At 67.7% G+C, this 56031-nt stretch carries 50 protein-coding genes (2 of these 50 cut by a window edge); 29 read left to right on the forward strand and 21 right to left on the reverse strand.

Annotated elements, in window-relative coordinates:
• The 6 genes from ACN0WF_RS14510 to ACN0WF_RS14535 all read left to right on the forward strand — a co-directional run.
• Positions 1-462, forward strand: the 3' portion of a protein-coding gene (locus ACN0WF_RS14510) for an ABC transporter permease (protein WP_417773483.1). Its footprint begins 423 nt before the window's first position; 462 of the gene's 885 nt are visible here — the last part of the coding sequence; its start codon lies off the left edge, out of view; the stop codon is at positions 460-462.
• 79 nt (positions 463-541) lie between these two features.
• Entirely contained in the window at positions 542-2329 is a 1788-nt protein-coding gene (locus ACN0WF_RS14515; protein WP_417773538.1) for a gamma-glutamyltransferase family protein, read from the forward strand.
• 12 nt (positions 2330-2341) lie between these two features.
• On the forward strand, positions 2342-3106 hold the full coding sequence (locus tag ACN0WF_RS14520; protein ID WP_417773484.1) for a DUF1028 domain-containing protein: 765 nt from the start codon (positions 2342-2344) through the stop codon (positions 3104-3106).
• 110 nt (positions 3107-3216) lie between these two features.
• Positions 3217-3906, forward strand: a complete 690-nt coding sequence (locus ACN0WF_RS14525) for an MOSC domain-containing protein (RefSeq protein WP_417773485.1) — start codon at positions 3217-3219, stop codon at positions 3904-3906.
• A 132-nt stretch (positions 3907-4038) separates the two neighbouring features.
• Positions 4039-5166, forward strand: a complete 1128-nt coding sequence (locus tag ACN0WF_RS14530) for a helix-turn-helix domain-containing protein (RefSeq protein ID WP_417773486.1) — start codon at positions 4039-4041, stop codon at positions 5164-5166.
• Between the two features lie 250 nt (positions 5167-5416).
• Complete coding sequence (locus ACN0WF_RS14535) at positions 5417-7390, forward strand: vWA domain-containing protein (protein ID WP_417773487.1); 1974 nt, start codon at positions 5417-5419, stop codon at positions 7388-7390.
• 98 nt (positions 7391-7488) lie between these two features.
• Here ACN0WF_RS14535 and ACN0WF_RS14540 read toward each other — a convergent pair whose 3' ends face one another.
• The 5 genes from ACN0WF_RS14540 to ACN0WF_RS14560 all read right to left on the reverse strand — a co-directional run bounded on the left by ACN0WF_RS14540 (position 7489) and on the right by ACN0WF_RS14560 (position 12694).
• Complete coding sequence (locus ACN0WF_RS14540) at positions 7489-8346, reverse strand: carbohydrate ABC transporter permease (RefSeq protein WP_417773488.1); 858 nt, start codon at positions 8344-8346, stop codon at positions 7489-7491.
• The gene (locus ACN0WF_RS14545; RefSeq protein ID WP_417773489.1) at positions 8343-9254 is read right to left on the reverse strand and encodes a carbohydrate ABC transporter permease; all 912 of its coding nucleotides are present in this window, start codon (positions 9252-9254) and stop codon (positions 8343-8345) included. Before ACN0WF_RS14545 ends, ACN0WF_RS14540 begins: the two co-directional genes overlap by 4 nt.
• A gap of 124 nt (positions 9255-9378) precedes the next feature.
• Entirely contained in the window at positions 9379-10662 is a 1284-nt protein-coding gene (locus ACN0WF_RS14550) for an ABC transporter substrate-binding protein (protein WP_417773490.1), read from the reverse strand.
• A gap of 149 nt (positions 10663-10811) precedes the next feature.
• Positions 10812-11903, reverse strand: coding sequence for an ABC transporter ATP-binding protein (locus ACN0WF_RS14555; RefSeq protein WP_417773491.1), 1092 nt, complete (start codon positions 11901-11903; stop codon positions 10812-10814).
• A complete protein-coding gene (locus tag ACN0WF_RS14560; protein ID WP_417773492.1) occupies positions 11900-12694 on the reverse strand; it encodes a DeoR/GlpR family DNA-binding transcription regulator in 795 nt (264 codons plus the stop codon). Before ACN0WF_RS14560 ends, ACN0WF_RS14555 begins: the two co-directional genes overlap by 4 nt.
• Before the next feature lie 420 nt (positions 12695-13114).
• On the opposite strand from ACN0WF_RS14560, the gene ACN0WF_RS14565 reads away from it, so the two are divergent.
• Genes ACN0WF_RS14565 through ACN0WF_RS14580 form a run of 4 tightly spaced genes read left to right on the forward strand, consistent with a single transcriptional unit; the run spans position 13115 to position 16816 of the window.
• On the forward strand, positions 13115-14086 hold the full coding sequence (locus tag ACN0WF_RS14565; RefSeq protein WP_417773493.1) for a metal ABC transporter solute-binding protein, Zn/Mn family: 972 nt from the start codon (positions 13115-13117) through the stop codon (positions 14084-14086).
• A gap of 5 nt (positions 14087-14091) precedes the next feature.
• Positions 14092-14940 carry a metal ABC transporter ATP-binding protein gene (locus tag ACN0WF_RS14570; RefSeq protein WP_417773494.1) on the forward strand — a complete coding sequence of 283 codons (849 nt, stop codon included), beginning with the start codon at positions 14092-14094 and terminating at the stop codon, positions 14938-14940.
• Positions 14937-15893 (forward strand): metal ABC transporter permease, encoded by a 957-nt coding sequence (locus ACN0WF_RS14575; protein WP_417773495.1) that lies wholly within the window; start codon positions 14937-14939, stop codon positions 15891-15893. The genes ACN0WF_RS14570 and ACN0WF_RS14575 overlap by 4 nt, the downstream gene beginning before the upstream one ends.
• Positions 15890-16816 (forward strand): metal ABC transporter permease, encoded by a 927-nt coding sequence (locus ACN0WF_RS14580; RefSeq protein ID WP_417773496.1) that lies wholly within the window; start codon positions 15890-15892, stop codon positions 16814-16816. Before ACN0WF_RS14575 ends, ACN0WF_RS14580 begins: the two co-directional genes overlap by 4 nt.
• Positions 16817-16833: 17 nt before the next feature.
• Here ACN0WF_RS14580 and ACN0WF_RS14585 read toward each other — a convergent pair whose 3' ends face one another.
• The 3 genes from ACN0WF_RS14585 to ACN0WF_RS14595 form a co-directional block, all read right to left on the reverse strand.
• A complete protein-coding gene (locus ACN0WF_RS14585; protein ID WP_417773497.1) occupies positions 16834-17136 on the reverse strand; it encodes a GNAT family N-acetyltransferase in 303 nt (100 codons plus the stop codon).
• Positions 17137-17458: 322 nt separating this feature from the next.
• Positions 17459-19369 carry a PhoX family protein gene (locus ACN0WF_RS14590; protein WP_417773498.1) on the reverse strand — a complete coding sequence of 637 codons (1911 nt, stop codon included), beginning with the start codon at positions 19367-19369 and terminating at the stop codon, positions 17459-17461.
• Positions 19370-19547: 178 nt separating this feature from the next.
• Positions 19548-19787: a hypothetical protein gene (locus ACN0WF_RS14595; protein ID WP_417773499.1), complete on the reverse strand. Its 240-nt coding sequence runs from the start codon at positions 19785-19787 to the stop codon at positions 19548-19550.
• A gap of 122 nt (positions 19788-19909) precedes the next feature.
• Here ACN0WF_RS14595 and ACN0WF_RS14600 point away from each other — a divergent pair, with 122 nt between their 5' ends.
• Entirely contained in the window at positions 19910-20278 is a 369-nt protein-coding gene (locus ACN0WF_RS14600) for a hypothetical protein (protein WP_417773500.1), read from the forward strand.
• 105 nt (positions 20279-20383) lie between these two features.
• Positions 20384-22555 (forward strand): esterase-like activity of phytase family protein, encoded by a 2172-nt coding sequence (locus ACN0WF_RS14605; RefSeq protein ID WP_417773501.1) that lies wholly within the window; start codon positions 20384-20386, stop codon positions 22553-22555.
• A gap of 141 nt (positions 22556-22696) precedes the next feature.
• On the opposite strand, the gene ACN0WF_RS14610 is transcribed toward ACN0WF_RS14605, so the two are convergent.
• Positions 22697-23416: a class I SAM-dependent methyltransferase gene (locus tag ACN0WF_RS14610; RefSeq protein WP_417773502.1), complete on the reverse strand. Its 720-nt coding sequence runs from the start codon at positions 23414-23416 to the stop codon at positions 22697-22699.
• A complete protein-coding gene (gene mnmA / locus ACN0WF_RS14615) occupies positions 23416-24606 on the reverse strand; it encodes a tRNA 2-thiouridine(34) synthase MnmA (protein ID WP_417773503.1) in 1191 nt (396 codons plus the stop codon). The genes ACN0WF_RS14610 and mnmA overlap by 1 nt, the downstream gene beginning before the upstream one ends.
• Positions 24607-25205: 599 nt before the next feature.
• On the opposite strand from mnmA, the gene ACN0WF_RS14620 reads away from it, so the two are divergent.
• The 9 genes from ACN0WF_RS14620 to flhA all read left to right on the forward strand — a co-directional run bounded on the left by ACN0WF_RS14620 (position 25206) and on the right by flhA (position 36703).
• Positions 25206-27695: a flagellar hook-length control protein FliK gene (locus tag ACN0WF_RS14620; RefSeq protein WP_417773504.1), complete on the forward strand. Its 2490-nt coding sequence runs from the start codon at positions 25206-25208 to the stop codon at positions 27693-27695.
• 49 nt (positions 27696-27744) lie between these two features.
• On the forward strand, positions 27745-28413 hold the full coding sequence (locus ACN0WF_RS14625) for a flagellar hook assembly protein FlgD (protein ID WP_417773505.1): 669 nt from the start codon (positions 27745-27747) through the stop codon (positions 28411-28413).
• 214 nt (positions 28414-28627) lie between these two features.
• A complete protein-coding gene (locus ACN0WF_RS14630; protein ID WP_067217848.1) occupies positions 28628-28903 on the forward strand; it encodes a DUF1153 domain-containing protein in 276 nt (91 codons plus the stop codon).
• A gap of 400 nt (positions 28904-29303) precedes the next feature.
• Entirely contained in the window at positions 29304-30938 is a 1635-nt protein-coding gene (gene fliF / locus ACN0WF_RS14635; protein ID WP_417773506.1) for a flagellar basal-body MS-ring/collar protein FliF, read from the forward strand.
• Positions 30935-31999, forward strand: a complete 1065-nt coding sequence (fliG, locus tag ACN0WF_RS14640; protein WP_417773507.1) for a flagellar motor switch protein FliG — start codon at positions 30935-30937, stop codon at positions 31997-31999. Before fliF ends, fliG begins: the two co-directional genes overlap by 4 nt.
• A 15-nt stretch (positions 32000-32014) precedes the next feature.
• Positions 32015-32749: a FliH/SctL family protein gene (locus ACN0WF_RS14645; RefSeq protein ID WP_417773508.1), complete on the forward strand. Its 735-nt coding sequence runs from the start codon at positions 32015-32017 to the stop codon at positions 32747-32749.
• Positions 32746-33081 (forward strand): flagellar motor switch protein FliN, encoded by a 336-nt coding sequence (gene fliN / locus ACN0WF_RS14650; protein WP_417773509.1) that lies wholly within the window; start codon positions 32746-32748, stop codon positions 33079-33081. Before ACN0WF_RS14645 ends, fliN begins: the two co-directional genes overlap by 4 nt.
• A gap of 17 nt (positions 33082-33098) precedes the next feature.
• Positions 33099-34472: a sigma-54-dependent transcriptional regulator gene (locus tag ACN0WF_RS14655; protein WP_417773510.1), complete on the forward strand. Its 1374-nt coding sequence runs from the start codon at positions 33099-33101 to the stop codon at positions 34470-34472.
• A gap of 62 nt (positions 34473-34534) precedes the next feature.
• The gene (flhA, locus tag ACN0WF_RS14660; RefSeq protein ID WP_417773511.1) at positions 34535-36703 is read left to right on the forward strand and encodes a flagellar biosynthesis protein FlhA; all 2169 of its coding nucleotides are present in this window, start codon (positions 34535-34537) and stop codon (positions 36701-36703) included.
• A 217-nt stretch (positions 36704-36920) separates the two neighbouring features.
• On the opposite strand, the gene ACN0WF_RS14665 is transcribed toward flhA, so the two are convergent.
• Together ACN0WF_RS14665 and aguA are read right to left on the reverse strand one after the other, a co-directional pair.
• Entirely contained in the window at positions 36921-37214 is a 294-nt protein-coding gene (locus ACN0WF_RS14665; RefSeq protein ID WP_417773512.1) for a hypothetical protein, read from the reverse strand.
• Positions 37215-37303: 89 nt separating this feature from the next.
• A complete protein-coding gene (gene aguA, locus ACN0WF_RS14670) occupies positions 37304-38434 on the reverse strand; it encodes an agmatine deiminase (RefSeq protein WP_417773513.1) in 1131 nt (376 codons plus the stop codon).
• Between the two features lie 179 nt (positions 38435-38613).
• Here aguA and ACN0WF_RS14675 point away from each other — a divergent pair, with 179 nt between their 5' ends.
• Positions 38614-39228, forward strand: a complete 615-nt coding sequence (locus ACN0WF_RS14675; RefSeq protein WP_417773514.1) for a GNAT family N-acetyltransferase — start codon at positions 38614-38616, stop codon at positions 39226-39228.
• A 14-nt stretch (positions 39229-39242) separates the two neighbouring features.
• Here ACN0WF_RS14675 and ACN0WF_RS14680 read toward each other — a convergent pair whose 3' ends face one another.
• Positions 39243-39719, reverse strand: a complete 477-nt coding sequence (locus ACN0WF_RS14680) for a YbaK/EbsC family protein (RefSeq protein WP_417773515.1) — start codon at positions 39717-39719, stop codon at positions 39243-39245.
• A gap of 147 nt (positions 39720-39866) precedes the next feature.
• Here ACN0WF_RS14680 and ACN0WF_RS14685 point away from each other — a divergent pair, with 147 nt between their 5' ends.
• Positions 39867-40478 carry a hypothetical protein gene (locus ACN0WF_RS14685; RefSeq protein ID WP_417773516.1) on the forward strand — a complete coding sequence of 204 codons (612 nt, stop codon included), beginning with the start codon at positions 39867-39869 and terminating at the stop codon, positions 40476-40478.
• 102 nt (positions 40479-40580) lie between these two features.
• Here ACN0WF_RS14685 and ACN0WF_RS14690 read toward each other — a convergent pair whose 3' ends face one another.
• Positions 40581-41501: a metallophosphoesterase family protein gene (locus ACN0WF_RS14690; protein ID WP_417773517.1), complete on the reverse strand. Its 921-nt coding sequence runs from the start codon at positions 41499-41501 to the stop codon at positions 40581-40583.
• A gap of 544 nt (positions 41502-42045) precedes the next feature.
• On the opposite strand from ACN0WF_RS14690, the gene ACN0WF_RS14695 reads away from it, so the two are divergent.
• Positions 42046-42525, forward strand: a complete 480-nt coding sequence (locus ACN0WF_RS14695) for an NUDIX domain-containing protein (RefSeq protein WP_417773518.1) — start codon at positions 42046-42048, stop codon at positions 42523-42525.
• A gap of 12 nt (positions 42526-42537) precedes the next feature.
• Here the strand turns inward: ACN0WF_RS14695 and ACN0WF_RS14700 are convergent, their stop codons facing one another.
• Positions 42538-43518, reverse strand: a complete 981-nt coding sequence (locus ACN0WF_RS14700; protein ID WP_417773519.1) for a glutathione S-transferase family protein — start codon at positions 43516-43518, stop codon at positions 42538-42540.
• Between the two features lie 422 nt (positions 43519-43940).
• Here ACN0WF_RS14700 and ACN0WF_RS14705 point away from each other — a divergent pair, with 422 nt between their 5' ends.
• On the forward strand, positions 43941-44444 hold the full coding sequence (locus ACN0WF_RS14705; protein WP_417773520.1) for a GNAT family N-acetyltransferase: 504 nt from the start codon (positions 43941-43943) through the stop codon (positions 44442-44444).
• A gap of 33 nt (positions 44445-44477) precedes the next feature.
• Here the strand turns inward: ACN0WF_RS14705 and ACN0WF_RS14710 are convergent, their stop codons facing one another.
• The 4 genes from ACN0WF_RS14710 to ACN0WF_RS14725 are packed head-to-tail and all read right to left on the reverse strand — an operon-like array spanning position 44478 to position 51405.
• On the reverse strand, positions 44478-46556 hold the full coding sequence (locus tag ACN0WF_RS14710; RefSeq protein WP_417773521.1) for a hypothetical protein: 2079 nt from the start codon (positions 46554-46556) through the stop codon (positions 44478-44480).
• 9 nt (positions 46557-46565) lie between these two features.
• Positions 46566-49415: a DUF4159 domain-containing protein gene (locus tag ACN0WF_RS14715; RefSeq protein WP_417773522.1), complete on the reverse strand. Its 2850-nt coding sequence runs from the start codon at positions 49413-49415 to the stop codon at positions 46566-46568.
• Complete coding sequence (locus ACN0WF_RS14720) at positions 49412-50368, reverse strand: DUF58 domain-containing protein (RefSeq protein ID WP_417773523.1); 957 nt, start codon at positions 50366-50368, stop codon at positions 49412-49414. The genes ACN0WF_RS14715 and ACN0WF_RS14720 overlap by 4 nt, the downstream gene beginning before the upstream one ends.
• Positions 50369-50376: 8 nt before the next feature.
• Positions 50377-51405 carry an AAA family ATPase gene (locus tag ACN0WF_RS14725; protein WP_417773524.1) on the reverse strand — a complete coding sequence of 343 codons (1029 nt, stop codon included), beginning with the start codon at positions 51403-51405 and terminating at the stop codon, positions 50377-50379.
• Positions 51406-51663: 258 nt separating this feature from the next.
• On the opposite strand from ACN0WF_RS14725, the gene ACN0WF_RS14730 reads away from it, so the two are divergent.
• The 4 genes from ACN0WF_RS14730 to ACN0WF_RS14745 are packed head-to-tail and all read left to right on the forward strand — an operon-like array spanning position 51664 to position 54501.
• Positions 51664-52296 carry a DUF1285 domain-containing protein gene (locus ACN0WF_RS14730; protein WP_417773525.1) on the forward strand — a complete coding sequence of 211 codons (633 nt, stop codon included), beginning with the start codon at positions 51664-51666 and terminating at the stop codon, positions 52294-52296.
• On the forward strand, positions 52293-52970 hold the full coding sequence (locus ACN0WF_RS14735; RefSeq protein ID WP_417773526.1) for an NUDIX hydrolase: 678 nt from the start codon (positions 52293-52295) through the stop codon (positions 52968-52970). Before ACN0WF_RS14730 ends, ACN0WF_RS14735 begins: the two co-directional genes overlap by 4 nt.
• On the forward strand, positions 52970-53230 hold the full coding sequence (locus ACN0WF_RS14740; RefSeq protein ID WP_417773527.1) for a DUF6111 family protein: 261 nt from the start codon (positions 52970-52972) through the stop codon (positions 53228-53230). Before ACN0WF_RS14735 ends, ACN0WF_RS14740 begins: the two co-directional genes overlap by 1 nt.
• 11 nt (positions 53231-53241) lie before the next feature.
• On the forward strand, positions 53242-54501 hold the full coding sequence (locus tag ACN0WF_RS14745) for a CCA tRNA nucleotidyltransferase (protein ID WP_417773528.1): 1260 nt from the start codon (positions 53242-53244) through the stop codon (positions 54499-54501).
• Here ACN0WF_RS14745 and ACN0WF_RS14750 read toward each other — a convergent pair.
• Positions 54498-55613 (reverse strand): AAA family ATPase, encoded by a 1116-nt coding sequence (locus ACN0WF_RS14750; protein ID WP_417773529.1) that lies wholly within the window; start codon positions 55611-55613, stop codon positions 54498-54500. The genes ACN0WF_RS14745 and ACN0WF_RS14750 overlap by 4 nt on opposite strands.
• Before the next feature lie 21 nt (positions 55614-55634).
• Positions 55635-56031: the end of an oxygen-dependent coproporphyrinogen oxidase gene (gene hemF, locus ACN0WF_RS14755; RefSeq protein ID WP_417773530.1), read on the reverse strand. Its footprint extends 554 nt past the window's final position; 397 of the gene's 951 nt are visible here — the last part of the coding sequence; its start codon lies beyond the right edge, outside the window; it ends in the stop codon at positions 55635-55637.

Here is a 56031-nt window from a genome sequence, read left to right on the forward strand (position 1 = left end):
TTCCTGATCCTCGCCATCGCGCTGGCCGCCTTCCTCGGCCCGAGCCTGACCAATGCGATGATCGCCATCGGCCTGTCGGCGACGCCCAAGTTCGTGCGGCTGACGCGCGGACAAGTGCTCGCGGTCAAGACCGAGGACTATGTGGAGGGCGCGCGCGCCATCGGGCTCACCGATCCGGCGATCATGTCGCGCTACATCCTGCCCAATGTGCTTGCGCCGGTTATGGTGCAGGCGACGCTTACGGTCGCCACCGCGATCATCGCCGAGGCGAGCCTCTCCTTCCTCGGTCTGGGCCAGCAGGCGCCGGATCCGAGCTGGGGTTCGATGCTCAACACCGCCAAGAACTTCATGACGCAGGCGCCATGGATGGCCTGGTGGCCGGGGGCGGCGATCTTTCTCGTCGTGCTCGGTTTCAACCTGCTTGGCGACGGGCTGCGCGACGCGCTCGATCCGCGCGAGTGAGGCCGGACGGCCTTTCGCGAACGACAAGAAGAAGGCCGGTTCCCGGCCCGACAAGAACGACATGCTCAAGGGACAACAGATGACCAGTTTCACCACCCGCCCGGAGATCCTTGGAACCTTCGGCGTCGTCACCTCGACCCACTGGATCGCCAGCGCCGTCGGCATGGCGATCCTGGAAAAGGGCGGCAATGCCTTCGATGCGGCTGCGGCCACCGGGTTCGTGCTCCAGGTCGTGGAGCCGCATCTGAACGGCCCCGGCGGCGACCTTCCGGTCATCTGCTATGATGCCGCCGGCGACAAGGTCGAGGTGATCTGTGGCCAGGGACCGGCACCGGCGGCGGCCACGATCGCGCGCTACCGCGCCGAGGGGCTGGGACTCATCCCGGGCGACGGCATGCTGGCGACCGTCATTCCCGGCGCCTTCGACGGCTGGATGCTGATGCTGCGCGACCGGGGCCGGCTGCCCCTGCGCGACGTGCTGGAGCCGGCGATCCACTACGCGCGCAACGGCCATCCGATGTTGCCGCGCGTCGCCGCCACCATCGAGGGGCTCGGCGATTTCTTCGAGAAGGAGTGGCCGACCTCCCACGCCACCTGGCTGCCGGGGGGCGCGGCGCCGGCGGCGAACGCGCTTTTCCGCAACCCCGTGCTCGCCGACACCTGGGAGCGACTTGTCACCGAGGCGGAGGCGAAGTCGGGCCGCGAGGCGCAGATCGAGGCGGCGCGCGACTGCTTCTATCGCGGTTTCATCGCCGAGGCGATCGAGGCCTTCGTTGCGCGCACCGAGGTGACCGACGGCAGCGGCGCGCGTCACAAGGGCGTGCTTTGCGGCGAGGATCTGGCCTCCTATGCGGCCACCGTCGAGGCGCCGCTCACCCATGATTACCACGGCTGGACGGTCGCCAAGACCGGCCCCTGGGGACAGGGCCCGGTGCTCCTGCAGGCGTTGGCGCTGCTCGAGGGCACGGGCATCGAGCACGCCGATCCGGTCGGCGCCGATTTCGTCCATCTCGTCGCCGAGGCGATGAAGCTCGCCTATGCCGACCGCGAGGTCTATTACGGCGACCCCGCCTTCGTCGACGTGCCGCTCGAGACGCTGCTGTCGCGCGCCTACAACGACGAGCGGCGCAAGCTGATCGGGGCGGCGGCCTCCTTCGATCTGCGCCCGGGCGTCGTGCCGGGCCACGAGGCGCAGGTGGAGCGGATGATGCGGATCATCGACGGCCTCGGCGTGTCGGAGACCGGCGTCTACGAGCCGACCATGGCGCATCTGTCCGAAAAGCGCGGCGACACGGTCCACATCGACGTCATCGACCGCTGGGGCAACATGGTCTCCGCCACCCCGTCGGGCGGCTGGCTGCAGTCGTCGCCGGTCATCCCGGAGCTCGGCTTCTGCCTGAACTCGCGCGCGCAGATGTTCCTGCTCGACGACGGCCTGCCGACCTCGCTGGCGCCGGGCAAGCGGCCGCGCACGACGCTGACGCCGAGCATCGCGCTCCGCGACGGCCGGCCGGAGCTGGCCTTCGGCACGCCGGGCGGCGACCAGCAGGACCAGTGGCAGCTCTCGCTGTTCCTGCGGCTGGTGCACAATGATCTCAACCTTCAGCAGGCCATCGACCAGCCGCTGTTCCACACGACCCACTTCCCCGCCTCCTTCTTCCCGCGCCAGCGTCAGCCGGGCCACATCATGGTCGAGGAGAGCTTCGGCGAAGCGGTGATCGGCGAGCTGCGCCGGCGCGGACATTCGCTGGAGGTGGCGCCGACCTGGAGCATCGGCCGGCTCACGGCGGCGCGACGCGATGCCGACGGCCTGCTGCGGGCGGCGGCCACGCCGCGGCTGATGCAGGCCTATGCCATCGGCCGATAAGGGGAGGGCGGCATGACCTATTCCATCGTCGCCCGCGAGGCCGGGACCGGACACCTCGGCGTTGCCGTCGCCAGCCGCTTCTTCGCCGTTGGCGCGGTCGTGCCGCATATCGCCGGCGGGGTCGGGGCTATCGCCACCCAGGCGTTCATCTCGCCGCTCTACGGCACCGACGGGCTGGAGATGCTCAAGGCGGGGGCCTCGGCCGATGAGGTCGTGGCGGCGATGACCGGACGTGACGAGGGCGCTCATTCGCGCCAGCTTCACGCAATCGATGCCAGGGGCGGGATCGCCGCCTTTACCGGCGCGAGATGCGTCGACTGGGCCGGGCATGTCGCGGGCGAGGGCGTTTCGGTCGCCGGCAACATGCTGGCCGGGCCGCAGGTGCTCGAGGCGACGCTTGCCGCCTATGTGGCGCGGGGCGACCTGCCCTTCGCCGAGCGCCTGCTCGCCGCTATGGAGGCAGGGGAACTGGCCGGCGGCGACAGGCGTGGCCGCCAGTCGGCCGCGCTCAGGATCCATCGCGGCGAGGCCTATCCCTGGATCGACATCCGCGCCGACGATCATGGCGATCCGCTCGCCGAGCTGCGCCGCCTGCTCGCGGTCGCGGGCGAGCGCTTCCTGCATGTGGCCGAGACCCTGCCGACCGCGCAAGACGTCTCGGGCATGCGCGACCGTTCGGCAATCGATCTGAAGATCGCCGAACTCGAGGATCGCCGCATCGCCGAGGGGCGGCCGTCGGCCTCCTTCGCGTCGGGGCCGCGCGGCGTGGGTGACTGAGGCGGGCCGACTGGTCCGGCATTTGTGATCCGCACTGGCCCTTGCCCGGCGTGGCGGGAGGCGGCTATGCCGTCACCGCCACAAGCAGGCTGCCTGCAGGAGGAACGCCGATGCGCGATGCTGTCACAGTTCTTGCCCTTCACATCGGAAAGGCGCGTGAGCGCTGGCCGGGCCGTCCGCCGTCGGCCATCGGCAAGCAGGCCGTGCAGCGGCCGCTCGCGCTTCTGCGCGAGGGCTTCGCCGATGACGAGCAAGCCGACCGACAGGTTCACGGTGGACCGGAAAAGGCGGTTCATCACTACCCTTGCGATCACTATGCCCATTGGCGCGAGACCTTCCCGGATCATGCCTCGGTCTTCGCCATCGGCGGCTTCGGCGAGAACATCGCGACCGAGGGGATCACGGAGGAAACCGTCTGCCTCGGCGACCGCTTCCGCCTCGGCTCGGCGCTTGTGGAGATCTGCCAGGGGCGCCAGCCGTGCTGGAAGCTCTCGTCCCACACCGGCATCCCGGAGATGGCGGCACGGCTGCAGAAGTCGGGACGCACGGGCTGGTACTACAGGGTGCTGGAAGAAGGCATGGTTGCGCCCGGCGACATGCTGACGCCGGTCGAGCGGCCGCTGCCTGACTGGCCGTTGTCGCGCATCATCCAGGCCCGCTTCGATCCGCGCATCGCGCCCGGGGAGGCCGCCTGCATCGCGGATCTTGCTCCCCTTTCGCAGAGCTGGCGCGCCTCCTTCGTCAAGCGCGCCGACCCCTCCTACCGCGAGGATACGCGCGCGCGGCTTCAGGGCGTCTGAGATCCGCGCCGTTGCGGGGCGATGATCGACCGCCATCCGATTGCGCTTGATTTCGACGAGGGATCATCCAATCCTCCGCGCCGGAAAGTGCGCGCGCGGGCAGTCCGCGCGCCGGCTGGGAGGCGGTGAGAAATGTCAGAAGCGCAGGGCACCGACATGCGGGCCGCGCCGGCGGCAACGGATCGTGAGGGGCCGGCGGGTGATGGCTCCGTGGATGTTGCAACCACGGCCATTCCGCGAAGCGTGTTCACGCTCGACGCGGTCGCGCCGGCGGAGCGTTTCGCCCTCTGGCGCGACAGCATCAACTGCCTGTTCGAGGTCGATGCGCCGCGCGAGGTGCGCGCGCAGGACTTCAGCGCCCGTGTCGAGTCCTGCGTTCTTGGCGACATCGCCGTCGCCAGCACCCGGACGCTGGCCCAGAGCTGGGCGCGCACGCCCGGCGTCCTTGCCCGGGACGGCATGGATCACTTCATGATCCAGATCTACGAGCGCGGCCGGATGCGCTTCAGCCATCGCGGACAAGAGCGGGAGTTCGGACAGAACGCGCTCGTCGTCTTCGATCTGGCGCAGGAAATGTGCTCCGAGACCACCGACATGGCCAATCTGTCGCTGCTGCTGCCACGCGCGCTTCTCGAGCCACAGCTGAAGCATGGGGCCGACCGGCATATGCAGGTCCTGGAGACGGCGGGAAACCCGCTGGCGCGGCTGCTGTTCGATCACATGAAGACGCTGCAGAGCCTGTCCGACCAGTTCTCCGTGCCGCAGGCCGGCGAGGTCAGCGCCGCCTCCGTGGCCCTTGTCGCCGCCTGTCTCAACGGCACGCCGCCGGAGGAGGGCGCGCGCGAGGCCGGGGTCGCCTTCTCCTTCCTCACCCGTGCCCGCCAGCGTATCGAGGAACATCTGTCCGACCCCGACCTGACCCCCGGCCATGTGGCGCGTCTTGCCGGCGTCTCGCGCACACGGCTCTATGAGATGTTCGAGCCCTTCGGCGGCGTTCATGCCTACATCCGCGAGCGGCGTCTCAGGATGGCGATGCGCATGCTGGTCGATCCGCGGTTCTCGGAACGGCCGATCTCGGTGATCGCCGGTGTCTGCGGCTTTACCAATGACAGTGCCTTCTCCCGCGCCTTCCGGACCCGGTTCGGGATCACGGCGCGCGAGATGCGCGCGGGCCCGGTGCAGAACTCACCGCTCGCCGAAGGCATCGGCCGCCCGGTCGACCGGCGCTACGAGAGCTGGGTGCGCACGCTCAGCACCTGATCGCCGGCGCTTGACCGCGCCGCGGTCCCTCGCAAGGTTTCTGTTCGAATTCCTGTCGCTCGCCGTCCGCTTCCCGCCCGGACGTGACCCTTGTCACATCCTGGGCGGAGCTGCGCGCTACAGTTGCGATACCGGCATGAACGTGCCGGCTGTTTCGTCAATCGCTTCCGGAGGGACGCCTGTGCCTGCAAGACGAGCCGCGCGGGGGCCGCGCGCCCGCATTCTTCATTCCGTATTTCCGGGGCGTCACTTGGCGCTTGCCGCGACGCTCCTTGTCGCCGGGCTTGCCGCGGGCGACGCCGCACGGGCGCAGGAGGCGGACGCCGACACCCTGCTTGTCATCGACATGTCCAATTCCATGTGGGGCCAGATCGAGGGCGTGGCCAAGGTCGAGATCGCCCGCGAGGCGCTTGAGGGCCTCGTCGCGTCGCTGCCGGACGGCGCGCCGACCGGCCTGATGGCCTACGGACACCGCCGCAAGGGCGATTGCGGCGACGTCGAGCTCGTCGCGCCGATCACCCCGCTCGACCGGGACGCGCTGACCCGCGCCGTCGCGGAGATGAAGCCGCGCGGCAAGACGCCGATCACCGAGGCTCTGCGCCAGGCGGTGGACACGCTGAACGCCAGCGACCGGCCCGCCCGCCTTGTCCTGCTGTCCGATGGCATCGAGACCTGCGGCGGCGATCCCTGTGCGCTTGCCCGCGAGCTTGCCGCCTCGGGCATCGACTTCACCGCCCATGTCATCGGGTTCGACATCGCCTCGCGCGCCGATCAGGCGAAGATCGCCTGCATCGCCTCTGCGACCGGCGGGCGCTACTTCAACGCCCGCAATGCCGGCGAGCTGTCCGAGGCGCTGAAGACCTCGACTTCGGCCCGCGTCGAGGAGCCCGCGGCCTTTCCCGCGTCGCTGTCGGCCGTCGAGGCGGAAAGCGGTCGTCCGGTCGCCGGCGCGGTCGAGTGGACGGTCTCGCGCGCCGACGACGAGACCGTCGTCGCCTCGCTCACCGGGGCCGCCGTCGAGATCGACCTCGAACCCGGCCGCTATACGGTTTCGGCCGTTTCCGCCGAGCGCGCCGGCGGGGCGGACCTCGTCGTGACGGAAAAGGGCGGCTCGGCGGTGGTTAAACTCGCCTCCGAGGTGCCGCCGGCAAGCGTCATGCCGCAGGCGACCCACGCGCCGGCGTCGTCGACGATTTCTGTCGCCTTCACCGGTCCGATGGAAGACGGCGACTATCTGCGCATCGTCGATCGCAACGGCAAGCGCCTTGAGACGGATCTCTGGGAGAACACGCGCGACGGCAACCCGCTGCCGATGCGGCTGCCTTCGGAGCCCGGCACCTATGCGGTCGTCTATGTCTGGTCGAAGGGTGGCGACCGGGTGCTCGCCAGCGCCGGGATCGAGGTTACGCCCGCCGATGTCGCCGTGGAGGTCACCGCCGAGGTCGGTGCCGGCACGCAGGCCTCGGTGAGCTGGCGCGGGCCGGGCGGGGAGGGCGACTACATTGCCTTTGTGCCCTCGGGCGGCGCTGCCAGGGAGTATGCCGGGCGCTACATCGACACCCGTGACGGGGCGAGCCAGCAGTTGCAGGCGCCGATGGAGCCCGGCGACTACGATGCCGTCTATGTCAGCGGCAACGACGGCCAGGTGATGGCGCGCACGCCCTTCAAGGTGGTGGCGACCTCCGCCAGCGTGACCATGAACGGGACACCGCTTGCCGGCACCCGCGTTGACGTCGCCTGGACGGGACCGGGCGGGGCCAGCGACTGGGTCGGCTTCGCGCGCACCGGTGCGCCGGCAGGCGAATACCTTGGCTGGTCGACGCCGGAGGGGTCCAGCGTCAGCCTGCCGGTTCCCTCCGAACCGGGCGACTACGAACTGCGCTACGTGCTTTCCGCGAAGGAGGGGACCAAGGTTCTTGCCTCCGTGCCGGTCACCGTGCGCGACGCGCAGGTCCGCCTCGAGGCCCCGGGCGAGATTGCCGCCGGCCAGACCTTCACGGCGACGGCGGAGGGCCCCATGGACGGCTCGAACTGGGTTGGCTTCGCCCGCCCGGGCGAGGGACCGGCGGCCTATGTCGGGGGCGCGTGGACGGGGGCGGACAGCATCCGCGACGGCAAGGTCGAGCTGACCGCGCCGAGTGAGCCGGGCAGCTACGAACTGCGCTTCGTCATTGCCACCCGCGAGCCACGCGTGCTTGTCGCGGTGCCGGTTACCGTCAAGTGAGGCCGGCCGCCCTGGCGGCATGAGCACAAGACCGAAACGCCCCGCCCGGGAGACCGGGCGGGGCGTTTCTACGTTCGGCGGCGGAGTTGCGCGTCCGTCTACTTGATGCCGGCGCGCATGAAGCTCTGGACGAACTGGCGCTGGAACAGCAGGAAGGCGATCAGCAGCGGGCCGGAGGTCATCAGCGTCGCGGCGTTGATGACCGACCATTCGACACCGGAATCGATGGCCGAGAAGACGCTGAGGCCGACGGTGACCGGGCGCGTCTCCTCCGAGTTGGTGACGATCAGCGGCCACAGGAAGTTGTTCCAGTGGTGGCTTACGGAGACGAGGCCATAGGCGAGATAGGTCGGCTTGGCGAGCGGGATGTAGACCCGCCACAGGACGCTCAACGCGCCCGCGCCCTCGATGCGGGCGGCCTCGTCGAGTTCGCGCGGCACGGTGAGGAAGGTCTGGCGCAACAGGAAGATGCCGAAGCCCGATGCGATATAGGGCAGGGCGATGGCGGGGATCGTGTCGACCAGATCAAGCAGCCGCATCGCCTTGTAGTTCTCGACGATGAGGATGTCCGGCATGACCAGGAGCTGCAGCAGCACCACCGCGAAGAGGATCGAGCGGCCGGGGAAGCGGTAGCGCGCGAAGGCATAGGCGGCGAGCGTGCACAGGAAGAACTGGCCGGCCAGGATCAGCGTCACCAGCATGAAGGTGTTGAGAAAGTAGCGCGCGAAGGGCGCGGCCGCCCAGGCCTTCTCGAAGTTCTCGAAGGTGAGCGGGGCGAACAGGTCGAGCCGGGCTTCGTAGGCGGAGGGGTGGATCGCCGTCCAGATCGCATAGGCGAGCGGCAGGATCCACAGGATGGCCAGCAGCCAGGCGGCGAAGGTGTTGAGGGCCTTGTCGAAGCTGAAGCTCCGGCGGCGGCGCGGCCGGGCGGCCGGTGTTGCGGCTCGGGCGGTCATTTGTAGTGCACCTTGCGGTCGAAGAAGAACACCTGGCCGATGGCGATGGTGCAGAGGATGGCGAGCAGGGCGACGGTCAGGGCGGCGCCATAGGCGGTTTCCCAGAACTTGAAGGCCGTCTCGTAGATGTAGAACAGCAGCAGCGAGGAGGCGTGATCCGGGCCGCCGTTGGTCAGGATGAAGATGTGGTCGACCAGGCGGAAGGAGTTGATCACGGCGTTGACCGAGACGAACAGGGTGGTCGGCATCATCAGCGGGAAGGTGATGCGGAAGAAAATGGTGAAGCGCCCCGCGCCCTCGATCTTCGCCGCCTCGATCAGCGAGGGCGGGATCGACTGGAGGGCGGCGAGATAGAAGATCATGAAGAAGCCGGCCTCCTTCCAGATCGTCACCACCATCACCGCGTTGAGCGCGGTCGCCGGGTCGCCGAGCCAGTTGGTGTGGGGCCAGCCGAACAGCGAGCCGGTGACCTGGTCGATGAGGCCGAAGCCGGGGGTGTAGAAGAACAGCCAGATGTTGGCCACCGCGATCAGCGGCAGCACGGTCGGGGTGAAATAGGCCATGCGCACGAAGGCGCGGCCCGAGAGCTTGTCGTTCACCCACACCGCCATGACGATGGCCAGCGCGATCGAGACGGGGATGGTGCCGAGCGCGAACCAGGCATTGTTGACCAGCACCTTCCAGAAGTCCGGGTCGGCGATCATCCGCTCGTAGTTGTCGAGGCCGACGAAGCGGGCCGGGCGGCGGCCGCGCGGGGTGGAAAAGAAGCTCGCCCAGATCGTCGTCACGGCGGGAATATGCGTGAAGGCGAAGAGGAAGACGAGCGCCGGCAGAAGCAGCAGCCAGGCATGGATCCATTCCCGGCTTCCGGTCAGCGCGGCAAGGCGCTTCTTGCGTTGGTCGCTCATCGTTCGTCTCTCGTCCCGGGGTCTGTTTGTCGTTGTCCTGCGGTCCGCGCCTTGGGCCGCAAAAGGGTTCGGGAGACGGCGGAATTCCGCCGTCTCCCATGTCTGTCGGGAAGGGCCTTGCGGCTCAGCGATACTCGGCGAGGATCGCGTCGGCCTTTTCCTGGGCTTCCTTCAGCGCCGCGGCCGCGTCCTGCTGGCCGGTGATGGCGGCGGCGAGCGCATCGTTGAAGATGCCGGTGATGCGCTGGTTCTGGTAGGTGGACAGCTCGGCGACGGCGAACTCGAGCTGGTCGCGGGCGACCGTCACCACCGGGAAGTCGGCGGCATAGGCCTTCATCGTGTCCGTCTCCCAGGCGTCCGGGCGCGGCGCGACATAGCCGGTGGCCATGGTCCACTTGGCGGCCTGCTCGGGGGCGGTGATCCACTTCACGAACTCGGCCGCTGCGGCGAGCTGCTCGTCGGAGGCGCCCTTGAAGAGGTAGAAGTTGCCGCCGCCGGTCGGCGCGCCGCGGCGGACGTGCTTCGGCAGCATGGCGACGCCGAACTCGAACGGCGCGTTGGTGCGCATGTTGGTCAGGTTGCCGGTCGTCGTCCAGACGATCGCCGCCTGGCGCTCGAAGAAGGCCTTGGGGGTCGCGCCCCACTCGACGATGCCCGGCTCCATGACGCCGTACTTGGTGGAGAGGTCGACGAGATACTGCAGCGCCTCGACCACCTTGGGGTCGTCGAAGTTGGTCTTGTTGCCGTCGCTGTTGGCCAGGATGACGTCATTCTCGGTGGTCAGGCCCTGGAACAGCCAGTAGGGGAAGCCCGAGCTCGGGATGCGCACGCCCCACTGGGTGACGTTGCCGTTGGCGTCCTTCTTGGTCAGCTTCTTGCCGAAGTCGACCAGCTCTTCCCAGGTCGCCGGCGGCGTCTCCGGGTCAAGGCCGGCTTCCTTGAAGGCTTCCTTGTTCCAGTACATGACCGGGGTCGAGCGCTGGAACGGGATGCCGTAGGTCTTGCCGCCGGTCTGGCTGTTTTCCATGAACGCGGGGAAGAAGCCGTTCAGCCACGCCTTGTCGGCGTCGGTCTTGATGTAGTCGTCGAAGGGGACGATCAGGTCCTCGTCGATCAGGGTGAACATGTCGGCCGACAGCGCCACGGAAAGCTGCGGCGGGGTGCCGCCGCGCGAGGCGGTGATCACCTTGGCGATCGTGTCCTGATACGAGCCGGAATAGACCGCGTCGATCTTCACATCCGGGTTCGCGGCGACATAGTCGTCGGTGAGCGACTGGATCGTCTCGGCGGCGGTGCCGCCGACGGCCACGGGGAAGTAGAATTGCAGCTCGACGGCCTGGGCGGAGGCCCAGGTTCCGAGCGTGAGGGCCGCTGCGGTGGCGGCCTTCAGAAGCGTCGTCTTCAACATGGTGCTACCTTCCTGCTATCGGCCGCCCGCGCCCTGCGCGGCCGGGAGGCCCGGTGTCGGTCACCCCCGTCCGGATCGGCGGGAGGTCTGTCGTTTGCCGCCCGCGCATGTCGCGGCCGGATTGTCACGCCCTGTGCCGGGCGTTTCCCTCAGGTCCGCAGCAGCGGACCGGTGTCCTTGATCAGATCGTCGCGGCGGTGGCCGTCGTTGCCGTCGAAGACGTGTAGGTCGTCGAGGTCGAAGCCGAGGCGGATGTCCTCTCCCGGCACCAGATCACGCTGGCCGTTCACCCGCATGACAAGCGCCGCGCCGTTGATCTCGCAATCGACCAGCGCGTCGGCGCCGAGATATTCGACGCTGGTGATGCGCGCGGCGAGCGGCCCGTCGGAGGCCGGGGCGATGGCTTCCGGCCGCAGGCCGATCTTCATGGTGGACAGCGGCGCGCCGCGATCGGCGAGCGAGGGCACCAGTGCGGCCGCATCGATCACGTTCATCGGCGGCACGCCAATGAAGCGGGCGGCGAAGGGGGTCGCCGGCCGGCTGTAGAGGGTGCGCGGATCGCTTGCCTGCTCGACGTGGCCGCCGTTCAGAAGCACCACCTGGTCGGCCATGGTGATCGCCTCGACCTGGTCGTGGGTGACATAGACCATGGTGAAGCCGAGCTTGCGCTGCAGCGCGCGGATCTCGACCCGCATCTCGTGGCGCAGCTTGGCGTCGAGGTTGGACAGCGGCTCGTCCATCAGGCAGACCGGACGCTCGGCGATGATCGCGCGGCCGAGCGCGACGCGCTGCTGCTGGCCGCCGGAAAGCTGGCCGGGCTTGCGCTCGAGCAGGGCGGAGAGGCCGAGCAGATCGGCGACGCGCGACAGGCGCTCGTCGCGCTCCGCCTTGCCCATGCCGCGCACCTTGAGGCCGAAGACGATGTTCTCGCCGACATCCAGATGCGGGAACAGGGCGTAGGACTGGAACACCATGGCGAGCTCGCGCTCGGAGGCCGGCAGATGCGTCACGTCGCGCCCGCCGATGGTGATGGCGCCCTCGTCGGCCGTCTCCAGGCCGGCGATCATGCGCAGCGTTGTCGACTTGCCGCAGCCCGAGGGGCCGAGCAGCACGGTGAAGGTCCCCGCCGGGATCTCGATCGACAGGTTGTCGACGGCCCGGTGGTCGCCCCAGATCTTGGAAACGTTCTCGAGCCTGATCTCCTGCCCGTGGGCGTGGAAACCGGTGTCAGTTGCGGTCATTGCCGCTCCTCCTCGGTGTGGTCGCAGACCACGACCCGGCAACCGGCTGCGTCCAGCCTGTCGGTGATCGGGTGTGGCAGCGCCGTGTCGCAGAAAACCGCTGCGACGTCTGTGATATGACCGCCGCGCACATGCGCCGGGCGGCCGAACTTGGTGGTGTCGAGCACGAGAAAGGCCTGCCGGCAATTGGCGAGAATAGCCTGTCGCGCGGCGACTTCCTCCTCGTGGAAGTCGAGCAGGGTCCCGTCCGCGTCGACGCCGGCGACGCCAAAGATGCCGATGTCGACCTTGTAGGCGGAGAAGAACCGCTCGGTGTCGGCGCCCAGCGTATCGCGGTCGCCGTGGCGCAGCCGTCCGCCGGCGATGGTGACCTCGAAATCGGCGTTCTGCGAGGCGGTGAAGGCCACATGCAGGTTGTTTGTGAAGATCCTGAGCCGGGCATGACGGGCCAGCGCCTGCATGACGATCTCCGGCGTTGTGCCGATGGAGAAGGCGAGCGCGGCGCCGTCGGGCACATGGGTGGCCACGGCATCGGCGATGGCGCGTTTTTGCGGCAGGTTCAGGATCTGTCGGCGGGCATAGTCGATGTTGCCGGAGGCGGCCGGCGGCTCGACGCCGCCATGGGTCCGGCGCAGGATGCCATGCTCGCACAGGCGCGCCAGGTCGCGGCGAATGGTCTGCGTCGTCACGGCAAAGCGGTCGGCGAGGGCTTCCACCGAGGCGAAGCCATCCGAGCGCACGAGATCCGAGATCTCCTGCTGACGCGCAGTTATGTCGAGCTGGCCTGCCATTGGCTTGCGCGTTCCTCCCGCCGGGTCCGATGGCATGTCTTATGTTTGGTTCATATGAACACAGAATTACGTTCATATGAACATTAGATGACGGCGAGACCGCGCCTCCGGGGATCGGACAGAGGGTGCCTTGCCCTCATTCGGAGGTGGTCGGCAGGGCAGGTTGCCTAGATATTTCAATCTCATGACCTGAACTTCCTACGGCTGCGACAAGCTCTGTTCCTGTGAAAAATTACGGGGGACTAAGAGGCCTGACTGCGGTTCTTCATACCGCTTTCGTGTCAGCAGCGGGGTCTTGGGTGTGTTTTTGCGAATTAGTTGCAACTGAGTTGACTCTTGCAAATGGTTCGCATAATCATTTTCATGATGATCGGCCCGACGCTTTCCGCGAACCTGTGGCTTTCCGCAAGAAAGGATCCCATGACATTCCTCGCCCGCATTTGCCTGATGTCTCTCGCGCTGCTTGGCGGCTGGTCCGCCGCTGGCGTCGCCGCCTCTGCGCAACCCGCCGAGAGGCTTGCCGTCGTCGCCACCACCGGCATGATCGCCGATGCCGCGCGTGCCATCGGTGGCGATGAGGTCGAGGTCCACGCCCTGATGGGGCCGGGCGTCGATCCGCACGGCTACCGCCAGACCCGCAGCGACATCGCCGCCATGGTCAGGGCCGATCTGGTGCTCTGGCACGGGCTCTATCTGGAAGCCCAGATGGAGGACTTTCTGGAGGGGCTGGCGAAGCGCAAGCCCGTGGTCGCGGTGGCCGAGAGCCTGCCGCGCGCCGACCTGATCAGCCACGGCCACGCCGACCGGTTCGACCCGCACGTCTGGATGGATCCCCGGCTGTGGTCGAAGGTGGTTGTCAACGTTCGCGACGCGCTCGTCGCCGCGCGTCCTGAAGCCGGGGCCGCCTTCGCCGCCAACGCGGATGTCTATCTCGCCGAGCTGGCGCGGCTTTCCGGCTATGCGGAGCGGGTGTCGGCATCGGTCCCCGAGAACGCCCGGGTTCTCGTTACCGCCCATGACGCCTTTTCCTACTACGGTCGCGCCTTCGGTTTCGAGGTGATGGGCATTCAGGGCATCTCGACCCAGAGCGAGGCGGGACTGCAGCGCATCGCCGAGCTGGTCGACACGCTCGTCGAGCGGCGCATCGGCGCGGTCTTCGTGGAATCCTCCGTCTCCGACCGCAGCATGCGCGCCCTCATCGAGGGGGCGGCGGCAAGGGGCCACACGGTCTCCATCGGCGGCGAACTGTTCTCCGACGCGATGGGCGAACCCGGCAGCTACGAGGGCACCTATCCGGGCATGATCGACCACAATGCGACGACGATTTCCGGCGCGCTTGGCGGCGATGTTCCCTCGGGCGGCATGGACGGCCGCCTGCGGTCGGGGACGTGAGGCCGATGCGTGCTCCCCACCTTCCCGGCGACGTCGCGACCGGCGGCCCGTCGCTCGCGCTGTCCGCCGTTCCGACGCGCGAGGCGGCGCCTGGGGTCGAGGGCCCGGCGGCGCTCGCCATCCGTGGCCTCACCGTTACCTATGGCGGCAAGCCGGCGCTGCTCGATGTCGATGCCGGATTTCCCGCCGCCCGTCTTTCGGCCATCGTCGGGCCGAACGGGGCGGGCAAGTCGACGCTGATCAAGGCGGCCCTTGGCATCGTGCCGAAGGTCGCGGGCGAGATCGCGGTGTTCGGCGCGCCGATGGCAAGGGCGCATCGGCGCATCGCCTATGTGCCGCAGCGCGCCTCCGTGGACTGGGATTTCCCGGCCCGCGTCATCGACGTGGTGCTGATGGGCCTTTATGGCCAGCTCGGGCTCTTCGGACTGGTACGCGCCCGCCACCGGGAGACGGCGCGCGCCTGCCTGGCCCGTGTCGGCATGGCGGATTTCGCCGGGCGCCAGATCGGGCAGCTTTCCGGCGGCCAGCAGCAGCGGGTGTTCCTGGCCCGCGCGCTGGCGCAGGGCGCCGACCTCTATCTTCTTGACGAACCCTTCGCCGGCGTCGACGCGGCGACCGAACGCGCCATCATCGATGTGCTCAAGTCGCTGAAGGCGGAGGGCCGGGCGGTGGTCTGCGTTCACCACGACCTGGCCACCGTGGCCGATTATTTCGACCGGGTCCTTCTGATCAACGGGCGGCGCATCGCCGAGGGCACGCTTGCCGAGGCCTTCACCGAGGAGGCGCTTCAGGCAACCTATGGCGGCAAGCTTTCCGCCTCTCATGTCGCCCAGCTCGGGGTGCCGCGTCGATGACGGATGCAGGTGGTCTCTCCTTTCCCGAGGCGCTTGGCGCGGCACTGACCTTCAGCGCCGGCTACAATGCCTCCCTGGTCGCGGTCGGTGCCGGGTTGCTGGGGCTTGCCGCCGGCGCCTGCGGCACCTTCCTTGTGCTGCGCAAGCGCGCCCTCGTCAGCGACGGGCTGGCCCATGCGACGCTGCCGGGGGTCTGCATTGCCTTTCTCGTCATGGTCAGCCTCGGCCTCGACGGGCGCGCGCTTGCCGGCCTGCTTGCCGGATCCGCCGTCTCGGCCGCCATCGGGCTTCTCGCCATCGACTGGATCACGCGGCGCACGCGGCTTGCCGAGGATGCGGCCATCGGCGCGGTGCTCTCGGTCTTCTTCGGCCTTGGCGTGGTGTTGCTCACCGTCATCCAGACGTTGTCCGCGGGGCGCCAGGCGGGGCTCGAGAGCTTCCTGCTCGGCTCCACCGCCGGCATGCTCTACGCCGATGCGCTGACCATCGCCGGTGGTGGTGTACTCGTCGTGCTCGGCGTGTTGATGCTGCGCCGGCCCCTGACCCTTGTTGCCTTCGATCCCGGCTTCGCGCTGTCGTCGGGCGTGCCCGTCGCCCTCGTCGACCGGGCGTTGATGGGGCTGGTGCTGGCCGTCACCGTGGTCGGGCTCAAGATTGTCGGCCTCGTGCTTGTCGTCGCGCTGCTCATCGTGCCGGCTGTGGCGGCGCGATTCTGGAGCGACCGGGTCGGGCATGTGGCGCTGCTGGCAGCGGCCTTCGGCGGGGCCTCCGGCTTCGTCGGGGCAGCGCTCTCGGCTTCCGCGCCCGACCTTCCGACAGGGCCGATCATCGTGCTCGTCGCCATCGCGCTCTTCTGTGTGTCGCTCGTCGCCGCACCCCGGCGGGGCGTGATCGCCGCCGCCCTTGCCCGGCAGCGGTTGCGGGCGCAACTGGCAGGCAGGAGACCGACATGAATGCCGAATTCGTCCAGCTCTCGCTGGTGCCGATCCTCATCGGCGTGCTCTCGGCGATCGCCTGCGCGCTGCCGGGCAACTTCCTGGTGCTGCGCCGCCAGGCGCTGGTGGGCGACGCCATCAGCCATGTGGTGCTGCCGGGCATCGTCGCCGGCTTCCTGCTCACCGGCTCGACCTCGAGCCTGCCGATGCTCTTCGGCGCGGGGGCTGCCGCGCTTGTCGCCGTCGGGCTGATCGAGGCGGTGAAGCGGCTCGGGCGGATCGAGCCCGGGGCGGCCATGGGCGTCGTCTTCACCGGCATGTTCGCCGCCGGCGTTCTCGTGCTCGAACGCACCGACACCAGTTCGGTGCACCTCGACGTGGAGCACGCTCTGATGGGCAATCTTGAAAGCCTGATCTGGTTCGACGCCGAAGGCTGGGGCTCGCTTCTCGATCCGCAGGCGCTCGCCGGCCTGCCGCCGGAGCTTGCCCGCATCGCGCTCGTCGCCCTTGCCATCGGCGTTCTGACGCTGGCCTTCTGGCGCCCGCTCAAGCTCTCGACCTTCGACGAGGGCTTCGCCGCGACGCTGGGCCTGCCGGTGCGTGCCATCGGTCTCGGTCTGGTCTCGGCGGCGGCCATCGCGGCGGTCGCCGCCTTCGACGCGGTCGGCTCGATCATCGTCATCGCGATGTTCATCTGCCCGCCCGCCGCCGCCCGGCTGATGACCGAGCGGCTCGAGCACCAGGTGCTCTGGAGCCTCGCCTTCGCCAGCCTTTCAGCCGTGGCGGGCTATGTGCTCGCCGGCTATGGCCCGTCATGGCTCGGCTTTTCGGCCTCGGTGTCGGCGGCCGGCATGATCGCCGTCGTCTCCGGCCTTGTGCTTGGGCTCTGCGCGCTCTTCGCGCCGCATCGCCGGCGCATCGGGGCACCGGCGGCCGACTGAGCGCGCGCTAGCCGGGATCAGACGGAGAAGGCGTCCGCCCACTCCGGATGACGCTTGCGCTGGGCGTTCACGAAGGGGCAGAGCGGCATCACCTTGAAGCCGTTCTCGCGGGCATCGGCGACCAGCCGCTCGACCAGCGCCAATCCCACGCCCATGCCGCGGAAGGCATCCGGCACGCCGGTGTGATCGGCGATGACAAGCGCCGGGCTGGCGATGGAAAAGGTCAGCTCCGCCGTCTCGGCGTGGCCGGCGATACGGGCGACATAGCGTCCCCGGCTGTCGGTCGCCTCGCGGGTGATGGTGATGTCCGCAGTGCCCATGTTGCTGTCCTCCTCGGGGATGGGGACAGCGCACTTCGAGCCGCCGTCTCCGCTTGTGCCGGCCACTATGGCGCAGGTCGTAGCGACGAACAATTGCGTGGCTGGCTATCTATGTGTTCCGATTTTTCGAACAATGAAGGCCGGCCGTGGCCGAGCGGTCATCCGCCGGCCAAGGCGGGCAATCTTGCCTTGGCGCATGACATTTTTTCGAAATCCTGCAGCGGAATTGCCGGAAATGCCGCCTCCGGCGCAAAACAATGGGGCGCGCCGGCGGACCGGCGCGCCCTTCGCGGGGAAGCCTGTTTTCCGTGTCGTCGGCGGGTCAGCCGACGGGCGTGTTGTCGTCGCGCTTGATCGCGATCAGGGTCGAGCGGCCGAGTGTGCCCTCGCCATCGGGGAACGGCGACCTGGGATGCTGGATGCCGACGAACATGGTCCGCAGGTCCGCCGACCAGCACAGCCCGGTGATCTCGGAGCCGAAGGGCCCGGTCAGGAAGCGTTCGATGCGGCCCGTCACCGGATCGCCGGCGAGCATCTGGTTGTTGCCGTTCCCGGCGAAGTCGCCCTCGTTGTCGTCCTCGCCGTCGGTCTGGATCCACAGCAGGCCGGTGGTGTCGAAGGCCATGCCGTCGGGCGAGTTGAACAGGTTGCCCTCGTTGATGTTTGCCGAGCCGGCATAGGCATCGGAATGCACCGTCGGATTGCCGGCCATGACGAAGAGGTCCCAGGTGAAGGCGTCGTCGGCGTGGTTCTCGTTTTCCGGATACCAGCGCACGATCTGGCCGTACCTGTTGTTCTCGCGCGGGTTCGGGCCGCCGACCGGGGTTTCGTCGCCGCCGGCGTTCGGCTTGACGCCACGGTTCTTGTTGTTGGTGAGCGCGCAATAGGCCTCGACGGAGACCGGATTGACCGCGACCCATTCAGGCCGGTCCATTGTGGTGGCGCCGACCTTGGAGGCTGCCATGCGTGTGAAGATGGCGATCTCGGGCGCCGGCATGCCGGTGGTCTCGGGCGTCAGCGCCAGCCACTGGCCGGTGCCGTCCTCGTTGAACCTTGCGACATGGAGCGTGCCCTCGTCGAGCAGCTTCGAGGTGTCGGCTCCCGGTGCGTAGAGCCCGGCCGAGACGAAGCGGTAGAGAAATTCGCCGCGCTCGTCATCGCCGAGATAGACCACGACGCGGCCCTCCCGGGTCACCACGACCTCGGCGTTCTCGTGCTTGAACCGGCCGAGCGCGGTGCGTTTGACCGGCGTGGAGGCCGGGTCGGAAGGGTCGATCTCGACGACGTAGCCGGCGCGGTGCGGCTCGTTGAGGTTCTTCGAGACGTCGAAGCGCGGATCGAACTTCTCGTAGCCGTAGACGCTTTCCGCGGCGATGCCGTAGCGCTTGTAATCCTGCGGCAGGGCGAAGGCGGCGTCGGTCGAGCCGAAGTAGCCGTTGAAGTTCTCCTCGCACGTCAGGTAGGTGCCCCAGGGGGTCTTGCCGGCGCCGCAATTGTTGAAGGTGCCGAGCGAGGCGGTTCCCGTCGGATCGGCCTTTGTCTTGAGCAGGTCATGGCCGGCGGCCGGGCCGGAAAGGCGCATCTCGGTGAGGTGGGTGATGCGGCGGTTGAGCGGGCTGTCGACGACGATCTTCCAGCCGTCGTCGCCTTCCGCGACCTCCATCACGGTAACGCCCTGAAGCTTCTGCAGCTTGGCGACATCCTCGGCCGAGGCGACCTTGCCGCCGTCGTTGTTCGGCAGGTTGAGCTTGGGGTTCACATACTCGTGGTTGACCGCGATGACCTGACGTTCGCCAACGACGAAGAACTCCATGCCGTCGGTGTTCTCGCCGAACACCCGGTCGGCGGTTGCCGCGTCGCCGCCCGTTGCGTGGTCGAAGGCGACCGCGTTCGAGAACAGCGGGTCGCCCCAGCGCGCCAACGCTTTCCAGGAATATCCCTCCGGCACGTGAACGGTGGCGTCGGTGGCAATCGGGACGGCCGTGAAGGCGAAGCGCGAGGCAGCGGCCTGCGCCGAGGTGGACGACAGCAACGATCCGAGAGTCGTGACGCCGGCGCCCATGGCCGCGGCGCCGGAGCCGAAGGCGAGCACGCCAAGCAGGCCGCGCCGGGAGATGGCGGCCTCCACCACCCGGTCGAAGCCGGTCGTCTCGGCACGCGGGTCGCGCGCCTCGTCAAAGGCGTCGAAGGAAAAGTCCTCGAAATCGATGCTGGGCTGAGTGTCGCGATCCATGCGGGCTCTCCTGTCGCTGGCCGGAAGCGGGCCGTATCGGCGGCCTCGGACACGACCCTAGCGCCGGTGTGACTCATACATATGACGGAGACCCATGTCGGCTCATGCCGCACAGCCAAGAGAGGTGTCGGATCGATTGGATTTCAGAGGGTCGCCATCTCTGCGACTGCGTTCAAGCTCATTCGGCCTTGAGATCGATTTTCAAGACAGTCGCCTGGGCGACAGCGCAGAAGCCTGTGCCGAACATGAAGAGGTAAAGGTCGCCCCTGATACTTCCATCGAGACCGCTGTAGAGGGACGTCGCCGCGAGGACCGCCATGAAGATCATGTCAAGGCGGCGGTACCCGTCCTGACTGCACAGGCTGGCGATCGGCAGAAGCGGCGCGGTCCGCGCGCTACGGGCCGCGGGTCTCGGCAATGTCCCATCTTCCACTTCTGCCGCATCTACCTGCGCAACGTCCGCCGCACGCGCAGGCGGACGGCATCCGCTTCTGGTCGCGTTTCGCCTGGCTGCTGCTGGCATGGCCCGGCTAAACGCGGTTGAGCCTGCTGACCTTCCTGCGCTACTACATGCCGGGCTACAATCCGCGCAAGGTCGACGACAGCGACCTGATCCGCAAGGGGCGGGTCTGGCTCGCCGACATGCGCGCGGCAACGATGGTCGAGGGGCTGGACCGGGACCTCGGCGCCTCGGGCCTTGTGCTGGAGAGCGAGACCAACCTGTCGCCGGGCGTGGTCAGCGCACTCGACGCGGTCAACGAGCGCAAGATGAGCCGCATCCAGAAGAGCACGCTGATGCAGCGGTTCCTTAAGGAGTTTTCCGGCACCAAGGGCTTGCTGCTCTATCGCAACCTGCAGTCCGGCGGCGTCGTCTATCTTGCCCGCCGTTACCGCAAGCCTTTGGTATAAAATGAGTTTTGCGGCCCGCTCTGGCTGTTAAGCAGATGTCATGTCCACCCCGTAATACTGCCGGATCGGCTCGTGTGCCGCCTGCCATCTTCGAGGGAAATATCCATGAAATTCTCGGTGCTCGGCGCGCTCGCTGCTGCCCTCCTTTGCTCGACGCTCGCTGCCAGGGCTGAGCCGCTCTTCAATCGGATCGCGAGCTTTCCGGTCAACACCAACCTGCCGGCCGACATCGACCAGAAGACGGAAACCTCGGCGGAGATCATCTCGGTCACGGCCGACGGCAACATGCTCGTCTACTCCGACAGCCCGCTGGGCGCGATCGGCATGATCGACATCACCGATCCAGTCAATCCGAAGCCGCATGGGATCGTGAGGATCGATGGCGAGCCGACATCGGTGACGGTGGCGCACGGCAAGGCGCTGGTCGGCGTCAACACCTCCGCAAGCTATACCGAACCGTCGGGTCTGCTCGCGGTCATCGACATCGCCACGAAGACGGTGGAGGCGACCTGCGACCTCGGAGGCCAGCCGGATTCGGTCGGCCTTTCGCCCTCCGGAGACCTCCTGGCGATTGCCATCGAGAACGAGCGCGACGAGGATCTGAACGACGGCGAGATGCCGCAGATGCCCGCCGGCTTCCTGGTGCTTCTGAAGATGAAGGACGGCGTTCCCGACTGTGCGGGCAAGGTCGTCGTCGACATGACCGGCCTCGCCGAGGTCGCGCCCGAGGATCCAGAGCCGGAGTTCGTCGACATCAACGACCGCAATGAGGTCGTCGTCACGCTGCAGGAGAACAATCACATCGTCGTCGTCGACGGCAACACCGGCAAGGTGATCAGCCATTTTTCCGCCGGCAAGGTCGATCTGGACAATGTCGACACCGCGGAAGAGGGCGCCCTGACCTTCGACGGCACGCTGAAGGGCGTGGCCCGTGAGCCCGATGCGGTGCAGTGGCTTGACGACGACCGCATCGTCATCGCCAACGAGGGGGACTACAAGGGCGGCTCTCGCGGCTTCACCATCTTCTCCAAGACCGGTGAGGTGCTCTACGATTCCGGGCTCGACTTCGAGTATCGCATCGCCATGGCCGGCCAGTATCCGGAGAAGCGTTCCGGCAACAAGGGCGTCGAGCCGGAGGGGCTCGAGGTCAAGCGTTTCGGCGACACCAATTACATCTTCGTTCTCTCCGAGCGCAGCTCCATCGTCGGCGTCTACAAGGACACGGGCGGCAAGCCGGAGTTCGTCCAGCTGCTGCCGACCGCCGTCGCGCCCGAAGGCGCGGTGGCCATTCCGGGCCGCGATCTTCTCGCCGTCTCGAATGAGGCGGATCTTGTCGAGGAGAACGGCCTTCGCTCTCATGTGACGATCTACAAGCGCGGGGAGGGGCCGGCGACCTACCCGATGATCGTCTCCAGCATGGACGCCAACGGGCGTCCGGTCGGCTTCGGCGCGCTGTCCGGTCTTGCCGCCGACGCGTCGGTGCCGGGACGCCTTTATGCGGTCAACGACAGCTTTTACCGGATGCAGCCGACGATCTTCACCATCGACGCGACAAAGAAGCCGGCCGAGATCATCAACGCGCTGCCGGTCACCCGCGACGGCGCGCCGGCGCAGCTGCTCGATCTGGAAGGCATTGTCGTCGACGGCAAGGGCGGCTTCTGGGTTGCCTCCGAGGGCCGCTCCGACAAGCAGGTACCGCACGCGCTCTACCATGTGGACAGCAAGGGCGCGATCAACCAGGCGCTTTCCTTCCCGCCCGAGCTCATCGTCCATGAGACGCGCTTCGGCGCGGAGGGCGTCACGCTGATTGGCGATACGCTGTGGGTGGCGATCCAGCGTCCCTGGAAGGACGATCCGAAGGATGCTGTGAAGCTTGTCGCCTACAACACCAAGACGAAGGAGTGGGGCGCGGTTCGCTATCCGCTCGACAAGGCCGAAAAGGGCTGGGTCGGCCTCTCGGAAATCTCGCTGTTCGGCGATTATGTCTACATCATCGAGCGGGACAACCAGATCGGCGCCAACGCCAAGATCAAGAAGCTCTATCGCGTCGCGGTTTCGGATCTGGTTCCCGCGCCGCTCGGTGGCGACCTGCCCATGGTCGCCAAGGAAGAGGTTCGCGATTTCATCCCCGATCTGAAGTCGACGGGCGGCTATGTGGTCGACAAGATCGAGGGCTTCACCATCGACACGGCCGGCACGGGCTACGCGGTCACCGACAACGACGGCGTCGACGACAGCAACGGCGAGACGCTGTTCTTCTCCACCGGCAAGATGTGATCTTCGAGGGTTCCGGCCGTGGGGCCGGGGCCCTCGCACATGAACGAAAGACGGCCCGGGAGCGATCCCGGGCCGTCTTTCGTTTGCGGTTGGCGTTTTCTTGCACTCCCGCGTTCCGCCGGGACAGCGGAACGGCCGGGGTTACTGCGGACGCTTGAACACCATCATCGTGAAGAGGCCGAGAGGCCCGTGGCGGCTTTCGTGCTCCAGCGTCATCGAGGTGTTGGAAAGCACCTTCTCGCGGGGGAACAGCGGGTCCCAGCCGAGCTTCTCGGCAAAGCGGGCGAGAAAGCGCTCGGCAGCGGCGACGACGCCGCGCTCCGATGCGAAATGGTTGACGATGATCACCGTTCCGCCCGGGCGCACGACACGCTCGACCTCGGCCATGACCTCGGCCGGATCGGGAACGACCGAGACCACATACATCACCGTGGCGACGTCGAAGCTGGCGTCGGCGAACTCCATTGCGGTGGCGTCCATCGCCCGCAGGCCAGCGACATTGTCGAGGCGCTTGCGGGAGACGCGTTCGCGGGCGCGACGCAGCATCGGGCGCGACAGGTCGATGCCGGTGATGCGCAGCGCGCGGCTGTAGAACGGCAGCGACAGGCCGGTGCCGACGCCGACCTCGAGCAGCTCGCCCTCATGCAGGTTGGCCTCGGCGGCGGCGGCGCGCTGCCCGGGAACGAGCGGGGCGGTAAACACCCAGTCGTAGACCGGAGCCCACCGCGCATAGGCGCTTTCGACCGGGGTCTGGCTGGAAGAGGAGGTGCGGCCGCGCGCCGAGAACGCAAGGCGCGCCAGGCGCAGGCGGCGGTCGACCCAGCGGCGGAGCCGGCTTGCGGGAAAGAACCCTGTTTCCATCAGAGGGCCACCGCCGCGGTCTTGCTGCGCGCGGTCTCGCGGGCAGGCGTTCCGGCCACGGGGATCGTGCGGTCGATCCAGCCGCCGCCGAGAACCCGGGCGCCGTCGCCGTCGTCGGTGAAGAACACGCAGGCCTGGCCCGGTGCGACGCCGGTCTCGCCCTCGACGAGGTCGACCACCGCCTGTCCGTCACGCAAGCGCAGCACGGCCGGACGCGGCGGACGGGTCGAGCGCACCTTGGCGTGGATCTCGAGACCGTCCAGGGGAACAATGTCCTCGAGCCGGCCACCGCCGATCCAGTTGACGTCGCGCAGCACGATCTCGCGGGTGCCGAGCGCCTCGCGCGGACCGACGACGACCCGGCGCGCGTCGGCGTCGAGGCGCACCACATAGAGAGGCTCGCCGGTGGCGACGCCGATGCCCCGGCGCTGGCCGATGGTGAAGTGGATGATGCCGTTGTGCTCGCCAAGGACGCGGCCGTCGATATGGACGATCTCGCCGGGCTCGGCCGCATCCGGCTTCAGCCGCTCGATCACGTCCGCATACTTGCCATGCGGCACGAAGCAGATGTCCTGGCTGTCCTGCTTGTCGGCGATGGAAAGGCCGAACTCGCGGGCAAGCTCGCGGGTTTCCGGCTTGGTCATGCCGCCGAGAGGAAAGCGCAGGAAGTCGAGCTGCTCCTGGGTGGTGGCGAAGAGGAAGTAGCTCTGGTCGCGGTCAAGGTCGACCGGCCGGAACAGCGCGCGGTGGCCGTCGGTCTCGGCGGTGCGCACGTAGTGGCCGGTGGCCAGCACATCCGCGCCGAGCGTGCGCGCGGTCTCCAGCAGGTCGGAGAACTTGACCGTCTGGTTGCAGGCGACGCAAGGGATCGGCGTCTCGCCGGCGATGTAGCTCTCGGCGAAACGCTCGATCACCTTTTCGCGGAAGCGGTCCTCGTAATCGAGCACATAGTGGGGAATGCCAAGGCGTTCGGCGACGCGGCGCGCGTCCTGGATATCCTGCCCCGCGCAGCAGGCACCCGCCCGATGCACGGCCTCGCCGTGGTCATAGAGCTGAAGCGTCACGCCGACCACGTCATAGCCCTCGCGCTGCATCAACCCGGCCACGACGGAGGAATCGACGCCTCCCGACATGGCAACCACGACCCGGGTGTCCTCCGGGCGCTTGGGGATGTCGAGACTGTTGAGCATGCCTGTCATCCTGATAGGGACGTCTCCGCGCGTTGCTGGCACGGGCAGTCCTTGTGAGTTCGTCTCCGGCCGGCGGTCAGACGCTTTCGCGTTGCCGCCCGGCCCGTGCTTCCGCGTTTCGGGCGTCAGCCCTGGTCGCGGCCCGTTCCGCCTTGTCCGTTCCGCCTGTCGCGCCCCGTCTGGCTGGCCCGCGCGCGCGGGCGCCGCCAAGGGCCAAAGGAGGGCCGGGCGGTCGGTCCGGCGCTGGCCCCTTGGGCTGGCGGAAGCTGGATGGGCGCGGCGACCGGCGTTTCGCGGTCCGCACGTCTTCGCGCGGACTATAGCGGAACGGCGGCGAAAACGCCAAGCCTGCCAGCACCCTCGCCAGAGGGGAAGTCTCATGCCGACTGCCGCCCGGCAATCCTTTCCCACCTGCGGCAAAGCTTTCCTCCTCATTTGCGACGCGCGGGCGCGCCGGGCAAGAGACGTGGAGGCGAAACATGGCGATTTTCCAAGCGCCGGGCCGCTTCCTGGCGGTTGGCCCGACAATTGCTCAAGGAGGGACGAGATCATGTGTGCGCTGGCCGAGGGCTGACGCCGGGTGACGAACGGAGACGGGCGTGACAAACGCAAATCCAGTGTCGATCGCGATGAATGCCGCGCAGCCGCGCGCCGGCGGCCAACGCTCCGGTGTGCTTGCCGCCGCGAGCGCCGGCGCTCAGGTGCCATCCATGTTTGCCTCCGTGCTTGCGGGCACGGGAACGGCGGGTGCGTCCAGCGCCGCGGCGACCGGCGGCATGGCGGCCATTGCAGGGGCTGCCCAGGTGGCGGGCGGGGATCTTGCGGTTGCCGCCGGCAACAAGGTGCAGCCGCGTTCCGCCACGGGCGCTGGCGTCATCGGCGGCGGCGATCCGTCCAGGCCGGCGATGCCTGAGGCGGGCGTGGCCGCAGATGGGAATGCCGACGAAGGCGCGACGCTGGCGAGCCAGGCTCTGGCCGGTGCGCTTGCCGCGAGCGGGCAGCCGCAGCCGCCGCAGCAGGATCGTGCCAACATCTGGTCCTTCGCAGGTCTCTCGACAGGCGGCGTCGCTGCCACCGGAAGGGCGCAGGCGGCCGCGAGCGACGGTGAGGCGTCGAAGGCCGCAGGCGGCACCGCGACCCTGGGCGCGGACATCGCCGCCGGCGCGTCGGCGCGGCCTGCCGAGGGCGCCCTTTCCCTGCAGGCGGCGGGGAGCGCTTTTGCAAATACGGCGCTGCCGGGCGCTGCTTCGGTTCCTGACGCGGCTTCCGCCCTGCCGGCGACAGGTGCTGCCACGGTCAAGGCACCGGCCGTGCCAGCCGATGCCGAGGCCGGCGCGGTTGCGGAAACGACGCCGGTCGTGGCTGGCGTGCAGGCGGGCAAGGCCGGTGGGGATCCGGCAGCCGAGATCACCAAAGTCGCGACGCGCGATGGCAACAGCATTGTCTCGAACATGATGCCGGTCGCCGGCGAGGAGACGGGCGATATCTCGGCGGTGGCCGCGCGCCTTACCGATATGGCGGCCAGGCCGGCGCGTGAAAAGGGGACGGGGGCCGATGCCCGGCTGATGCCTCTTCCCGTGACGGCCAAGGCCACCGAAACGGCTTCGACAGCGTCGCCGGGCGGGCTCGCCGCGCCTGGCGGAGACGCAGCCGATGCTGCTTCAGATGCCGCGCCGACTGTCGTACCCCCGCGGCCGGCGGGTGGGCCCGCCGCGACCGAGGCGGCGGCGAGGCCCGCACGCTCACCCGCTGATCCTGCCGTCAATCCGGACATGGCTGCGCCGAAGCCGGCGACCGCGTCCGCGCCTGCCCCTTCCACCGGCACGCCGGCGGCAGTGGTGACGGGCGGCGAAACCTCGCCGGCAACCCCGACCGTCGACGGGCAGGCGAGCGGCTCGATGCCGGCGTCGACCGCTGCGTCCAAGGCGCCAAACGGTCCTTCCGCTCCCGCGCAGTCCGACAGCGCGACACGGGCCGATGCCGGCCGGGTGGCTCCCGTCCAGGCGCAGGCGATCGATCCGGTCATTTCCGCAACGCTCCGCGCACCGGCGTCGCCGGCCCCGGGTCTTGCCGTGACGGTTGAGGCGGCCACGACCGATCCCGCAGGTCTTGAGATCGCCGATGGCGAGGGCGTCGAAGCGACGGCGGCGAAGGTGGTCAGCGGATCGGCCGAGAAGGCCGATGGCCGTCCCGCCGCAAGCCCGGGCGATGGTCGGGGCGTGCTGAACGCGGGCGCGCAGATTTCGGGGGGCGCACAGTCCGCAATCGTGCCGACCGGGCAGGAAGCCTCGAAGGCGGCCGACGCGCACGATGCGCTTTACGGCTACGGCACGGGCAATGACGCCGGCGACGGCGAGACGGCCGGCAAATCCGACACGGCGCGCAAGAACGATACACCGGCGCAGGTGGTCCAGCCGCCGGCGAACCAGACGGCGGCGACCGGGCGCAGCGGCGTCAGCGCCCCGGCGATGGCTTTTGCCGCCGCCATGGCCGAGGCCGGGCAGGGCGATGCGGGCAGCGACGAGCTTTCCGGCCGCAGCGGCGAGGCGCGGCTCGACGGGATGCGTTTCGACACGGCCAGCCAGGGGCAGATTCAAAGCGCCCAGGCAGCCCGCGCCGCGAGCGCCAGCCTGTCGCATCTGTCCGCTGCCGCAAGCACCCATCTTGCGGCGGAGGTCGCTCGGTTCGCCGGAAAGGGCCAGACCCGCTTCCAGATCCGCATGGATCCGGCCGAGCTCGGACGGGTCGACGTGGATCTCAAGATTTCGCGCGATGGCACGGTGAAGGCGCATCTTTCCGTCGAGCGCCGCGAAACCCTCGACATGTTCATGCGCGACCAGCGCGGGCTGGAGCGGGCGCTGGATGCCGCCGGCCTGAAACTGGAGAGCGGTGACCTGCAGCTGAGCCTCAAGGATCAGGGTGGCAGCGGCTTCTCCGGCTTCGCGCAGTCCAATGATGGCGATCAGTCCGGCTCGGGAACGGCGGGCTATCGCGCCTCCGCGGAGCAGGCCGGTGAGGTCGATCCCTTGCCGGTTGCCAGCCGGGTGAGCGTGAGCGGTTCGACCGGAACCCTGGACATTCAGATCTGACCCGCATCGCGCCTCTGGCGGCAATGCGCAGACGAAAGGAAGATGTGAGATGGCTTCAACCGGCGGTGTGACCGGAAGTGGCGCGGCAACATCGGGGAGCTCTTCGCCCTCCGCGCAGTCGGCGCTTGCGAACAATTACGAGCTGTTCCTCTCGATCCTGACGACGCAGATCAAGAACCAGGATCCGCTCGATCCGATGGACTCCTCCAAGTACACGGAGCAGCTGGTCCAGTATTCTTCGGTCGAGCAGCAGATCAAGACCAACGACCAATTGTCGTCGGTGTTGCAGGTGATGGCCGCATCGACAGCGTCGAGCTACGTCAGCTACATCGGCACGGACGTCGTGGCCAACGGCGCGACGACGAAGATGGAGGGCGGCGACGCTGAGTGGGTCTATAATTCCCCCGACAGCGGCAAGGCGCGGATCGAGATCCGAAACTCGCTCGGTGCAAAGGTGTTTACCGGCGACATCGACGTCTCGTCGGGCCGTCATACCTACGAATGGGACGGCCGCACCATGGCCGGTTCGATTGCCCCTGACGGCAACTACAGCATCACCATCGCCCGTCTCGACGACAAGGGCGAGCCTGCGGTTCTGGTTCCGACCGAGGTGAGCGGCAAGGTCACCGGAATCGAGTTCGGCGACAGCGGTCCGATCCTCAAGGTCGGTGATATCCCGATTCCTGCCTCGTCCGTGATTTCGGTCTCCGGCACCTGAATCATTATTTTTTTCGCTGAGTCATTTCGAGAGTTCCATTTTGCGAAACCGCCGGTGGTGGTCGAAAGCCCAAGGAACCGGTGCTTCGCAGACAATTTGAGGCAAAGCTGAGTCGTTCAAATTGTTACTGAATTCTTGCCTGGCGCTTAGTCAAATTTTAAAGCCGACGAGCTACATTCATAGTCAACGTGGTCATGTTGAGTGTGAGTGTACAATGACCGACCGAGCAAGTGCGCGTGTCAAATATGTGATCGGCCCAGACGGGTCGCCACTTACAATTGCCGATCTGCCTCCTGCAACGACCCGTCGATGGGTGATCCGCCGGAAGGCGGAAGTGGTTGCCGCGGTACGCGGAGGGCTTCTGTCTCTGGACGAAGCCTGCAAGCGATACACGTTGACGGTGGAAGAGTTCCTGTCCTGGCAGAGTTCGATCGACAGGCACGGCCTTGCCGGCCTGCGTGCGACGCGGGTTCAGCAGTACCGAAACTGACGCGCAGCCCTTGCGCGTAATCTCGACGGCGCTCGCTGCGCCGAAGGACGTTCCGGATTCGAGGGGCTGGCAATCGCCGGCCCCTCGTGCGTTTTCGGGGTGCCGTTCGCGCGGGCGACAACCGCACCGTGCCGATTTGCACGCGTTGAGTCGCGACATGGTTCGCGAAGCGTTAACGCACACGGCCGATCCTGCCGGGCCATGCTCGCAATTCGCCAATCCTGAATGGCGGAAAACGGCTGTTCTCACCGTTTATTAATGCCTGTTAACCACTCGTTTACCATCTGCGCGGCAAGTTTTGCCTACCAGCCATTCGGGGGAGTCTCATCATCCCCCTCATCCCCGGCTCCCCCGGATGGCATGGCTTGCCCGAGAGTTGACTTGAGCGGATGGGTGCAACGTGAACGGTATCGCGGAACTCGTAAAGGCTATCGGGCCGGCACGCCTTGCGGCAATGGGCGCGGTCGCGGCCATTCTGGTTGGCGCATTCGCCTTCCTCATGCTGCGGGTGACCGCGCCGCAGATGACGCCGCTCTATTCGGACCTCACCTTCGAGGATTCCTCCGCGATCGTTTCCCAGCTCGACAGCCTGGCCGTCCCCTACGAGTTGCGCAACGACGGCGCCACCATCCTGGTGCCGAACGATGACGTGTTCCGCACCCGCATGCGGCTGGCCGAGCAGGGGCTGCCGCTCGGCGGTTCCGTCGGCTACGAGATCTTCGACAAGGCCGACACGCTCGGCTCGACCAGCTTTGTTCAGAACATCAACCGGACACGGGCGCTCGAGGGCGAGCTGGCCCGCACGATTCGCTCGATCAACAAGATCCAGGCGGTGCGCGTGCATCTGGTGCTGCCCGAGCGCAAGCTCTTCCAGCGCGATCAGACGCCGCCGACGGCCTCCATTGTGCTGTCCGTGCGCGGCGCGCTCGATCCCGGCCAGATCAGCGCCATCCAGCATCTGGTGGCGACGGCCGTCGAAGGCCTGCAGCCGAATTTCGTTTCCATCGTCGACGAGACCGGACGGCTGCTGGCAAGCGGCGCCGGCGAGGAAGGCGAAGGCTTCATCACCGCCTCCCTGCAGGAGCGCACCCAGGCGATGGAAGGCCGGCTGCGCAGCCAGATCGAGGAAATCCTGAATTCCGTCGTCGGCGTCGGCCGGGCGCGGGTGCGGGTGGCGCTGGAGCTCGACCACAATCGTGTCACCGAGACCCAGGAGACCTTCGATCCGGAGAGCCAGGTCGTCCGGTCGTCGCAGTCGCGTGAGGAGAATTCCTCCACCGTCGGCCGCCAGGGCGCGGTCACGGCCGGAAACCAGCTTCCCGAGGCGAACCAGCAGCCTGGCGCGGCGGGCAACCGCGACGTCTCCAACCAGACCGAGGAGATCCTCAACTACGAGATCTCCAAGTCGACCAAGACCGAGGTCCTCGAGGCTGGCGGCATCAAGCGCCTGTCCGTGGCCGTGCTTGTCGACGGCACCTATGTGCCGGACGCCAATGGCGATCTCGTCTACGCTCCGCGCACCCAGGAAGAGATCGACCGGATCAACACGCTGGTCCGCTCCGCCGTCGGCTTCGACGAAGGGCGCGGCGATGCGGTCGAGGTCGTCAACCTGCGCTTCGCCCAGGCCCCGACCACGGTCGCGCCGGAAGACAGCGGTCTCTTCGACTTCACCCGCGCCGACCTGATGCGTCTCATCGAGCTGGGCGTGCTGTTCCTGATCTCCCTGCTGCTGGCTCTCTTCGCGGTCCGTCCGCTGGTCAAGCGGATCCTGACGGTCGACGCACCGGAGACCCCGGCGCTTGCCGGCCCCGACGGGATGTCCGTCGAGCAGGCAGCGCTGAGCGACCATTCGGGCTCCGAGCGCGGCGGCATCGAGCTCGACGAGAGCGGCGAGCCGCGCATCGACTGGCTGGAGGAGGCCCAGGCCGCCGGCGCCGTGCAGATCGCGACGATCTCCAAGGTGGGCGATCTCATCGAAGAATATCCGAGTGAGGCCGTCGGCATCATTCGCAGCTGGATGAACGAGGCGGCATGAGCATTGCGGGCAGCATCGAGGCCGGCAACAAGGGCCAGCTGACGATCAGCAACACCGGCGGCGAGCGTGAGCTCAAGGGCGTCGAGCGCGTCGCCGTTCTGCTTCTGGCGCTTGGCGAAAAGCACGGCCGCCGGATCTGGGAGCAGCTCGACGAGATGGAGGTCCGCGAGGTCTCCTCCGCGATGTCGCGCCTCGGTCCGGTAACGCCGACCATGCTCGAGGATCTCTTCGTCGACTTCGTCAAGAAGATCTCCTCGCGCGGCGCGCTGACGGGCAATGTCGACGTCACCGAGCGGCTGCTGTCGAGCTTCCTGCCGAGCGACCGTGTCTCCATCATCATGGAGGAGATCCGTGGTCCCGCAGGCCGCAACATGTGGGAGAAGCTCTCCAACGTGCAGGAGAACGTTCTCGCCAACTACCTGAAGAACGAATACCCGCAGACGGTTGCCGTGGTGCTGTCGAAGATCGACCCGGACCACGCCGCCAAGGTGCTGGGCATCCTGCCGGAAGAGCTGGCGCTCGAGGTCATCTCGCGCATGCTCAAGATGGAGGCGATCCAGAAGGAGGTTCTGGAGAAGGTCGAGCAGACACTCCGGGTCGAGTTCATGTCGAACCTGACCAACACCTCGCGGCGCGACAGCCACGAGATGATGGCCGACATCTTCAACAACTTCGACCGCCAGACCGAGGCGCGGTTCCTGGCGGCTCTGGAGGAAGAGAACCGCGACTCGGCAGAGCGTATCAAGACATTGATGTTCACCTTCGACGACCTGATGAAGCTCGACGCCGGCAGTTGCCAGACGCTGCTTCGGCATGTCGAGAAGGACCGGCTCGCGATCGCGCTCAAGGGCGCCTCGGAATCGGTGCGCGACTTCTTCTTCTCCAACATGTCCAGCCGTGCGGCGAAGATGCTGCAGGACGACATGGAAGCGCTCGGGCCGATCCGCCTGCGCGACGTGGACGAGGCGCAGTCGGGAATGGTGGCGGCTGCCAAGGACCTGGCCGCCAAGGGCGAACTCATGCTCTCCAAGAGCAAGGGCGACGACGAAATCATCTACTGAGTGGTTTGACCCGACATGACGACACGATTTGCGAGTACCGAGATGAAGGTCAACCGGTTCCTCTTCGACCGCACGTTCTCGGAGATCGAGATCGCGGCCCGGGAGGAGGACGACGACGTGCATGTCGAGCCCGAGATCCCGATGATGACGGTGGCCGAGCATGAGGCACTGATGGCGGCGGCCGTCGAGACAGCGCGGGCGCAGGGCAGGGCCGAGGCGCAGGCGACGCAGGCGCAGACCGAGGAAGCGCGGCTGTCGCAGGAAGCGCGGCGGCTGGCCGACGAGGTCTCCCAGCTCGTCGAGCATCTCGACACCGACCAGGCACGGCTGGAAAAGGACGCTGTGGCGCTGTCCTTCCTGGTCGCCCGCAGGCTTTGCGCCCATCTCGTCGCCCGCGAGCCGCTGGGTGAGGTGGTGGCGCTGATTTCCGAATGCCTGGGGCCGTTGCGCCGGGCGCCGCATGTGGTCATCCGCGTGCGCGAGGCGGATCTGGCGGCGCTGAAGGAGCGGGTCGATCCGCTGGTGTCGGAAAAGGGGTTCGAGGGACGTCTGGTGTTCCTGGGCGAACCTGACATCGCCGCCGGCGACTGCCGCATCGAGTGGGCCGATGGCGGCATCGTCCGCGACCGGCGCGCGATCGAGAAGCAGGTGGACCAGGCCGCCAAGCGTTATTTCGAGGCTCGCCGCAACGGCAAGGCCGGGCCGACCGCAAGCATCAGGGATGCCGCCGAGGAGCGGGATGAAACATGAGCGACACGAACGACTTCGACACCGGCGCAGACGCCAGCCTGAAGGCTCCCGAAAGTGCTACCGAGCGCGACAGCGGCCAGCCGCGCACCGCCGCGGACCTGGAGGCCGTGTTCGACGTGCCGGTTCAGATCTCCGCGGTGCTCGGCCATTCGCGCATGCATGTGTCGGAACTGCTGCGGTTGGCGCCCGGCACCCTGCTCAAGCTTGATCGCAAGGTCGGCGAGGCGATCGACATCTATGTCAATGACCGGCTGGTGGCGCGCGGCGAGGTGGTCCTGGTCGAGGACAAGCTCGGCGTCACCATGACCGAAATCATCAAGTCCGACCGCTGACGCGAAGGAGAAGCTTCATGCGACTGTTGATCGTCGGCAGCCTCGAAGGCCAGCTTATCACCGCCTCAAAGATGGCGATGGACCGTGGCGCGTCGGTGACGCATGCCGCCACCACGGACGAAATGCTCAAGGTGCTGCGCTCCGGGCGCGGCGCCGATCTTGTCATGGTCGATGTCGCGCTCGATATCGGCGACCTGATCGCGCGGCTCGAGCAGGAGCGCATCCACCTGCCGATCGTCGCCTGCGGCGTGAAGACGGACGCCAGCGCCGCCGTCAAGGCGATCCGCGCCGGCGCCAAGGAGTACATCCCGCTTCCGCCGGACCCGGAGCTGATCGCCGCGGTGCTGTCGGCGGTTGCGCGCGACCAGACGAACCTGATCTACCGCGACGCCTCGATGGCGCATGTGGTGCGGCTGGCCGAGCAGATCGCCGGTTCCGACGCCTCGATCCTCGTCACCGGTGAGAGCGGCTCGGGCAAGGAGGTGATCTCGCGCTATGTGCATTCGCGCTCGAACCGCTCCAGCCGACCGTTCATCTCCATCAACTGCGCGGCGATCCCCGAGCACTTGCTGGAATCCGAGCTTTTCGGTCACGAGAAGGGCGCCTTCACCGGCGCCGTGGCGCGTCGTATCGGCAAGTTCGAGGAGGCCGACGGCGGCACGCTGCTGCTCGACGAGATCTCCGAGATGGACGTGCGGCTCCAGGCCAAGCTGCTGCGCGCCATCCAGGAGCGGGTGATCGACCGGGTTGGCGGCACCAAGCCGGTGCCCGTCGATATCCGCATCATCGCCACGTCCAACCGGAACCTGGCCGACAGCGTCAAGGACGGCACGTTCCGCGAGGATCTGCTTTACCGGCTCAACGTGGTGAACCTGAAGCTGCCGCCGCTGCGCGAGCGCCCGGGCGACATTCTCGAGCTCGCCACCCATTTCGTCGAGCGCTATTCCCGCGACAACGGGGTCCCGCGGCGTGCGATCTCCGAGGATGCCAGGGCGATGCTGATCGCCAATCCTTGGCCGGGCAACGTCCGCGAGCTGGAAAACACCATGCACCGCGCCGTCCTTCTGGCGACGGGCGAGGAGATCGACCAGGACGCCATCCGCATGCCGGACGGCAGCCCCATCGCCCAGGCGATGCCGGCCGACGTGCTGGTGGCGGCGAGCGCCGCGAAGACGGCGGAGGCGGTGAGCCGCAGCTACGTCGGGCGCACCGTTGCCGATGTCGAGCGCGATCTCATTCTCGACACGCTGGATCACTGCCTCGGCAACCGGACCCATGCGGCGCGAATCCTCGGCATTTCCATCCGGACCTTGCGCAACAAGCTGAATCAGTATTCGGACGAGGGGCTGGATGTGCCCGGTCCCGGCGAGGCGCGCGTCGCCATCGCCTGAGGCATGGCCGGCTGACGAAATGGAACGATGACGATGTTCAGGCCTGTTGACGAGGGCGCGCGATGAGCGACGTGAGCGCAAGCGAAGGATCCCGGGTTCCGGCCAAGATGCCGGCCGGCGCGCCGGTATCGTCCGGCGGCGGCTTCCTGCCGGGCCTTCGGCTGGCCGAGATATGGGATACGATCCGGCGCGGCGACATTGCGCTGGCGCTCGGCATCATGGTCATCCTGGTGGTGCTCATCCTGCCGATGCCGGCGATGATGCTCGACCTGTTCCTCGCCATCTCGATCATCTTTTCCGTGCTGATCCTGATGACCGGCCTGTTCATTCAGAAGCCGCTGGAATTCTCGTCCTTCCCCACGGTGCTGCTGATCGCGACGATGATGCGGCTGGCGCTGAACCTTGCCTCGACCCGCCTCATCCTCGCCAATGGTCACGAGGGCACCGATGCCGCCGGACAGGTCATCCAGGCCTTCGGCAACTTCGTCATGGGCGGCAATTTCGTCATTGGCATCATTGTCTTCTCGATCCTGGTGATCGTGAACTTCGTCGTCATCACCAAGGGTTCGGGCCGTATCGCCGAAGTCGCGGCGCGCTTTACCCTCGACGCGATGCCCGGCAAGCAGATGGCGGTGGACGCGGATCTGTCGGCGGGCCTCATCGACGAGGGAACGGCACGCCACCGGCGCAAGGAACTCGAGGACGAAAGTGCCTTCTTCGGCGCCATGGACGGTGCTTCCAAGTTCGTGCGCGGCGATGCCATCGCCGGCCTGCTGATCACCTTCATCAACATCGTCGCGGGCATCATCATCGGTGTCGCGCAGATGGACCTGAGTTTCTCGCAGGCGGCCACCACCTACACGCTGCTGACCATCGGTGATGGTCTCGTCTCGCAGATCCCCGCGCTCGTCGTCTCCACCGCCGCCGGCCTGCTGGTTTCCAAGGCCGGTGTTTCGGGCGCGGCCGACAAGGCGCTTGCCCGCCAGCTCTCGGGCTATCCGAAGGCGCTCGGCATGTCGTCCTTCGTGATGGTGACGCTTGCCATGCTGCCGGGCATTCCGATGCTGCCGTTCCTCAGCATGGCGGGACTTGCCGGCTATCTGGCCTATCGCTCCAGCCGCAAGCAGCAGGTGGTGGCGGAAGAGGCCGTGATGGCCGAGATTGCGGCCGCGGAGCCGCCGGCTCCCTCCGAGCCGCCGATCTCGGATTCGCTGAAGATGGACGAGCTGCGCATCGAGCTCGGCTATGCGTTGCTGCCGCTGATCAACGGCCAGGGCGCGGACAGCGACCAGTTGACCGAGCAGATCAAGGCGCTGCGCCGCCAGCTTGCAGCCGACCTCGGCATCCTGATGCCGCCGGTGCGCATTCTCGACAACATCCAGCTCGGCGCCAACGACTATGTCATCAAGGTCAAGGAAGTGCCGGCCGGCAACGGCCAGCTGTTCCCGGGACACTACATGGTCATGGATCCGCAGGGCGGTCAGGTGAAGCTGCCAGGCACCCACACGACGGAGCCGACCTTCGGACTGCCGGCGACCTGGGTCGAGACCCAGTATCGCGAGGACGCGGCGCTGCGCGGCTATACGGTGGTCGATCCGGCGACGGTGCTCGCCACCCATCTTACCGAAACCATCCGGGGCAATGTCTCCGAGCTCATCACCTATGCCGACGTGCAGAAGCTGCTCAAGGAAATCACCGGCGAGCAGGCGAAGCTGGTGGAGGATCTGGTTCCCGGACAGATCACCGTCTCCGGCATCCAGCGGGTGCTGCAGGCGCTGCTTGCCGAGCGGGTGTCGGTGCGCGATCTCGGCACCATCCTGGAAGGCGTCGCCGAGGCGGTCGGCTTCACGCGCAATCCCGCGACGATTGCCGAGCATGTGCGGGCTCGTCTCGCGCGCCAGATCAGCGCAGCCAACACGGGGCCGGGCGGCTACCTGCCTCTTATCGCGCTGTCGCCGCAGTGGGAGCAGGCGTTCATCGAGTCCATCGTCGGCGACGGCGACGAGCGCTCGCTGGCCATGGCGCCGTCGAAGCTGCAGGAGTTCGTGCGCTCGGTGCGCGATGCTTTCGAGCAGGCGGCGCAAGCGGGCGAGGTTCCCGTGCTCTTGACCTCGCCGCAGACACGCCCCTTCGTACGCTCGATTGTCGAGCGCTTCCGCGCCCATACCACGGTGATGAGCCAGAACGAGGTGCACGCGCGCGCCCGGCTGAAGACCGTCGGCACCATCTGAGGCCGCCACGCAGACGGGCAAGACGTAAAAAGGGCGGAGCGCGATTGGCGCTCCGCCCTTTTTTTCGGGTCCGCTGGTTTGCGGGCATGTCCGTCGCGCCTGGCGCGCGGGTTCGCGATGCCTGTCGGGGCATCTCAGGGCCTGCGTCAGCCGACGGGTGTCGTGAAGGGATAGAAAAGAGGCAGGGCGGCAGCGGCGAGCGCGGCGCGGCGGCGCATCACACCTTGAGGTCGATGCTCTCGATCGCCTTGTCGATGACCTCGTTGCGCTCGGCGAGCTTGGCTTTCGCCTCGTTCTGCATGCGCAGCGTGACCTTCTGGAACAGCAGTTCGGTCGCGCTCTGGGCGGAGGAAATGCCAACTGCGAACATGTTCGAGGCGACGGCCTGCTGGTTCTGGAACTTTTCGTAGTGCTGCTGCTGCTTGGCGCGCCATTGCTTGTTGCGCTCGTAGAAGGAGAACTTCTTCGTGCTTCCGAAGGACGATCCAGATTTGATGCCGATAAGGGCCATAAGCGCGCGCGGTCCCGTTGACTTCGTTTTGATGTCGCGTTGCCGAATACGTTTGAACGTAGGATCGCACGCGATTGGTTAACAAGAGTTTACCTCTCGTTGCCGTTTGCGTCGAAGCAGGCGGGCACCTGCTGGGTGATGCAGTGGATGTTGCCGCCGCCGAGCAGGATTTCCCGCGCCGGGATGCCGACGATCTCGCGCGTTGGAAACAGCCGGGCGAGGATGTCACGCGCCGCGTTGTCCTGCGTGGGGTCGAGGAGAGGAAAGACGACGCGGGTGTTGGCTATGTAGAAGTTGCAGTAGCTGCCGGCCAGCCGCTCGCCGGGCTCGCGCACCATCCCGCCCTCGCCGGGTGCGATGCCGGCTGCCTCCCGCGCACTCATGAAGAGCGGACCGGGCATCGGCAGCTTGACGATCTCGAATTCCCGGCCCCTGGCGTCGCGCGCGGCGCGCAGGAAGTCCAGCGCCTCGGCGGAGCGCTCGTACTGGGGATCGGCGCGGTCCTCGGTCCAGGTCAGCGCGATGACGCCGGGCGCGCAGACATGCAGGAGGTTGTCCACGTGGCCGCTGGTTTCGTCGCGAAACACGCCGCGCGGCACCCAGGCCACGGTGGAAACGCCGAGGTAGGCCTTGAGAAGCCTCTCGATCTCGCTGCGCGACAGTTCGCGGTTGCGGCCGTCGCTCAGCAGGCACTCCTCGGTGGTGATGAGCGTGCCCTGGCCGTCGACATGGATGGCTCCGCCCTCGAGGACGAAGGGGGCGCGATAGCGGGCGGCCTGCTCGGCGCGCGCGACCTCGCCGGCAACGGCGTCGTCCCGGTCCCAGGGACGGTAGAGCCCGTCATGGCTACCGCCCCAGGCATTGAAATGCCAGTCGATGGCGCGCCGCTCCCCGCTGGCGTTGATGACGAATGTCGGTCCGGTGTCGCGCATCCAGGCATCGTCGCTCTCGATCTCGACAAGTTTGATGCCGGGAGAAAGCAGGGCGCGGGCCGTGTCGTAGAGCTCGGGCGAGACCGCCATGGTCACAGGCTCGGAAACATGGATCGCCTCGGCGACGGCGGCGAAGGCCGCCTGGGCCGGGCGGGCGTTCCGGCGCCAGTTGTCCGGGCGCTGCGGCCAGAGCATCCAGCAGCCCGCGTGGGGCTCGAATTCGCCTGGCATGCGGAATCCGTCACCGGCCGGGGTGGTTGGCAGAGGCGCGGGGGAAAGCGGTTTCATTCAGGTGCCTCTCGGTGCGTCGGGCGACTTGCCGCGACAGGCCACGTTGGCCCCTGCCGCTACGGCTGGCAAGGCCGCTATCGGCCGGTGCGGCCTCTGTTCACCGGCGCTTGAACCGGAGGCGCGCAGCAGGGTAAGTCTTTCCACGCCTTTTCGCTTTTCATCCAGGATGGATCCGCATGTCCTCGATCGACGTCGAACTCTCCGGCTACACCGACCTGCCCGCAGGCAAGGTGGCCAGCATCGTGACCTATCTGGAGATGCGTGCCCGGCCCCTGGCGCGCAAGGCGGATCGACCGGATCTGTCGCTCGAGCGGGTGACGGTGCCCGATCCGGAGGCCTATCGCGCGCTTTTCCGGCGGATCGGCGACGAATGGCTCTGGTTCGGCCGATTGGCGCTTGGCGACGAGGAACTCGTCGCGCTGCTCGCGCGCGACGGCTACGAACTCTATTTCTGCCGCCAGCGCGGGGTGGCCGGTCCGGTCGGCCTGCTCGAGCTGGATTTCACGGCAAGGGGGGAGGCCGAGCTTGCCTACTTCGGGCTGGTGGCGGAAGCAATCGGCAACGGCGCCGGGCGCTGGCTGATGAACGAGGCCATCGCACGGGTCTGGAGCCGGCCTGGCATCGAGCGCTTCTTCGTCCATACCTGCACGGCCGACAGCCCGCAGGCGCTCGGCTTCTACCGCTCCAGCGGCTTCGTTCCCTACAAGCGGGCAATCGAGATCGCCGACGACCCGCGCATCGCCGGGGTGCTGCCGCGCGAGGCGGCGGCACATGTTCCGGTGATCGAGTAGGGCGCGGCGCGTGCTCAGGCGGTCATGCGCAGCTTTTTTGCGCCAGTGGCGCGCTCCAGGGCCTCGGGAGTTGTGCGAAACACGCTGTTGGGGCTGCCGGCCGCCGCCCAGACGGTGTCGAATCGGCTAAGGTCCTCGTCAAGAAAGATCCGGATGCCGGCCTGATGGCCAAGCGGCGAGACGCCGCCGATGGCGAAACCGGTGCGTTCGCGCACCGTGCGGCCGTTGGGACGAACGAGCGCTTCGCCGATGCGCCCTGCGACGGCGTCCTCGTCGACGCGGTTGTCGCCGCAAACGAGGAGCAGGATCACCTCGTCGCTCTCCTTCCCCAGGAAGACGAGCGACTTGACGATTTCCGCAGGAGTGCAGCCGCAGGCAGCGGCGGCATCTGCTGCGGTTCGGGTCGAATCCGGCATCTGGAGGATGTCGATGTCGAGCCCGGCGGCCGCTGCCGCTTCGCGGACGCGGTCAGTGCTGGAAGATGTTGCCATGGAGAAGACTTAATCCCTGTTAACCATAAGTGATGGTTTGTTCGTGGATGACCCGGATTTCGCCGGAGTGTCGCGATACGCAAGTGCAGGGACTATGGTAATCATCTTTGTTAAGGCTTCGTTTACCTACCGAGAACGGACTCACGTATGAGCAGAGCACGCGACAATGTCGTACCGCATGCGAAGGTGCGCAGCCTCCGTGAAGCGATCCGGAAGGTGAAGTTCGCGGAGGTCGAGCGGACCGACGTTGTGGTCGAACTTCAGGAATCCGAGCGGGCGCGTCTGGAACTCCTCGCCGAGGAACTTCAGGACATCTTCAAGGAGGTTCCGGAGGACGACGACCAGTTTTCCTTCCAGATCGTTCCGGGCAACATCCCGCGCCTGTGGATCGACATCACCAGCCATGTTGCCATGGGGCGCGACAAGCGCATCTATCGCTTCGTCAAGGACACGCGCCTCGGACGGACGGTCATTCTCGAGACCGCCGAGATCGAGGATATGGCCGACTGCATCACCGAATATATCGCCGAGCGGGTGCTCGAACGCGAGCGGACGATGGAGGGCGACTGGCTGAGCAAGCGCCTGCGCGAGCCGCTTCGCAACGAGCAGCAGCCGGCCGCAGCGCCGGCCGTCGTGGGCGAAACCCCGCCGGTGCCGCATGTGCGCGGCCTGTGGGGCCCCTTCGCGGTCTTTGCCATCGGTCTTCTGGTCGGTGCCGCCAGCCTCGTCGGCTACGCCTGGTTTGCCAATCCGCTTTGACGCGGATGGGCCGCGGCCCGTTGCCAATGTCGACGGCCGCCGGGCGTGAAGCCGGGCGGCCGTTTTGCATTTGGCGCGGTCTGATTCGGTGGCCCGGGGGCGTCAGCCTGGGATTGGAAGGTCGTGGCGGGCGATGGAGATGACGGACGGGGTGTCCGTCTCGTCCACATCGTCACTGAGCGGGCCATAACCGCGTTCTTCCATCTCACAGCGCCAGGCGCCCGGCTCTCCCGATATCGAGAACAGGTTGTAGCGCGCGGCCGGTCGCTTGTGGCCGATGCCGTTCGATGCCGAAGGCACGCCAATCACCGGGACGGGGCCGTCCGGCCCGTCGATCTGTGTCCGGGTGGCAAGATGGGTGTGGCCGTGCAGGACCAGTTCGCAGCCTGATCGCTTGACGGCGGCGCGCACACGCGAGGCGTCGGTAAGCCGCTTGTTCCAGGCGGTTGCCCCCGACTGGGGCGGATGGTGGATCATCACGACGCGGAAGAGGCCTTCCTCTCCAAGCGCCTTCAACAGGTCGCGCAGGCGACGCGCCTGCTTGCCGCCGAGCCGGCCGGTGGCGAACCAGGGACCGCTGGCGCGCGCGCTGGATACACCGACAAGCGCCAGAGGGCCACGGCGGCGCACGTATGGGAACGCGGGTTCATCCTGGCCGTCGCCGGTCATATAGGGAGCCCAGGCGGCGACCGCGCGGCGCAGCGCGCCCTGGACATAGGCGTCGTGGTTGCCCGGGACGAGAGAGACGTGGTCGGGCGTGCCGACGGTCTCCAGCCACGCGCGCGCGGCGCGGATCTCCATGTCGAGAGCGATGTTGACGAGGTCACCGGTCAGCGCGACATGATCGGGCGCGGCCGCGCGCAGGTCGGCCAGAAGCCCGTCGAGCCATGTGCCGGTCATCGTGCGTGCGCGCGAGCGGTGCCAGTTGACGTAGCCGATGACACGCTTCGACAGTAGCTCGCGCAGACGTGTCGCGGGAAGCGGACCGAGGTGCGGGTCGGAGAAATGTGCAAGACGGATCATGGCCTCACATCAGGAAGAAGGGGCCGTAGCGTCAAGGAAAATCCGGCGATGGGGCCTGGAAAAGCAAAAAGCGCCGCTGGCGGTGCAGGGCGCTTTTCCTCAGTCTGGGCCGGGACTTGCGCGGCGCCTCGCGGCCAGTTGGCCAGCGGGGCGCGCAGGGCCCGGACTTGTCGTCGATCCGGCGGCTGGGCCGCTGATCAGTTGCTGGTGAAGGTCGTCAGCACCGCCGCGATGCGCGGGTTGGTGAGATCGACCGCCGGCCGCCAGACATAACGACGCCGCGTGCGGTTCGCGAACAGGGCGGTCAACATGGTTCTCTCCTGCGAGATTGGCAGCTTGGACGAAATGGGAAGTCCCGCGTCTCGGGGGTGTCGTCCTTCCGACTGCGCGCGAACTATCCCCGGAATACCGCCATTTCACAAGCGCATTGACCGAGGGTCACCCATGCGCCGGCCGCATGCTGGGTTAAGATCGGATCAACCATGACATGGCGCGAGTCGGATATTGGAAAGCCGGTGGACCCGACACACGAAAGGACAGGACCGTGACCGCTAGATCGCATCTGCCGCTGGCCGCGCTAAGGCGTCTCGGTCTGGCGCTGACCTGGTTCCGCAGGGCGGTGACGCTGGGCGTGCGCATCGCGGCCCATGACGACGAGGGGCGCCTTCTGCTTGTGCGCCATACCTATCTGCCGGGTTGGTATCTGCCCGGCGGCGCGGTCGACCCGGGCGAAAGCGCACCGGCGGCGGCCTTGCGCGAACTGAAGGAGGAGACCGGACTGATCGGCCGCGACACGCCGCAGCTCGTTTCGCTCTACCGCAACAACCGGCAGGACAAGCGCGATCATGTGGCGCTGTACCGCATCGACCGGTTCGATGTGCCGCCGGGGGCGCTGGCGCCCAACCGGGAGATCCGCGAGGCGCGGTTCTTCGCGCTCGACGCGCTTCCCGCGGAGGTGACGCCGGCGACGCGGCGCCGGATCACGGAACTGGCCGGCGGCGCGGCTCCCGACGAGGACTGGTGAGCGCTGAGGCGATCAGGCCGCTTTCGGCAGCCTGTCGCGGTCGTGGGAGGCCGTCAGGTCGAGCTCGGGTCCGAGCGGCACGATCCCCGTTGGATTGATGGTCCGATGCGAGCCGTAGTAGTGGCGCTTGATCGTCGGGAAGTCGCAGGTCTCGGCAACGCCGGGCACCTGGTAGAGCTCGCGCAGGTAGGCGGAAAGGTTCGGATAGTCGACGATGCGCCGGAGGTTGCACTTGAAATGGCCGTGGTAGACGGCGTCGAAGCGCAGCAATGTGGTGAACAGCCGCCAGTCGGCCTCGGTGATCCGGTCGCCGACGAGATAGCGGTGTGTCGCGAGCCGTTCCTCCAGCCAGTCGAGGCTCTCGAACAAGGCCGTCACGGCCTCGAGATAGGCCTTCTGGGTGGTGGCGAAGCCGGCCTTGTAGACGCCGTTGTTGACGGTGTCGTAGACGCGCTCGTTGACCGCCTCGATTTCCGCGTGCAGCGCCTGCGGGCTGACATCGAGCCTGGCGTCGACGCCAGGAAGCGCGTCGAAGGCGGAATTGAACATGCGCAGGATTTCGGAGGATTCGTTGGAGACGATGGTCTCGCGTTTCCTGTCCCACAGAACCGGGACGGTGGCGCGCCCCGAACACTTCGGGTCGGCGCGCAGGTAGACCTGCCACATGGCCTGCGCGCCGGTGACGGCCTCGGGCTCGGCAAAGGTCCAGCCGTCATCGAGCATCAATGGCTCGACGGCGGCAAGCGAGATGCTGTCCTCCAGCCCCTTGAGCTTGCGCAGGATCATCGTGCGGTGCGCCCAGGGGCAGGCGAAGGAGACGAGGAGATGGTAGCGGCCGGCCTCCGCCTCGAAGCCGCCCGCGCCGCTCGGACCGGGGGCGCCGTCGGGCGTCACCCAGTTGCGAAAGCCGGAGGTGTCCCGGACAAAGCGTCCGCCGTGCGATTCCGTGTCGTATCCGTCGGTGTGCCAGACGCCATCCACCAGAAGGCCCATCTGTCCTTCTCCTCATCTCTGTGTGTTTTCCTGTTCCACAAGAGCACATGGGCCGCGTCCTGCGGGCATCAACCTGCTGGAAGCACTGTTCGAGATAATTGAACGCCTTCAAGGCGAAGGAACCGCTTTACGTTCCGGGGCGCGCGTGCTACCGACGCCAACCAAGCACGAGGGGTGCCGTTCGGCACCTGTTTCACGCGCCCGGGTGGCGCATCTTTTCGAGGCGCGCGAGCGCGACGGGATCTGGACGTTTCATGCTCAGGATCGACCGCCAGCGACGAAGGACCCTGCGACGAGGCTTGACCTCTCGCACCGTCACACCCGCGCCTTGAGAAACGACCAGGCGGATCCGAGCGATCCGAGGATCGGAAGGCGCGGCGACATCCCGCCTGTCTTTCCGTCCCGCACCCGAGGTTCGCCCCATGCTCGCCCATTCCTGGCTCATCCGGCACGAAGTTGCCGCCGACCTTCCTGAAATCGAAGCCCTTCAGGCCGAAGCCTTCGGCCCTGGCCGTTTCGCCAAGACCGCCTTTCGCCTGCGCGAGGGCGTGCCGCACGACACGCGCCTGAGCTTCGTCGGGCTGGATGGCGACGTGTTCGCCGGGTCCGTCTGGTTGACGCCGATCACCATCGGTGACGCGCCGTCGCAGTTGCTCGGGCCGCTGGCCGTCTCGCCGGCCTTCAAGAATCGGGGGCTCGGGAGGCTGCTGGTCAATCAGGCGTTGAAGACCGCGCAGGCGCTCGGCGAGACATCGGTGCTCCTGGTGGGCGATGCGCCCTACTACGGGCCACTTGGCTTCGCGCCGGTGCCTTTCGGCCGCATCCATCTGCCCGGTCCGGTCGACCCGGCCCGCCTGCTCGTCGCCAACCTGGTTCCCGGAAGCGAGATGCCATCTGGCGTGGTGCGCGGCGGCCGAGGCGGCTGAACCCACCGGCGCCACCCACTTTGGCGCGCCCCTTCAGCGCCCTTCGCGGTACCACATCATCGACAGCGCGCCGATCAGAAGGGCGAGACCGAGCAACCCCTGGAACAGGGGATAGCGGTCGATGCCCTTGAGCACGCTGGCATCGGTGGTGCGGAAGCCGATCCACCCGTCGCCCGAGAAGGTCGTGGCCCTGCGCAGGGGCACGACACGGGGCACGAGAAGCTCCCCGCCGACATCCAGCACGCGTTGCACCGCACCGCCCGTCGCCGAGGCCACCGGCGTCAGCAGCGCTGTTGTCGACAGCACGTCGGCGAATTCGCGCGGGTTCGGCGGCCCGACATGCACGAGCGCCTTGCGGTCGCCATCGGCCACCGAATAGAGACCGAGGTCGGGGGCCGGAGACGTTGCCCGCCACAGGCCGGGAGAGACCTCGCTCGGCGTCAGGCTCCGTGTCGTGCCGTCCGGCAGCGTCAGCGTCAGATCTCCGACGGTCTCGCCGATGGTCTGGCGCTCGGCGACGACCTCGCCGCCGCGTGAGGCAAGGCGCAGGGCCTCCTCCTCGAGGTCGGGTTCCTTCATCAGCCAGTGGGCGAGGCGGCGCAGCAGTGCCACATGCGGCCCGCCGCCCTCGTAACCGCGCGCCCACAGCCAGACATGATCGGACAGGAGCACGGCGACGCGACCGGCGCCTTCGCGGCTCAGCACCAGAAGCGGCTTGTCGTTGGCGCCGGTCATCAGTGTCTGGCCGGTGGTGACGTTGGCATCGACGAGACGGAACCAGCGACTCCAGTCCGGCGGCGTTGCCTCGCCGCCCGGCAGGCCCCGCGTCACCGGGTGGCGCGCGCCTGTCTCCGAGATCGCCGCGCGGAAGGGCTCCTCGTAGATCCTGCCTGTGGGCGCGGCCGGGAGCACCGGCGCGAGTGGCGTTCCATAGAGACTGCCCGCTTCCGCGTAGTCGGGTCCGCCGGCGACGAGAACGGCGCCGCCGTCGCGCACGAAGCGGGCGATGTTGTCGAAATAGAGCAGGGGCAGCACGCCGCGCCGTTCGTAGCGATCGAAGATGATCAGGTCGAACTCGTCGATCTTCTCCGAAAACAGCTCACGGGTCGGGAAGGCGATCAGCGACAACTGGTTGATCGGCGTGCCGTCCTGCTTGTCGGGCGGCCGCAGGATGGTGAAATGGACGAGATCGACGGAGGCGTCGGACTTCAGCAGATTGCGCCAGGTGCGCTCGCCCGCATGCGGGCTGCCCGAGACGAGGAGCACCCGCAGGTTCTCGCGGATGCCGTCGATGGTGACGACGACCCTGTTGTTGAGCTCGGTCAGTTCTCCCGCGAGCGGATCGACGGAGAACTCGAAGATGTTCTGTCCACCATGGGTGATCTCGGCCGGCACCTCGACCGTGCTGCCCGGGGTGACGTCCAGGGTGGCGACGACATCGCCGTCGCGCCGCACGGTGAGCCGCGCGTCCGCGCCGCTTTCGAGCGCGCCGCGATCCTGCAAGCGCAGGGTGACGGATTGTTGCGAGCCGACGAGCCCGAATTTCGGCGCACGCACGATCGCCAAGCGTCGGTCGGTCTCCTTGTCGGTGCCGGTGACGAGCGCATGCAGCGGCGCGTCGAAACCGAGATCGGCGGCGCGTTCGGGAATGTCGTGAACCTGGCCGTCGGTGATCATCACCGCGCCGCCGATCCGCTCCGGCGGCACGTCCGACAGGCTGTCGGCGAGCGCGGAGAAGAGCGCCGTGCCATCGGCCGCCGCCCCGTCGCCGCGTCCGGCGCGCACGACACGCAGCTCATAACCGGGGAAACCAGCGAAGCGGCTCTCGAGCGCGGCGAGCGCAGCCTGTGTGGTCTGCGTCCGCTCGCCAAGGCGCTGGCTCTGGCTTTCGTCGACGACGATGGACACGACGCTCGAAAGCGGCTCGCGGTCCTCGCGTTCCACCGCCGGGCCGAGCAGGGCGAAGACGATCAGCGCCATCGCCAGTCCGCGCAGCGGCCAGCCGGGAACGCGCATCCACCCGGAGACGAGCGCCAGCACGACGGCAAGCGCCGCCGCCAGGCCAAGCGCCCAGACGGGCAGGAGAGGGGAGAAGGAGAGGGACCAGATCAACGCTCTCTCCTACTGGCCGAGCCGTTCGAGAAGGGCCGGTATGTGCACCTGGTCGGCCTTGTAGTTGCCGGTCAGCACATACATCACGATGTTGACCCCGGCGCGATAGGCATATTCCCGCTGTCCGGGGTCGGCCGGCACGGTCTGGAACATGTAGGAACCGCCGTCGTCAATGGCCCAGGCTCCGGCGAAGTCGTTGCCGGTGACCAGAATGGGCGACACACCATCGCCGCCGCGCACGGGGCGGCGCACGGGGGTCTCTTGCGTCGCAGGTTCCGTTGCCTCGACCCAGAGCTGCCCGCTGGCATAGCGGCCGGGGAAGCTGTCGAGAAGGTAGAACGCCTTGGTCAGGACGTGGTCGGCGGGAACCGGCTCGAGGGGCGGGATGTCCAGACCCTCGAGCACCTGGCGCAGGCGCAGGACGGCGGGAGACGCGCCAAAGCCGGAAATGCCGGCGGAAAGCTGGTCGGCGGTGTCGAACAGGATCGTGCCGCCGTTGCGCATGTAGGTGTCGATGGCCGACATCGCCTCGGGCGAGGGCAGAGGCGTGTCGGCCGAGATCGGCCAATAGAGCAGCGGGTAGAAGGCGAGCTCGTCGGTCGCCGGGTCGATGCCGGCGGGTGCTTCGGGCTCCAGCGCCGTGCGGGTGGCGATGTAGCGCGTCAGTCCGAGGAGACCGCGCCGGCTGGTTTCGTCCTGTGTCGGGTCGCCGGTCAGGACATAGGCGAGCCGGGTATCGAGCGTCGCCTCCAGTGCGGCGATGTCGGCGGAACTCTCCTGGGCCCGTGCCGGCGGCGCGAGGACGAGCGACATGACAAGGCCGAGGCCGAGAAGCGGCAGCAGGGCGAGCCGGGCGCCGGTGGCGCGTCGGCGGCCGAGACCCGGCCCGCGCCGGTCACCGCGAAGCCAGAGCATGGCGAGCGTGTCGGCGAACACGAGGAGCAGGGCAAGGGTGAAAAGCGCGGGTCGCAGGTCGAGGGTTTCGGTCACCGGATAGTCGGCGATGCTGGCGCGTCCGGCGAGGGGCGAGAAGTCGAGCGCGGGAACCGCGCGCGCCACGGGGAACAGATTGATCGCCCGGAAGGCATCGTCGGCGCCATAGAGGCCAGGCGGGTTGCGACGGCTGGCGGGAACGTCCGCCGTCGCTGTCACCGGAATGGCGGTCGTCGGCGGCGACCCGATCCGGCCGAAGCCGTCGAGGGTGCGCACGGGGGGAAGCTGGGTCGCCGAGCTCGCCTGCGCGGCGTGCGCGGGGGCATTGTCGCCGGTCTCGGGTGTGGCGGAAGCGGAAAGCGCCGCGATCCGGCGCAGCATCTCCACGAAGGTGCCCGACAGAGGCAGGTTCGACCAGCTTGTGTCGGCGGTGACATGGAAGAGCACGATGGTGCCGCGCCCGACCTTGTCGGCGGTGACAAGCGGCGTGCCATCGGCAAGCACCGCCCAACTCCGGTCGGTGAGTTCCGGGCCTGGCTCGGCCAGCACCTGCCGGGTCACCGTCACGTCATCGGGAACGGCAAGGTCGGCGAAGGGCGATGTCGAGGAGAAGCTCGCCAGAGGTTGTGGCTCTTCCCAGGAGAGGCTGCCGCCAAGCGCCCTGTCGCCGGAGCGCAGGCGGGTCGGCACGAGGTCATCGCTGCCGCCGGCAAGGCGCGGTCCGGCGAAGCGCAGCAGAATGCCGCCCTGTTCCACCCAGCGGCGAACCTCGGCGGCTGCGTTTTCGGGCAGGCGCCCGACGTCGGCCATGACGAGCACGGAGACGCCCTGATCGATGAGCGCGGGAATGGCTTCGTCGAGATCGGTCTGGCGGGCGCGGCGCAGCTCGGCGAAGGGCGAGAGCGCGCGCTCCAGATAATAGAGCGGTGACAGCAGCGGCTGGGCCCGGTCGGCGGCAGTGCCCCCGACAAGGCCGATGGTCCGCCGCTGCCAGCGGTCGTCGAGAAGCTGCACGGCGGCGGCGCTGGGCTCGCCGATGATCTCGAGGCGGGCGACGTCGTTGCGCAGTTCCACCGGGAGCTCGAAGCGTACGGAAAGGCCTTCGCCATCAGCCGTCGCAGTGGCCACGGCCTCACCCAGAACCAGGCCCTTGGGGTCGGTGGCGCGTACGTTTACCGGTTCGAGCGCGCCCTGAGGGGGCAGGACCGTGGCGGTCAGCGCGTCGATGTCGTTGCGCGCGCCGGCCAGCACCGCCGGCCGCGGCAGTCCGGTGTGGACAGTGATTTCCGCGTCGCCGGCGATTGCCGCGAGATCGGCGACGAACCGTGGCGAACCGGGCTCCGCCACATCATCGGCGAACCAGACGATGGCCCCGGGAGGCTGTTCGGCAGCCGCCTTGCGCAGGGCGAGCGTCAGTTCGCCGCGCGTCGTTGGCCAGGGGCGGGGTTGGAGCGCACGCAGGCGTTCGAGCGCGGCGCGCGCGCTCTGCGGCACGAGTGGCTGGTCGGGTCCCTCGGCGGTCGCGGCGAGCAGCACCGCGCGCCCGCGCTCGGCCGCGGACTGAACGAGCCGTTCCGCTGCCTGGCGGCGGGTCTCGAAGTCGCGCGCCGATGCCCAGCCATTGTCGAAGACGACGAGGAGCGGGCCGTCACCGCCGGGAATGGCGCCGGCCGGGCGCCACTGGGGACCGGCGAGCGCGAGGATGACGGCAGCGGCCAGCAGCAGACGCAGGATCGTCAGCCACAGCGGGCTGCGGTTGGGCGTCTCCTCGCGCCTGTCGATGTCGGCCAGGAGCCGGGCGGGCGGAAAGGCGATGCGCCTCGGACTCGGCGGCAGCAGCCGCAGCAGCCACCAGATGACCGGGAGCAGAAGCAGGCCGACGAGCGCGAAGGGGGCGGTGAAGCCGAGAGGGATAAGGCCGCTCATCGGCCGCCCCCGGCATGTCCGCCAAGCAGCACGCCGCTCAACCTGCTGTGCAGCGCGAGCATCGGCTCGGCGGCGGGCCGGTCGGTGTGGTGAACGAGAAAGCTCCAGCCGGCGCGCCGCGCCACGTCTGAGATCGCGTCACGATGGGCCGCCAGCCGGTCGGCATAGGCCGTCCGCCAGGCCTCGGCCTTGCCGCTGGTCAGCCGGAAACCGGTCTCCGGATCGAGGAATTCGGTCCGCCCGGAAAAGGGGAAACTCTCCTCCACCGGATCGAGCACCATGACCAGATGGGCCCGCGCTCCGGAGGCGGCGACCTTGCGCATCCAGTCGAGCGTCTGATCGAGCGGGTCGAGCAGGTCGCCGATCAGCACCACGTCGGAAAAACGGCGGATGTCGCGCGGGTCGGGCAGGCTCTCGGGCGTGCCGATGTGCGAAAGCGCGGCCGCGATGCGCTCGGCCGCATGGCGGTCGGCAACGGGACGGCGCAGTCCGGGAATGCCGATGCGCTCGCCCGTCTCGGCCAGAAGGTCCGCCAGCGCCAGCAGCAGCACCAGGGCGCGGTCGCGCTTGAGAGTCGAGGACAGGTCGGAGCGGAAGGCCATGGAGGGCGAGAGGTCGGCCCAGAGCCAGACCGTGTGCGCGGCTTCCCATTCGCGCTCGCGCACATAGAGATGATTGTCGCGCGCCGAGCGTCGCCAGTCGATGCGCATGACCGGCTCACCGGCGATGAAGGGACGGAACTGCCAGAAGTTCTCGCCCGAACCGGATCTGCGGCGGCCGTGCCAGCCGGCATTGACCGTCATGGCGACCTGGCGCGCCTCGACCAGAAGGTCGGGCAGCGCGTCGGCGAGCGAGCGCGCTTCCGCGACGACCCTCGGCCAGGCCTCGCCTTCCCCGTCCCGCGTCGCGGCGTGCTGCGCCCGGGAAGCCCTGAACCGTGCCAGGCCGTTCATGCAAGCTCCTATCCGATGCGGTTTTTCAGCCGGCCGATGATGCCGCGGATCGTTTCGCCCTCGGCGCGTGCGCCGAAGGTCAGCGCCATGCGATGCTGGAGCACTGGCTCGGCAAGCGCCAGCACGTCATCGAGCGAGGGCGCGAGACGGCCGTCGACGAGGGCGCGGGCACGCACGGCGAGCATCAGGGCCTGGCTGGCGCGCGGTCCCGGGCCCCAGGCGATCAGATGGGCGGTCTCGTTGGTCTGGTCGCCGTTCTCGGGTGGACGGGCGGAGCGCACCATTTCCAGGATCGCCTCGACGACGCTTTCGCCGACGGGCATGCGGCGTACGAGCTGTTGTGCGGCGAGCAGATCCTCCGCGCCCATCACGGCGGCGGCCTTGGCTTCGTCGGCACCCGTCGTCTCGCGCAGGATGCGCCGTTCGGCATCGAGGTCGGGATAGTGCACGTCGATCTGCATCAGGAAACGGTCGAGCTGCGCCTCCGGCAGCGGGTAGGTGCCTTCCTGCTCCAGCGGGTTCTGGGTCGCGAGCACGTGGAAGGGACGCGGCAGGTCGTAGCGCTGCCCGGCGATGGTGACGTGATACTCCTGCATCGCCTGAAGCAGCGCCGACTGTGTGCGGGGGCTGGCGCGGTTGATCTCGTCGGCCATCAGGAGCTGGGAGAAGATCGGCCCCTTGATGAAGCGGAACGCGCGGCTGCCGTCGGCGGCCTGGTCCATCACCTCGGCGCCGAGAATGTCGGAGGGCATCAGGTCGGGCGTGAACTGGATGCGCCGCGCATCGAGACCGAGCACCGTGCCGAGGGTTTCCACGAGCTTGGTCTTGGCAAGGCCCGGCACGCCGACAAGCAGCCCGTGCCCGCCCGACAGCAGCGTGACCAAGGTCCTCTCGACAACGCTTTCCTGACCGAAGATGACCCGCGCGATCTCAAGGCGCGCGGCAGCGATCTTCTCCATCGCCGCTTCCGTGTCGCGAAGGATCGCCTGTGTCTCGTCGCCGGCCTGGTCGCCATCGTTTCGACTGATCGCGCTCATGTTCGACCCTGCCTCCCTTGTCGTCGCGGGACCGCTCGCCCCGGTCCGACGTTCTTGCTGATCCCGCACCGGGCTCACGCTGCCTTCCGCAATGCGATCCGATGTTTGCGCCGACCGCTCCGTCCGCCTGCGTGGTTCCGGTCCGGCTGCCGCGACCGCGGCGGGCGCGCCGGGCGGGCTGGCTTCACATGATAGCTCATGTCATGACAGGGTATGGGCCAAAACATGGCGGCGACAACCGGATGTGAACGGGAACGAATGGCGGACGACACGCGAAACGACGTGAAGGACATGCCGGCGGGACTGGCCGAACTGGTCTCGCGGGCGGGGACGGGGCGCGGGCCAGCGCCGGTGGAGCGCTGGAATCCGCCCTATTGCGGCGAAATCGACATGCGCATCGCCGCCGACGGTCGCTGGTACTATCAGGGGGGAGTGATCGCTCGCGAACGGCTGGTGCGTCTCTTCGCTTCCGTGCTTCGACGCGATGCCGATGGCCATCATTATCTCGTAACCCCTGTGGAGAGGGTGAGAATCACCGTCGAAGACGCGCCTTTCCTTGGCGTCGAGCTGCATGTCGAGGGCGAGGGGCGCGAGCAGGTGCTGCGGCTGCGCACGAATACCGGCGACGTCGTGCGGATCGACGCGGACCACAGGCTGCGCTTCGAGGATGAGACGGATACGGGGGGGCTGAAGCCCTATGTGCGGATTCGCGGCCGGCTCGACGCGCTTCTGGCCCGCCCGCTGCTCTATCAGCTTGCCGATCTGTTCACGGAACACGATATGTCGGGAAGGACGGTGATGGGCACATGGAGCGCCGGCACGTTCTTTCCGGCCGAGACGACGCCAACGCCAGGCTCGGCCTACGAACGGGAACCGGACACAAGGGCATGACGACACCTCAGGAGATGACGCAGGCTGCGAGCCGGCACGGCATACGGGCGGACGGGACACCCGTTTCCGCCGTCGATTTCGTTGCCCAGGCGCAGGGCCGCATCGCCGCCGCCGCGCGGCGGGAGGTCGGCGACCATATCCTCAACCCGGAACTCGGCCCCTTCGCCTTCGCCAATCGCGCGCCGCGCGACGCGGCCGTGCTCATTGCCGTCGTCGAGCGCCGGGCAGGCGCCTCGGTGATCTTCACCGAGCGCACGGCGCACCTTTCCAGCCATGCGGGGCAGATCTCGCTGCCCGGCGGCAAGATCGACCCGGAGGACGGGGGGCCCGTCGCGGCGGCCCTGCGCGAGGCGGAAGAGGAAATCGGCATCGAGCGGGGGCTCGTCAGTCCGGCTGGCGTTCTGCCGACCTATCTCACCGGCTCCGGCTACCGGGTCGCTCCCGTGCTCGGGCTTGTCGATCCAGGCGCCGCGATCGTGCCGAACCCGGACGAGGTGGCCGATGTCTTCGAGGTGCCGCTCTCGTTCCTGATGGATGAGCACAATCATCGGCGACAAAGCCGGGTCTTTGCCGGAAAGCCACGCTACTTTTATGCAATACCCTTCGGGGAGCGCTACATCTGGGGCGTGACCGCCGGGATCCTGAGGCTCCTTTACGAGACGGTGTACCGCTGATGTTGCGTGTTGTGCTTACCCAGCTGCTGCTTGTGTCATTGCCCTTCATCGGCTTTGCCGCCTGGCTCTTCATCACCAAGAAGGCGCAGACATCGGAGAACTGGCGCAAGGGGCCGCTTGTCTGGCTCCTGATGGCAGGGCTTGCGCTGTCCATCGGCGGCTTCGTGCTGCTGGCCGAGAAGGAAGGCCTTCCCGAGGGCAAGAACTACGTGCCGACGGTGTTGCGCGACGGGGTGCTCATTCCGGGACACTACGAGTAGGGCGCGCGGCGATGAGCGGTGCGATCACGGCTGACTGGCTCACGCGGCCGTCGCTCCAGGCGGTGTTTGACGCGGTCGAGCAGGATGGCGACGCGGCGCGCGCCGTTGGCGGTGCCGTGCGCAACACACTGCTCGGCGTGCCGGTGGCGGACGTGGACGTGGCGACGACGGCGCTGCCGGACGATGTCGTGCGTCGGGCTCTGGCGGCAGGGCTGAAGCCGGTGCCAACCGGGATTGAGCATGGCACGATCACGGTGGTCAGCACGGGCGATGCCTATGAGGTGACCACGCTGCGCGAGGACGTGGAGACGCACGGGCGCTCGGCGACCGTGCGCTTCGGGCGATGCTGGCAGCACGATGCGCGGCGGCGCGACTTCACCATGAACGCGCTCTATGTCGACCGGCACGGCACGCTTTACGACCCGGTCGGTGGTCTGCCCGACCTTGAGGCGCGGCGGGTCCGGTTTATCGGCGATCCGCTGCTGCGCATCCGCGAGGATTATCTCAGGATCCTGCGTTTCTTCCGCTTCCACGCCCAATACGGAGAAGGCCCGCTCGATGCGCAGGGGCTTGCTGCCTCGCAGGCCGAGCGCGCCGGACTTGCCGTCCTGTCGTCGGAACGGGTGGCCATGGAACTGCGCAAGCTGATCGTCGCGCCGCGCGCGGTCGAGACAGTGATACGGATGGCCGGGGCCGGCATTCTGGAACTGGTCTTTCCGGTCGAAGCCGATCTTGACGCCTTCACCGCGCTGCGCGGGCTCGATGAGGTCTCGCCGCAGGCGCGTGCGCCGGCGCTGTGCCTTGCAGCGCTTGCCGGCGCGGGCGGCGCACGCGCAATCGGGCAAACCGCCGAGGGTCTGCGGCTTTCGAACGCCGAGCGCAAGCGCATGGAGCGGGCCGATGGCGTGGCCCGGGCCGCCCGAACGCTTGCCCTTCTGGACCGTGAACCGGCGGAGGCTGCGATAGCCGAATGCCTTTATGCGCATGGTGCGGAGGCCCTGCGCGACGGCCTGTTGCTTGCGGTGGCGCGTGAAGGCGTGCCGGTCGACGCGGGAGAGCTTGGCGCACGTCTCACGCAGATCGAGCGCACCAATGTTCCGGTTTTTCCGCTGTCGGGCCGGGACCTGATTCTGGCCGGCTTCAGGCCGGGGCCCGAGGTGGGCGCGCTGCTGAAGCAGGCGGAAGGCCGTTGGATCTCCTCCGGGTTCACCCTGGGGCGCGAGGCTCTGCTTTCTGCCGCGCTCGCAGGGGCGGAAAGCGCGCGCTCCTAGTCCTCGGCGAAGCCGCCGGTGATCCTCAGGCCTTCGATCCAGGTCTCGGCGCCGTCCTTGAAGATGGTGCGCGGCACAGCGCCGGCTTCTCTCACGAGGTGGTCGGCAAATGCCCGAGAATGGGTGACGATCCAGACCTGCGTGCGCTCGCAGGCCTTGGCGATGACGCGGGCGAGCGGGGCGAGCAGATCCGGATGCAGGCTCGCCTCCGGTTCGTTGAGGGCGATGAAAGCCGGCAGCCGGTAGGACATGAGCGCGCCCATCAGTGCCAGATAGCCAAGTGTCCCATCCGAGAGTTCATGCGCTGCGAAGGCGCGATGGAGGTCGGGATAGCGCATCGCGATCTCCGCCTGCGCGCTCTCGACGGCGATTTCGAGCCGCGTGCCGGGGAAGGCATCCTCGACGGCGGTGAAAAGATCGCGGGCGTCGCCGCGTACCTCCGTCAAGGTGGCGAAGACGGCGGCGAGATCGGCCCCGTCGGAGGCAAGCGTCGAGGTCGTCAGAGCCAGCGACGGGCGGCGCAGGGCCGAGGCCTCGTCGGTGCGGAAGGCATGATAGAAGCGCCAGTCGGCGAGTGACCGGCGGACGATGTCGACTTCGGGGAAGCGGGCGCCGTCGCGAAACGCGAAGAGCGCCGTCTCCGACCCCAGCAACTCGTTGGCATAGGTTAGTCGGTTGCCGTCGGCGGCCCTGAGCCAGGCCGAAGGCCCCGATCGCTCCATCAGCGCCACCTGGCGCTTGCCGGTATGGAGGACGAGTTTTTCCTCCTTCACCAGTGGCTCGAGCGGAAGCGCGGCGTCCGAGCCTTTTACCGGCAGCCCTATCGCGATCGCGTAGGAGAGGTCGCCGAGCCGGGCGGAGAGCGCGAGCCGGACGGGCCCGCGTCTGCGATCGCCCGCCCAAAGGACGCTCTCAATGCCGCCTTCTTCGGCGATGGCCCGGGTGATCCGTCCGAAGGCCGCCTGCTGCAGCAGCGAGAGCGCCCGATAGAGGTTGGTCTTGCCGGTGCCGTTGCGGCCGACGAAGACATTCAGCGCTCCGACCGGAAGGTGCAGGCGGCGTATCGAGCGGTAGTTGTCGATCTCGATCGATGTCAGCGGCGGCAGGGACATGGCGTGTTCACGCAGTCCGGATCAAGGCCATTTGACCACGGGTGGCATCGACGACAGGATGGACGAGACGTTGCCGCCGGTCTTCAGGCCGAAGATCGTGCCTCGGTCGTAGAGGAGATTGTATTCCACGTAGCGACCGCGGCGGACGAGCTGCTCCTCCCGCTCCGCATCGTCCCAGGGCTTGTGATAGTTGGCGCGCACCAGCTTCGGGTAGATGTCGAGAAACGACAGTCCCACGTCCTTGGTGAAGGCCAGGTCCGCGTTCCAGTCGCCCGAATGCAGGTAGTCGTAGAAAATGCCGCCGACGCCGCGCATCTCGTTGCGGTGCTTCAGGAAGAAATAATCGTCGCACCATTTCCTGTAGCGCGGATAATCGGCGACCTCATGGGCTGCACAGGCTGCTTCCATCGCCTTGTGA

The sequence above is a fragment of the Stappia sp. genome (genome assembly GCF_048268045.1).
Lineage (GTDB): Bacteria > Pseudomonadota > Alphaproteobacteria > Rhizobiales > Stappiaceae > Stappia.

What these genes read in the sequence shown, in the direction of transcription:
- ACN0WF_RS14515 (WP_417773538.1), top strand. Translation starts at nt 542, where the DNA reads ATGACCAGTTTCACCACCCGCCCGGAGATCCTTGGAACCTTCGGCGTC.
- ACN0WF_RS14520 (WP_417773484.1), top strand. Translation starts at nt 2,342, where the DNA reads ATGACCTATTCCATCGTCGCCCGCGAGGCCGGGACCGGACACCTCGGC.
- ACN0WF_RS14525 (WP_417773485.1), top strand. Translation starts at nt 3,217, where the DNA reads ATGCGCGATGCTGTCACAGTTCTTGCCCTTCACATCGGAAAGGCGCGT.
- ACN0WF_RS14530 (WP_417773486.1), top strand. Translation starts at nt 4,039, where the DNA reads ATGTCAGAAGCGCAGGGCACCGACATGCGGGCCGCGCCGGCGGCAACG.
- ACN0WF_RS14540 (WP_417773488.1), bottom strand. Translation starts at nt 8,346, where the DNA reads ATGACCGCCCGAGCCGCAACACCGGCCGCCCGGCCGCGCCGCCGCCGG.
- ACN0WF_RS14545 (WP_417773489.1), bottom strand. Translation starts at nt 9,254, where the DNA reads ATGAGCGACCAACGCAAGAAGCGCCTTGCCGCGCTGACCGGAAGCCGG.
- ACN0WF_RS14550 (WP_417773490.1), bottom strand. Translation starts at nt 10,662, where the DNA reads ATGTTGAAGACGACGCTTCTGAAGGCCGCCACCGCAGCGGCCCTCACG.
- ACN0WF_RS14555 (WP_417773491.1), bottom strand. Translation starts at nt 11,903, where the DNA reads ATGACCGCAACTGACACCGGTTTCCACGCCCACGGGCAGGAGATCAGG.
- ACN0WF_RS14560 (WP_417773492.1), bottom strand. Translation starts at nt 12,694, where the DNA reads ATGGCAGGCCAGCTCGACATAACTGCGCGTCAGCAGGAGATCTCGGAT.
- ACN0WF_RS14565 (WP_417773493.1), top strand. Translation starts at nt 13,115, where the DNA reads ATGACATTCCTCGCCCGCATTTGCCTGATGTCTCTCGCGCTGCTTGGC.
- ACN0WF_RS14570 (WP_417773494.1), top strand. Translation starts at nt 14,092, where the DNA reads ATGCGTGCTCCCCACCTTCCCGGCGACGTCGCGACCGGCGGCCCGTCG.
- ACN0WF_RS14575 (WP_417773495.1), top strand. Translation starts at nt 14,937, where the DNA reads ATGACGGATGCAGGTGGTCTCTCCTTTCCCGAGGCGCTTGGCGCGGCA.
- ACN0WF_RS14580 (WP_417773496.1), top strand. Translation starts at nt 15,890, where the DNA reads ATGAATGCCGAATTCGTCCAGCTCTCGCTGGTGCCGATCCTCATCGGC.
- ACN0WF_RS14585 (WP_417773497.1), bottom strand. Translation starts at nt 17,136, where the DNA reads ATGGGCACTGCGGACATCACCATCACCCGCGAGGCGACCGACAGCCGG.
- ACN0WF_RS14590 (WP_417773498.1), bottom strand. Translation starts at nt 19,369, where the DNA reads ATGGATCGCGACACTCAGCCCAGCATCGATTTCGAGGACTTTTCCTTC.
- ACN0WF_RS14605 (WP_417773501.1), top strand. Translation starts at nt 20,384, where the DNA reads ATGAAATTCTCGGTGCTCGGCGCGCTCGCTGCTGCCCTCCTTTGCTCG.
- ACN0WF_RS14610 (WP_417773502.1), bottom strand. Translation starts at nt 23,416, where the DNA reads ATGGAAACAGGGTTCTTTCCCGCAAGCCGGCTCCGCCGCTGGGTCGAC.
- mnmA (WP_417773503.1), bottom strand. Translation starts at nt 24,606, where the DNA reads ATGCTCAACAGTCTCGACATCCCCAAGCGCCCGGAGGACACCCGGGTC.
- ACN0WF_RS14625 (WP_417773505.1), top strand. Translation starts at nt 27,745, where the DNA reads ATGGCTTCAACCGGCGGTGTGACCGGAAGTGGCGCGGCAACATCGGGG.
- ACN0WF_RS14630 (WP_067217848.1), top strand. Translation starts at nt 28,628, where the DNA reads ATGACCGACCGAGCAAGTGCGCGTGTCAAATATGTGATCGGCCCAGAC.
- fliG (WP_417773507.1), top strand. Translation starts at nt 30,935, where the DNA reads ATGAGCATTGCGGGCAGCATCGAGGCCGGCAACAAGGGCCAGCTGACG.
- ACN0WF_RS14645 (WP_417773508.1), top strand. Translation starts at nt 32,015, where the DNA reads ATGACGACACGATTTGCGAGTACCGAGATGAAGGTCAACCGGTTCCTC.
- fliN (WP_417773509.1), top strand. Translation starts at nt 32,746, where the DNA reads ATGAGCGACACGAACGACTTCGACACCGGCGCAGACGCCAGCCTGAAG.
- ACN0WF_RS14655 (WP_417773510.1), top strand. Translation starts at nt 33,099, where the DNA reads ATGCGACTGTTGATCGTCGGCAGCCTCGAAGGCCAGCTTATCACCGCC.
- flhA (WP_417773511.1), top strand. Translation starts at nt 34,535, where the DNA reads ATGAGCGACGTGAGCGCAAGCGAAGGATCCCGGGTTCCGGCCAAGATG.
- ACN0WF_RS14665 (WP_417773512.1), bottom strand. Translation starts at nt 37,214, where the DNA reads ATGGCCCTTATCGGCATCAAATCTGGATCGTCCTTCGGAAGCACGAAG.
- aguA (WP_417773513.1), bottom strand. Translation starts at nt 38,434, where the DNA reads ATGAAACCGCTTTCCCCCGCGCCTCTGCCAACCACCCCGGCCGGTGAC.
- ACN0WF_RS14675 (WP_417773514.1), top strand. Translation starts at nt 38,614, where the DNA reads ATGTCCTCGATCGACGTCGAACTCTCCGGCTACACCGACCTGCCCGCA.
- ACN0WF_RS14680 (WP_417773515.1), bottom strand. Translation starts at nt 39,719, where the DNA reads ATGGCAACATCTTCCAGCACTGACCGCGTCCGCGAAGCGGCAGCGGCC.
- ACN0WF_RS14685 (WP_417773516.1), top strand. Translation starts at nt 39,867, where the DNA reads ATGAGCAGAGCACGCGACAATGTCGTACCGCATGCGAAGGTGCGCAGC.
- ACN0WF_RS14690 (WP_417773517.1), bottom strand. Translation starts at nt 41,501, where the DNA reads ATGATCCGTCTTGCACATTTCTCCGACCCGCACCTCGGTCCGCTTCCC.
- ACN0WF_RS14700 (WP_417773519.1), bottom strand. Translation starts at nt 43,518, where the DNA reads ATGGGCCTTCTGGTGGATGGCGTCTGGCACACCGACGGATACGACACG.
- ACN0WF_RS14705 (WP_417773520.1), top strand. Translation starts at nt 43,941, where the DNA reads ATGCTCGCCCATTCCTGGCTCATCCGGCACGAAGTTGCCGCCGACCTT.
- ACN0WF_RS14715 (WP_417773522.1), bottom strand. Translation starts at nt 49,415, where the DNA reads ATGAGCGGCCTTATCCCTCTCGGCTTCACCGCCCCCTTCGCGCTCGTC.
- ACN0WF_RS14720 (WP_417773523.1), bottom strand. Translation starts at nt 50,368, where the DNA reads ATGAACGGCCTGGCACGGTTCAGGGCTTCCCGGGCGCAGCACGCCGCG.
- ACN0WF_RS14725 (WP_417773524.1), bottom strand. Translation starts at nt 51,405, where the DNA reads ATGAGCGCGATCAGTCGAAACGATGGCGACCAGGCCGGCGACGAGACA.
- ACN0WF_RS14730 (WP_417773525.1), top strand. Translation starts at nt 51,664, where the DNA reads ATGGCGGACGACACGCGAAACGACGTGAAGGACATGCCGGCGGGACTG.
- ACN0WF_RS14735 (WP_417773526.1), top strand. Translation starts at nt 52,293, where the DNA reads ATGACGACACCTCAGGAGATGACGCAGGCTGCGAGCCGGCACGGCATA.
- ACN0WF_RS14740 (WP_417773527.1), top strand. Translation starts at nt 52,970, where the DNA reads ATGTTGCGTGTTGTGCTTACCCAGCTGCTGCTTGTGTCATTGCCCTTC.
- ACN0WF_RS14745 (WP_417773528.1), top strand. Translation starts at nt 53,242, where the DNA reads ATGAGCGGTGCGATCACGGCTGACTGGCTCACGCGGCCGTCGCTCCAG.
- ACN0WF_RS14750 (WP_417773529.1), bottom strand. Translation starts at nt 55,613, where the DNA reads ATGTCCCTGCCGCCGCTGACATCGATCGAGATCGACAACTACCGCTCG.